At 39.7% G+C, this 57671-nt stretch carries 49 protein-coding genes (1 of these 49 only partly in view); 13 read left to right on the plus strand and 36 right to left on the minus strand.

Annotation, left to right across the window (positions count from 1 at the left end; translation table 11 throughout):
• Positions 1-478: 478 nt before the first annotated feature.
• Positions 479-1063, plus strand: coding sequence for a YitT family protein (locus tag ACHUFV_RS12860; RefSeq protein WP_394234693.1), 585 nt, complete (start codon positions 479-481; stop codon positions 1061-1063).
• Positions 1064-1177: 114 nt separating this feature from the next.
• Here ACHUFV_RS12860 and glnA read toward each other — a convergent pair whose 3' ends face one another.
• The 18 genes from glnA to flaG form a co-directional block, all read right to left on the minus strand.
• Positions 1178-2512, minus strand: a complete 1335-nt coding sequence (gene glnA, locus ACHUFV_RS12865; protein WP_394234695.1) for a type I glutamate--ammonia ligase — start codon at positions 2510-2512, stop codon at positions 1178-1180.
• A 43-nt stretch (positions 2513-2555) separates the two neighbouring features.
• Entirely contained in the window at positions 2556-3008 is a 453-nt protein-coding gene (locus ACHUFV_RS12870; protein WP_394234697.1) for a diaminopimelate epimerase, read from the minus strand.
• A 150-nt stretch (positions 3009-3158) separates the two neighbouring features.
• Positions 3159-7667 carry a glutamate synthase large subunit gene (gltB, locus tag ACHUFV_RS12875; protein ID WP_394234699.1) on the minus strand — a complete coding sequence of 1503 codons (4509 nt, stop codon included), beginning with the start codon at positions 7665-7667 and terminating at the stop codon, positions 3159-3161.
• Between the two features lie 290 nt (positions 7668-7957).
• Complete coding sequence (locus ACHUFV_RS12880; protein ID WP_394234701.1) at positions 7958-9184, minus strand: PDZ domain-containing protein; 1227 nt, start codon at positions 9182-9184, stop codon at positions 7958-7960.
• Positions 9185-9478: 294 nt separating this feature from the next.
• Positions 9479-10066 (minus strand): hypothetical protein, encoded by a 588-nt coding sequence (locus ACHUFV_RS12885; protein ID WP_394234703.1) that lies wholly within the window; start codon positions 10064-10066, stop codon positions 9479-9481.
• A 223-nt stretch (positions 10067-10289) separates the two neighbouring features.
• Positions 10290-11765, minus strand: a complete 1476-nt coding sequence (locus ACHUFV_RS12890) for a S41 family peptidase (RefSeq protein ID WP_394234705.1) — start codon at positions 11763-11765, stop codon at positions 10290-10292.
• A 252-nt stretch (positions 11766-12017) separates the two neighbouring features.
• The gene (locus tag ACHUFV_RS12895; RefSeq protein ID WP_394234707.1) at positions 12018-13211 is read right to left on the minus strand and encodes an MFS transporter; all 1194 of its coding nucleotides are present in this window, start codon (positions 13209-13211) and stop codon (positions 12018-12020) included.
• Positions 13212-13770: 559 nt separating this feature from the next.
• A complete protein-coding gene (locus ACHUFV_RS12900) occupies positions 13771-15063 on the minus strand; it encodes a murein hydrolase activator EnvC family protein (protein WP_394234709.1) in 1293 nt (430 codons plus the stop codon).
• 267 nt (positions 15064-15330) lie between these two features.
• Entirely contained in the window at positions 15331-16224 is an 894-nt protein-coding gene (gene ftsX, locus ACHUFV_RS12905) for a permease-like cell division protein FtsX (RefSeq protein ID WP_394234711.1), read from the minus strand.
• Positions 16214-16900, minus strand: coding sequence for a cell division ATP-binding protein FtsE (gene ftsE, locus ACHUFV_RS12910; protein ID WP_394234713.1), 687 nt, complete (start codon positions 16898-16900; stop codon positions 16214-16216). The genes ftsX and ftsE overlap by 11 nt, the downstream gene beginning before the upstream one ends.
• A gap of 614 nt (positions 16901-17514) precedes the next feature.
• Positions 17515-17853 (minus strand): cytochrome c551, encoded by a 339-nt coding sequence (gene cccB, locus ACHUFV_RS12915; RefSeq protein WP_394235095.1) that lies wholly within the window; start codon positions 17851-17853, stop codon positions 17515-17517.
• Positions 17854-18378: 525 nt separating this feature from the next.
• Positions 18379-19480, minus strand: a protein-coding gene (prfB, locus tag ACHUFV_RS12920) for a peptide chain release factor 2 (RefSeq protein WP_394234715.1) whose coding sequence is annotated in 2 segments (ribosomal slippage) — positions 18379-19407 and positions 19409-19480 — 1101 coding nt in all. Because the reading frame shifts where the segments join, the coding sequence is not laid out codon by codon here.
• 109 nt (positions 19481-19589) lie between these two features.
• Positions 19590-22100 (minus strand): preprotein translocase subunit SecA, encoded by a 2511-nt coding sequence (secA, locus tag ACHUFV_RS12925; RefSeq protein WP_394234717.1) that lies wholly within the window; start codon positions 22098-22100, stop codon positions 19590-19592.
• 488 nt (positions 22101-22588) lie between these two features.
• A complete protein-coding gene (gene hpf, locus ACHUFV_RS12930) occupies positions 22589-23140 on the minus strand; it encodes a ribosome hibernation-promoting factor, HPF/YfiA family (protein WP_394234719.1) in 552 nt (183 codons plus the stop codon).
• 311 nt (positions 23141-23451) lie between these two features.
• Positions 23452-23802, minus strand: coding sequence for a flagellar protein FliT (locus ACHUFV_RS12935; protein ID WP_394234721.1), 351 nt, complete (start codon positions 23800-23802; stop codon positions 23452-23454).
• Positions 23802-24203, minus strand: coding sequence for a flagellar export chaperone FliS (gene fliS, locus ACHUFV_RS12940; protein WP_394234723.1), 402 nt, complete (start codon positions 24201-24203; stop codon positions 23802-23804). Before fliS ends, ACHUFV_RS12935 begins: the two co-directional genes overlap by 1 nt.
• Positions 24204-24230: 27 nt before the next feature.
• Complete coding sequence (gene fliD, locus ACHUFV_RS12945) at positions 24231-26351, minus strand: flagellar filament capping protein FliD (protein ID WP_394234725.1); 2121 nt, start codon at positions 26349-26351, stop codon at positions 24231-24233.
• A gap of 104 nt (positions 26352-26455) precedes the next feature.
• On the minus strand, positions 26456-26827 hold the full coding sequence (gene flaG / locus ACHUFV_RS12950; RefSeq protein ID WP_394234727.1) for a flagellar protein FlaG: 372 nt from the start codon (positions 26825-26827) through the stop codon (positions 26456-26458).
• 355 nt (positions 26828-27182) lie between these two features.
• Between flaG and ACHUFV_RS12955 the strand changes: the two genes are divergently transcribed.
• On the plus strand, positions 27183-27623 hold the full coding sequence (locus tag ACHUFV_RS12955; RefSeq protein ID WP_394234729.1) for a PH domain-containing protein: 441 nt from the start codon (positions 27183-27185) through the stop codon (positions 27621-27623).
• A gap of 130 nt (positions 27624-27753) precedes the next feature.
• Here ACHUFV_RS12955 and ACHUFV_RS12960 read toward each other — a convergent pair whose 3' ends face one another.
• The 3 genes from ACHUFV_RS12960 to ACHUFV_RS12970 form a co-directional block, all read right to left on the minus strand.
• A complete protein-coding gene (locus tag ACHUFV_RS12960; protein WP_394234731.1) occupies positions 27754-27954 on the minus strand; it encodes a YjfB family protein in 201 nt (66 codons plus the stop codon).
• Between the two features lie 15 nt (positions 27955-27969).
• Positions 27970-30390, minus strand: coding sequence for a Lon protease family protein (locus tag ACHUFV_RS12965; RefSeq protein WP_394234733.1), 2421 nt, complete (start codon positions 30388-30390; stop codon positions 27970-27972).
• Positions 30391-30666: 276 nt separating this feature from the next.
• A complete protein-coding gene (locus ACHUFV_RS12970; RefSeq protein WP_394234735.1) occupies positions 30667-31866 on the minus strand; it encodes a CynX/NimT family MFS transporter in 1200 nt (399 codons plus the stop codon).
• A 206-nt stretch (positions 31867-32072) separates the two neighbouring features.
• Here ACHUFV_RS12970 and ACHUFV_RS12975 point away from each other — a divergent pair, with 206 nt between their 5' ends.
• The 3 genes from ACHUFV_RS12975 to ACHUFV_RS12985 all read left to right on the plus strand — a co-directional run bounded on the left by ACHUFV_RS12975 (position 32073) and on the right by ACHUFV_RS12985 (position 34822).
• Positions 32073-33755: a diguanylate cyclase domain-containing protein gene (locus ACHUFV_RS12975; RefSeq protein ID WP_394234737.1), complete on the plus strand. Its 1683-nt coding sequence runs from the start codon at positions 32073-32075 to the stop codon at positions 33753-33755.
• 514 nt (positions 33756-34269) lie between these two features.
• On the plus strand, positions 34270-34590 hold the full coding sequence (locus ACHUFV_RS12980; protein ID WP_394234739.1) for a YbjQ family protein: 321 nt from the start codon (positions 34270-34272) through the stop codon (positions 34588-34590).
• Positions 34591-34594: 4 nt separating this feature from the next.
• Positions 34595-34822 (plus strand): hypothetical protein, encoded by a 228-nt coding sequence (locus ACHUFV_RS12985; RefSeq protein WP_394234741.1) that lies wholly within the window; start codon positions 34595-34597, stop codon positions 34820-34822.
• Positions 34823-34907: 85 nt separating this feature from the next.
• Here the strand turns inward: ACHUFV_RS12985 and ACHUFV_RS12990 are convergent, their stop codons facing one another.
• The 11 genes from ACHUFV_RS12990 to ACHUFV_RS13040 form a co-directional block, all read right to left on the minus strand.
• Positions 34908-35186 (minus strand): chorismate mutase, encoded by a 279-nt coding sequence (locus ACHUFV_RS12990; protein WP_394234743.1) that lies wholly within the window; start codon positions 35184-35186, stop codon positions 34908-34910.
• A 200-nt stretch (positions 35187-35386) separates the two neighbouring features.
• Positions 35387-35686, minus strand: coding sequence for a YerC/YecD family TrpR-related protein (locus ACHUFV_RS12995; RefSeq protein ID WP_394234745.1), 300 nt, complete (start codon positions 35684-35686; stop codon positions 35387-35389).
• Positions 35687-35776: 90 nt separating this feature from the next.
• Entirely contained in the window at positions 35777-37054 is a 1278-nt protein-coding gene (locus ACHUFV_RS13000) for an ATP-binding protein (protein ID WP_394234747.1), read from the minus strand.
• A gap of 354 nt (positions 37055-37408) precedes the next feature.
• Positions 37409-38383 (minus strand): cupin domain-containing protein, encoded by a 975-nt coding sequence (locus ACHUFV_RS13005; protein ID WP_394234749.1) that lies wholly within the window; start codon positions 38381-38383, stop codon positions 37409-37411.
• Between the two features lie 154 nt (positions 38384-38537).
• Positions 38538-39863 carry a CitMHS family transporter gene (locus tag ACHUFV_RS13010; protein WP_394234751.1) on the minus strand — a complete coding sequence of 442 codons (1326 nt, stop codon included), beginning with the start codon at positions 39861-39863 and terminating at the stop codon, positions 38538-38540.
• A 195-nt stretch (positions 39864-40058) separates the two neighbouring features.
• Complete coding sequence (locus tag ACHUFV_RS13015) at positions 40059-41219, minus strand: CaiB/BaiF CoA transferase family protein (protein ID WP_394234753.1); 1161 nt, start codon at positions 41217-41219, stop codon at positions 40059-40061.
• A 93-nt stretch (positions 41220-41312) separates the two neighbouring features.
• Complete coding sequence (locus tag ACHUFV_RS13020) at positions 41313-41846, minus strand: gamma carbonic anhydrase family protein (protein WP_394234755.1); 534 nt, start codon at positions 41844-41846, stop codon at positions 41313-41315.
• 36 nt (positions 41847-41882) lie between these two features.
• Complete coding sequence (locus ACHUFV_RS13025) at positions 41883-42767, minus strand: hydroxymethylglutaryl-CoA lyase (protein ID WP_394234757.1); 885 nt, start codon at positions 42765-42767, stop codon at positions 41883-41885.
• Between the two features lie 207 nt (positions 42768-42974).
• On the minus strand, positions 42975-43670 hold the full coding sequence (locus tag ACHUFV_RS13030) for a GntR family transcriptional regulator (RefSeq protein WP_394234759.1): 696 nt from the start codon (positions 43668-43670) through the stop codon (positions 42975-42977).
• Between the two features lie 248 nt (positions 43671-43918).
• Positions 43919-44554, minus strand: a complete 636-nt coding sequence (locus ACHUFV_RS13035; RefSeq protein WP_394234761.1) for a hypothetical protein — start codon at positions 44552-44554, stop codon at positions 43919-43921.
• Positions 44555-44768: 214 nt separating this feature from the next.
• Positions 44769-45011: a DUF1450 domain-containing protein gene (locus tag ACHUFV_RS13040; protein WP_394234763.1), complete on the minus strand. Its 243-nt coding sequence runs from the start codon at positions 45009-45011 to the stop codon at positions 44769-44771.
• A gap of 218 nt (positions 45012-45229) precedes the next feature.
• Here ACHUFV_RS13040 and hppD point away from each other — a divergent pair, with 218 nt between their 5' ends.
• From hppD to ACHUFV_RS13070, 6 genes are read left to right on the plus strand one after another with little or no spacing between them, the layout of a single operon-like run.
• Positions 45230-46351, plus strand: coding sequence for a 4-hydroxyphenylpyruvate dioxygenase (gene hppD, locus ACHUFV_RS13045; RefSeq protein ID WP_394234765.1), 1122 nt, complete (start codon positions 45230-45232; stop codon positions 46349-46351).
• Positions 46352-46411: 60 nt separating this feature from the next.
• Positions 46412-47353 carry a hypothetical protein gene (locus tag ACHUFV_RS13050; protein WP_394234767.1) on the plus strand — a complete coding sequence of 314 codons (942 nt, stop codon included), beginning with the start codon at positions 46412-46414 and terminating at the stop codon, positions 47351-47353.
• Positions 47350-48645: a fumarylacetoacetase gene (gene fahA / locus ACHUFV_RS13055; RefSeq protein WP_394234769.1), complete on the plus strand. Its 1296-nt coding sequence runs from the start codon at positions 47350-47352 to the stop codon at positions 48643-48645. The genes ACHUFV_RS13050 and fahA overlap by 4 nt, the downstream gene beginning before the upstream one ends.
• 23 nt (positions 48646-48668) lie before the next feature.
• Positions 48669-49826, plus strand: coding sequence for a homogentisate 1,2-dioxygenase (locus ACHUFV_RS13060; protein ID WP_394234771.1), 1158 nt, complete (start codon positions 48669-48671; stop codon positions 49824-49826).
• Between the two features lie 60 nt (positions 49827-49886).
• Positions 49887-50573: a CoA transferase subunit A gene (locus tag ACHUFV_RS13065; protein ID WP_394234773.1), complete on the plus strand. Its 687-nt coding sequence runs from the start codon at positions 49887-49889 to the stop codon at positions 50571-50573.
• 4 nt (positions 50574-50577) lie between these two features.
• Positions 50578-51255, plus strand: a complete 678-nt coding sequence (locus ACHUFV_RS13070; RefSeq protein WP_394234775.1) for a CoA transferase subunit B — start codon at positions 50578-50580, stop codon at positions 51253-51255.
• Between the two features lie 74 nt (positions 51256-51329).
• Here the strand turns inward: ACHUFV_RS13070 and ACHUFV_RS13075 are convergent, their stop codons facing one another.
• The 4 genes from ACHUFV_RS13075 to ACHUFV_RS13090 all read right to left on the minus strand — a co-directional run bounded on the left by ACHUFV_RS13075 (position 51330) and on the right by ACHUFV_RS13090 (position 55186).
• Positions 51330-52046 carry a LutC/YkgG family protein gene (locus tag ACHUFV_RS13075; RefSeq protein WP_394234777.1) on the minus strand — a complete coding sequence of 239 codons (717 nt, stop codon included), beginning with the start codon at positions 52044-52046 and terminating at the stop codon, positions 51330-51332.
• A complete protein-coding gene (locus tag ACHUFV_RS13080) occupies positions 52046-53473 on the minus strand; it encodes a LutB/LldF family L-lactate oxidation iron-sulfur protein (protein WP_394234779.1) in 1428 nt (475 codons plus the stop codon). The genes ACHUFV_RS13075 and ACHUFV_RS13080 overlap by 1 nt, the downstream gene beginning before the upstream one ends.
• 20 nt (positions 53474-53493) lie before the next feature.
• Positions 53494-54213, minus strand: a complete 720-nt coding sequence (locus ACHUFV_RS13085; RefSeq protein WP_394234781.1) for a (Fe-S)-binding protein — start codon at positions 54211-54213, stop codon at positions 53494-53496.
• A gap of 241 nt (positions 54214-54454) precedes the next feature.
• Entirely contained in the window at positions 54455-55186 is a 732-nt protein-coding gene (locus ACHUFV_RS13090) for a FadR/GntR family transcriptional regulator (RefSeq protein WP_394234783.1), read from the minus strand.
• A 322-nt stretch (positions 55187-55508) separates the two neighbouring features.
• Here ACHUFV_RS13090 and ACHUFV_RS13095 point away from each other — a divergent pair, with 322 nt between their 5' ends.
• Both ACHUFV_RS13095 and ACHUFV_RS13100 read left to right on the plus strand, forming a co-directional pair.
• The gene (locus ACHUFV_RS13095) at positions 55509-57200 is read left to right on the plus strand and encodes an L-lactate permease (RefSeq protein WP_394234785.1); all 1692 of its coding nucleotides are present in this window, start codon (positions 55509-55511) and stop codon (positions 57198-57200) included.
• A gap of 298 nt (positions 57201-57498) precedes the next feature.
• Positions 57499-57671, plus strand: partial view of a methyl-accepting chemotaxis protein gene (locus ACHUFV_RS13100; protein ID WP_394234786.1) — the beginning only. 790 nt of this gene lie beyond the right edge of the window; the window shows 173 of its 963 coding nt (coding positions 1-173); it begins with the start codon at positions 57499-57501; its stop codon lies off the right edge, out of view.

Below are 57671 nucleotides of genomic sequence, written 5' to 3' on the forward strand. Positions count from 1 at the left end.
TTGCTTCACAACAATGTCCTTCATCCACCCTATGAAGGACATGTCATTTCTTTTGCTTCACAACAATGTCCTTCATCTACCCCATGAAGGACATATCATTTCTTTGCTTCACAACAATGTCCTTCATCCACCCTATGAAGGACATGTCATTTCTTTTGCTTCACAACAATGTCCTTCATCCACCCCATGAAGGACATGTCATTTCTTTTACTTCACAACAATGTCCTTCATCTACCCCATGAAGGACATTTCAAACTTAATATATTGTTGAAATGTCCTTCTTTGTTGTTTTAGTTTTAAATAACACTATTCTGTATGAGTTGGCATCTTTACCACAGGAAGTAAACTACTGATCATACACGATTAGCTCCTTTTGTTTACCTCTACTTAACTATCTCCACCATTTTTTCACAACCATCTACATGAAAAATCTTCTAAGATAAAATGCTTGGACATATATTTAGCATATCCAACGTAAATGAAGGTGACTGTTATTATTCAGAAAATACCTGTTGTTTTTATTGGCAGCCTTTTGATGGGAATAGGAATTAATGGTTTTCTGGTGCCATATCATTTGATTGATGGCGGCATTATTGGGATTGCTCTTATCTTGCATTACTATTTTGAAGCACAGGTTGGACTTACGATGATCCTCCTGAGTGTACCTTTATTTCTATATACATGGCTTCGTGAGAGATCGTATTTCTATCATAGTCTGTACGGTCTCTTTATTGCCGCTTTTTTCATTGATTGGCTCGCACCAATTAAACATCAGCTCCATCTGCCGATTCTTGCAAGTGCCTTGTTAGGCGGAGCATTTATCGGACTAGGCACTGGTCTCATGCTACGTTATCAGACAAGCACTGGCGGAACGGATTTGCTGGCCAAATTGGTTGCCAACTCCTCCTCCTTGAATATTGGAATCGTTATTTTCATGATTGACGGCTTGATTGTAACAGCAGGCTTTAGTGTGTTAGGGCTGAGAACCTTCCTTTTTTCCTGTATTGCAATTATCACTGTCGGCGTCATGAGCTCCCTCATTATCGGGCCGACAAAACACTGAGTAGCAATCTTGAATATTTGCATATTTCGGGAAAGTAGAGAGGGATGGGTATGAATCTCCTGCCTGAAACTCGAAAAAAAGCCCCGATACTAACGTATCAAGGCTTTCAACTAATTAATATACACTCATGTAGTTCTGGCGTTCCCAAGGATGAACCTGCGTACGGAACATATCCCATTCGATTTCCTTCGCTTCGATAAAGTGCTCGAAGATATGCTCACCAAGAGCAGATATAATCACTTCATTTGATTTTAATACTTCGATTGCCTGAGCTAATGTTGCTGGAAGATCTGTCACTCCTTCAGCTAGACGCTCTGCTTTATTCATGGCGTAGATATTACGGTCAACTGGTGCTGGAGGATTAATACTGTTTTTCACTCCATCAAGACCTGCTTTTAACAGCACAGCTAATGCTAAATATGGGTTTGCAGCTGGGTCGACACTTCGTACTTCTACACGTGTACTTAATCCGCGGGAAGCTGGAATTCGAATTAACGGCGAGCGATTGCTTGTTGACCATGCAACATAACAAGGGGCTTCGTATCCAGGAACGAGACGCTTATAGGAGTTTACTGTTGGATTTGTGATCGCAGTAAAGGATTCAGCATGCTTTACAATACCAGCAATAAATTGACGAGCTGTTTCACTTAATTGTAAATCTGCAGTTGCATCATAGAATGCATTTTCACCATTTTTAAATAGTGATAAATTACAGTGCATACCAGAACCGTTTACACCGAATAACGGCTTCGGCATGAAGGTAGCGTGCAGACCATGCTTACGGGCAATTGTTTTAACAACTAGCTTAAAGGTTTGGATATTGTCACATGCTGTGATTGCATCTGCATATTTAAAGTCAATTTCGTGTTGTCCAGGCGCAACCTCATGGTGTGATGCTTCAATTTCAAAGCCCATTTCCTCAAGCTCAAGAACGATATCACGACGGCAGTTTTCCCCAAGATCTGTTGGAGCTAAGTCAAAGTAGCCTCCGTTGTCATTTAACTCTAATGTAGGCTCCCCTTTTGCATCAAGCTTAAATAAGAAGAATTCCGGCTCAGGTCCAAGGTTAAAGGAAGTGAAGCCCAGCTCCTCCATTTCTTTTAATACTCGCTTTAGATTGTTGCGTGGGTCCCCTGCAAATGGAGTACCATCTGGGTTATAGATATCACAAATAAAACGAGCCACTTTTCCTTTTTCTGCTGTCCACGGGAAGACAACGAAGGTATCAAGATCTGGATATAAGTACATGTCTGATTCTTCAATACGCACAAATCCCTCGATGGAAGAACCGTCAAACATCATTTTATTATCAATGGCTTTTTCAAGCTGGCTGATCGGTATTTCCACGTTTTTGATTATCCCTAAAATATCAGTAAATTGAAGACGGATATATTTTACATTTTGCTCCACACACATACGTTTAATATCTTCTTTTGTATACTTAGCCATCATTTCATCTCTCCTTTTTTCATCTAAAACAATATTGAACTATTTACGTTCTTGGTAAATTCATTGTTTCTAATTCACCATAACAAACATAATTGACTTCACCATTTGTCCAGACCTGATTACGCTGATCCCATACCATGACGGTCTTTACTTTTCGTTTTTCCCCAAGCTCTACTTTAATACTGATATCTCCACCTAATGTCTCGATCGTAAAGCTTGTTGTTTCGGCGTACATGGTATCATATAGATAGGCAGCAACACATTGTAGACCAATTAAACAATGGTCTGCCTCTGTCCCTTCTTGATCAAACACTCTCATTCTAAAATCTGCTCGATTGGAAGGACCAATCAGGAGCATACCATCCGAACCAATTCCAATATTCACATCTGTAACCAGCTTCGATAGTTTGGAGAAGTCAACATTTTCCATTGAGTCTTCTAAAAGATTAAATAATATATAGGAGCTCCCTAAGCCCTGCATTTTTGTAAATTGCATTCCTATCCTCTCCTCCATCAATAGGACGACTTCAAATTTATCAGCCTCGTATGCTATTAAAGCAATGACACTCAACTAAACTCTCAGTCGTCACTAACAAGGGACTAAGGTATTTAGTTCTTCTCGTTCTTCCTTATCGAAAAGTGAAACTTATTTCACTAAAACTTCACTAGGATTGGATTGAACCATTCCCTTATATTCTTTCGGAATAACTTTCACCCATTTTGAAAGTGTTTGATCCCAATTGTTAAGAATCTCGAAGGCCTTTAAACTACCTGTATAGTTGTAATGGTTTTGGACAAGATTTAATACCTCCGTATAGTCTTGCTCGTCCAAAACTTCTAAATCGACTAATTCGTGATTGCACTGCTTTTGGAATTCACCCAACTGATCTTGGTAAACATATGCGACTCCACCCGTCATACCTGCAGCGAAGTTATTACCTACTGAGCCGAGAATGACTACACGACCGCCAGTCATATATTCGCAGCCATGGTTACCGACTCCTTCCACAACAGCATGAACCCCGCTGTTTCTAACACCGAAACGATCACCGGCAAGACCACGGATATAAGCTTCTCCTGCTGTTCCACCATAAAAAGCAACATTACCAATAATGGTATTTTCCTCAGCCATAATAGTAGATTTTTCAGATGGTTTTACAATGATTTTTCCTCCGGAAAGTCCTTTCCCAACATAATCATTTGCCTCATCTTCAAGTGAAAGTGTTAATCCCTTTGGAATAAAAGCACCAAAGCTTTGTCCAGCTGATCCTGTAAAGTTCAACTTAATCGTATCCTCTGGAAGTCCAATTGCACCATATCGTTTTGTTATCTCACTACCAAGCAGCGTACCCACTGTTCGATTAATATTTTGAATTGGGAAGCTTGCTTCTACTTTCTGCTTTTCTTCCAGTGCAGGCTGGCTAACGGATAAAAGCTCCCGATAGTCTAAGGATTTCTCTAGGCCATGATTTTGCTTCTGTTTTGCTCCAATTCCATTAGTCACCGATCCTTCAGGCTGGTAAAAAATAGATGATACATCCAAATCCTTTGCTTTCCAATGAGATTTTGCCTGTTCACTTTGGCTTAATAAATCAGTGCGGCCCACTAGTTCATTTATTGTACGAAGTCCTAAGCTCGCCATAATCTCTCGAACATCCTGTGCGATAAAACGCATAAAGTTTTCAACATGCTCCGGCTTACCAAGAAATTTCTTACGTAATTCTGGATTTTGTGTTGCAATCCCTACCGGGCAAGTATCGTTTTGACATTGACGGACAAGGACACAGCCTAAGACAACTAATGGTGCTGTCGCAAAACCAAATTCCTCTGCTCCAAGTAACGCTGCCATGACCACATCACGGCCAGTCATTAATTTCCCATCTGCCTCTAATACAACACGATCACGCAAGCCATTTAATAGTAATGTTTGATGCGTTTCCGCAAGCCCAAGCTCCCAAGGCATACCCGCGCGCTTGATGCTTGTTCTTGGTGCAGCGCCCGTTCCTCCGTCAGCTCCACTTATTAAAATGACATCCGCAAGCCCTTTTGCCACTCCGGCTGCAATGGTGCCAACTCCTGCCTTAGACACGAGCTTGACGCTGATCCTAGCATGCGGATTTGCATTTTTTAAATCATGAATAAGCTGTGCAAGATCCTCAATCGAATAAATATCATGATGCGGCGGAGGTGAAATTAACCCAATACCTGGTGTTGCACCACGCACTTCAGCAATCCATGGATATACCTTATTGCCTGGCAAGTGGCCACCTTCTCCAGGCTTTGCTCCCTGCGCCATTTTGATTTGAATTTCTTCTGCATTCATTAAATAATGACTGTTGACACCAAAACGAGCGGATGCTACCTGCTTGATTGCACTGCGACGCAGATCTCCATTTTCATCCGGCAGATAACGATCAGGATGCTCGCCGCCTTCACCGCTATTACTTTTTCCACCGAGACGGTTCATCGCAATCGCTAATGTCTCATGCGCTTCTTGACTTAGTGAACCATATGACATAGCCCCGGTTTTAAAGCGTCGTACAATAGACTCAATGGACTCCACTTCTTCAATTGGAATTGGATTTGTTTTCTTAAAGGTAAATAAATCACGTACAAAAATCAGCTTTGATTGATTTGCTTTCTCTGTATAGGTTTTATATTGCTCATAATCGTTCGTACGGCATGCCTGCTTTAGCATGCGAATAATATCAGGACTAAAAGCGTGCTCTTCTCCGCCTTTACGCCACTTGAAATCGCCACCTACAAACAGAGGCTGTTCTTGGTTTTCCGTTTCAAAGGCCATTTCATGACGAATAAGGGTTTCCTTTGCGATCGTTTCAAGCTTTATTCCGCCTAATTGTACAGATGTACCTGTGAAATATTTATCTATAACAGTAGGGTGAATTCCCACTGCTTCAAAAATTTGTGCTCCACGATAGCTTTGCACGGTAGAAATACCCATTTTTGAAAGAACCTTTACAATTCCTTTTGTTACAGCTTTAGTATAATTTTTAATTGCTTTTGAAAGATCTAGATCCGCTAATTTTCCATTATGGAAGAAATCTTCGATTGTTGCGTAAACAAGGTATGGATTGATGGCATCTGCGCCATAACCAATTAACATACATAAATGATGAATGTCCCTTGGCTCTCCAGATTCTACAATAATACTTACTTTTGTCCGTGTACCTTGACCTACTAGATGCTGGTGAAGTCCACTCACTGCAAGCAATGCTGGAATTGCTGCCACATCTTTATTCAAGTCCTGGTCTGATAAAATAATCAGTGAAACACCCTCACTTACTGCATCATCTACGGTCTGGAACAAACGAGTTAAAGCAGGTTCAAGACCATTCTCTCCTTTATTCGCTTCAAAAACCATCGGGAATGTTCTTGATTGGAATGGGACACTATTCAGTGACTTAAGCTTAATTAGATCTTTATTTGTAAGAATTGGTGAATCAAGACGAATTCGCTGGCAGCTTGCCTCAGCAGGATCTAACAGATTGCCCTCTGCACCTAATAATGTTGATGTTGATGTAACAAATTGTTCACGAATTGCATCAATCGGCGGATTTGTAACCTGTGCAAATACCTGTTGGAAATAATTGTATAATAACTGAGAATAATTTGAGAGTACGGCAAGCGGTGTATCATTTCCCATAGAACCAATCGGATCTTTGCCCTCTTTTACCATTGGGAGAAATTGGTCATTTAATTCTTCCTGTGTAAAGCCGAATGCTTGATGTAATTGCTTAATAGTTTCATGATTAGTCTTTTTACTGTCATCTGCAGCTGGTAATTCATTGATATGAACGCTTTGATTATTTAACCATTTTCTATATGGCTGCTCATTAGCAACCTTCTTCTTCACTTCATCATTTTTAACAATACGTCCTTCTGCGAAATCAACCAGCAGCAAGTTACCAGGACTTAGTCTTCCTTTTTCAAGGATTCGACTTTCCTCCACATCCAGCACCCCGGCTTCTGAAGCAAAGATGATTTGGTCATCTACCGTCACATAATAACGTGCAGGACGCAGTCCATTTCGGTCCAGCATGGCACCAATCTGCTTCCCATCTGTAAAAGAAAAGGCTGCCGGTCCATCCCAAGGCTCCATTATATGGCTGTGGTATTCATAAAAAGCTTTTAAGCTATCATCCATTGTTTCATCTTTTTCCCAAGGCTCTGGAACCATCATCATCGCAGCATGTACTAAGGAACGTCCAGATAAATGTAGAAACTCTAGGCAATTATCAAAGGATGATGAGTCACTTCCATTCTCATCAATAATCGGCATCACATCACTGCTAAAATCGCCGTACACAGAATAATCAATCATCTGTTCGCGGGCTTTCATCCAATTTACATTACCTTTTAAGGTATTAATTTCACCATTATGGATTAAGTAGCGATTTGGATGTGCTCTTTCCCAGCTAGGAAATGTATTCGTACTATAACGTGAATGGACTAATGAAAACGCAGAATTGTATGCTTCGTCCTGTAAATCGAGATAGAATTGATCAATTTGTTCAGGTGTTAACATACCCTTATAAACAATGGTTCTTGAAGAAAGACTTGCTACATAAAAGGTTGAATCCTGAGCAAGCTGTTTTTCACGAACTTCCTTTTCTACTCGTTTTCTAATCACATATAGCTTTCTATCAAATTCTAACTCATTCATTTCACTAGATTTTCCAATAAATACTTGGCGTATGGACGGCTGGCTCGCTTTGGCATTTACGCCAATAGAAGAATCATTTGTCGGCACGGTTCTCCATCCTAGAAAATCAAGACCTTCCTGGGTAATCATATCCTGAAATGCCTCTTCACATTGTTTGCGTTGGCTACTATTTTCAGGAAGAAAAACCATTCCAACCCCGTAATTTCCTTCTTCATATCCGCTCAATGTTGAAATCTCTTTGGTGAAGAAATGATGTGGAATTTGTGTCATGATCCCTGCTCCGTCACCCGTAGCAGGATCGCTGCCTTGACCGCCTCGATGTTCCATCCGAGAGAGCATTGTCAAACCTTGTTTCACAATTGTATGTTCTCTTTTACCTTTTACATTTGCAATAAAGCCAATCCCGCAGGCGTCGCGTTCATAGGCTGGATTGTAAAGTCCTTGTTTTACTGGAGGTCTCATCTGATTCATTTTTCCATTCACCCTTTGCATAATAGTTTTAATAGCAAAACAGATCATTCAAACTGTTCTCAATTCGCTATCATTTTCGTTAGATTAATCATATTACAACGAGATTAATCTTACCAATATTGTTTTTGCATAAAATCAATCTAATTTTGATATATATTACATATATACGATGCCATTTGTCACATTTTGTATGAAACCACATGCCTTTTTTAGCATTACAGCGCTTACATCCTACAGGAACAAAAAAAAAATCCTCTAAGGCTTCGGATACCTTAGAGGATTTTCTAGTATTAAAAAGATTTATTATGATGTGATGGGACAAACACCATTGCTTCGTCGTCCCACAATTTCTCGTCCTGAACAAAGAGAATCCCTAGCTGGTAGTGATCTCCTTCGTATAAGGCTCTTTGGACAAAGCGAACCTGGTCATTGACATCAAAGACTTCAAGCTTACAATGTGCACGATTTTTTTGCATCGCTTCATAAAAGCTTTCTTCATCTGTAATCATGACGCCATTCACCTTTGAAACAACCTCTCCTACGTCGAGACCCATTTTTTCAGCAGGTGAATCAGGAATGACACCAAGAATCATTACTCCTTGATTTCGCTGCGAAAAATAAAATGGAAGATTGTCCTCATTCATACGCTGGCGCATCGATAATAGCTCACGCCCGATAATGGCGACTGCAGCAATGACAATGGATGCAGGAGGATACCAGTACCCTGCTATAGACAAGCATGTGAGCACCGCTCCAAATTTTATTACGTTTTTCCCTGCCTGCTTAACAGCTAATACCGGGAGCCTCCCTTGTATCTGCTGATAGTAGCCGATTGCAAAAGGAACAAGAACAATCGAATACGTTTGACCGCCAATTGAAAATACTGGCCACCATTCAAATGGTGCCTGCAATGCTTCACCTGGAATAATCAGAAATAAAGGCAGCATCCAAAGACGCTTTACTTCATGTACGCCGACACGCATTCCCCGCTTCCCTTTAACGAGCTTAGGAGACGTGCCCTTCCTGCCATTTCGAAAAATCAAAATACCCTCAGCAATGATTAATATACCCAACAGAGCGGCAATTGGAGGAAGAATGGATTGGTTCCATTCAGGCGTATGACTTTCAATAAGGGGAAGAGACCATTTTTTACTTAGAATAAACAGCGTAGCGAAAAAGGCCAAACCAACAGTGTAAACCGGAGATAAAAAGCGAAAATTTGTGGTTAAGCTCCAAAATAAAGTAAACAGCGCTGCCAAAATAACCGTTTCAATTGGAATTACCAGTCCCGCTCCAATTGTCACGACAGACAGAATCAATCCAATACCTAAGCCCAGTGGAAGAAGCTGCCGTAGTTCATAATAGGCATTTTTCACCCGCGCATGAAATTGCTTCCTTTCTCGCTTCACTCTTGAAATTCCCATGATAGCGGCAACAATAAACAAATAATAAAACAGTGGATTTAGAAATAATCTCTCTAAACCTTTTAAAAACTCAAAACCCCAATCTAGTGCCAATACTGCCACCAACCTCTATTGATCATTCATTTAGAAATCTATAACGTTAATCTCTATTTAACTATTCTATCAAATTAAATGAGGACAGTAAATTAGGCGTAAGGACACATTTTAGATTTATGCTGAAACTTTGTGTTGATTTCCGTTTCAGGCACTTCGCTTTCCGCGGGCGACCGCCGAGCCTCCTCGACACTTCGTGTCTGCGGGGTCTCGACTGTCTCGCTTCTCCCGCAGGAGTCTTCGTGCCTTCCACTGCAATCAACCTGTATACTTATACATCCTTAATTTAAAATGTCATTCAGCTTTGGTTTTTCGTAAAAAAAGTAAGGCTGCAACGAATCCACCAATAAGTCCGTCAATCATGTCAAACATCGTATCATCATGGTCTCTGCCCTGAGCGTTATAATGAAACCATTTGTCTCCTGTAAATTCAAGCAGTTCCCAAAGTCCTGCAGCGGCAAGTGAAAAGCTAATCATATAAAGGAGGATGAACGCTCTTGGAAGACGGGAAGCCAATTCCTCTCCCACCAGTATGTTCAGCATGATTAAGCTCCCGTAGCCAATCCATACTCCTGATAAAAGATGAAGTGCATCATCAAAATGTGGAATTTGATAGAAGCCCCCTAGCGTGCCGAGCCCAACAGCTATAAAAGTAAAGGTATAGATGATGATTGTAAAGGGAGCAGGTAACGGACGGGATGAACGGGTTTGATAAACATACATGACTGCAAACACTACTATCGTCTTCATGCCCATGAATCCCTTCGCTTCATTTCCGTTTATGAACATCAAAATCGTTTCGATTGTAATCAATGCACCAAACAGCCAGCACGCTAGCTTTTCGTAAAGGTGAATCATGTGTTTTTTATTAGTTGAAGCCATATTCCCCATCACCCTCATGAAGATGTTTTCGGAAGGTTTCCTTATATATATTGTACTCTTCACGGCTTGGATTCGTTGCTGGTATTCTGAAAATTGCTCGACAGTTTACGAAAAAAAGGGCTGAACCTTCTCAAACGAAATGTAACAAAATTCCGTTTGAAAGGTTCAGCCTCTAAGTTTTTTCCTTATGTTTTTTGGAAAGCTTACTATTTAAACAGCTCTGTTATTGTTTTACAGCCTGTGCAATAAATTTTAACGCGGCCTGCAATTGCAGGTCGTTGCTTTCCTTTTTCAATTCCTTGACCACATTCTGTTCAAGAGCAGCAGCGGTTTTTCCATCAATGACACCGGTACTCTTTAAATTATTTTCCTGCTGAAAGGCTTTTACTGCTGTTTCGGTAGCCTCGTTAAAATAGCCATCCTTTCTTGATGTTTCATACCCAAGGCTTATTAAGATTTGCTGTGCGTTTTTCACCTGTTCATTGTTCATATCCTTCTTTAAAGGTTCCTTGAGCTGGATTGGATGTGTATGATAAAGCTCGGTCTGTGTCACCGCTAAATCAGGCTTAATGCCCTTTTTGTGAATCCAATTACCATCAGGTGTCAGCCATTTAAACAGGGTTAGCTTGATATTGCTGCCGTCCCCCATTGGCACTGCCTGCTGAACCGTACCTTTACCAAAGGTCTTTTCGCCAATAAGGGTAAATCCTTCTGCCTCCTGTAGTGCACCGGCAAGAATCTCTGAGGCGGAGGCACTGCCTTTATCAATTAAAACAGCAACAGGGTATGGCTTCTCTTTCCCTAGCGTCGTGTAATATTTCTCTCGTTCACCGTTGCGCTTTTCAATCTGCATATATGGTTTATCCTTTGTGACAAATTCCTTTAAAATTTCTTGTACACTTTCCAAGAAGCCTCCAGGATTTCCACGCACATCAATAACCAGCCCATCAATATTCTTTTCCTCGAGCTGATTCAACTGCTTTTTAAACTCAGTTGCAGTGTCCTCTGAAAAGGATGTCACTTCGAGATAGCCAACGGATTTATTGTCCTGCTCCTTAATCTTTGAATGGACAGTAATTTGCGGTATTTCATCCCGTTTAACCGATATGATTATCGGATCATTTAATCCCTGTCGCATAATTTCAAGCTTTACGGTTGTCCCTTTTTCACCGCGAATTTTTAACGTGGCTTCGTATAAATCAAGTCCATCTACGCTTTGGCCGTCCACTTTCAGGATTTGGTCATTCGGCTTGATTCCTGCCTTTTCCGCTGGTGAATCCTTAAACGGTGCGACAATAACAATTTTTCCATCTACCATGCTAACCTCGGCCCCAATGCCTTCAAAGGATGAATCCAAAGCCTGGCTGAACTGCTTCGCCTTCTCCTTGTCCATATAAACGGAATAAGGGTCGTCCAATTTTGTAAGCATCCCTTGAATTGCACCCTCTACCAGCTTTTCCTCTTTCACTTCCTCCACATAATTTCCTTTAATTAACTGATAGGCCTGTACGATTTTATCCATATTCCCTTCCTGAATGCCGAAGTCTTGCATGGATTTTTCCTTTGTTTTCGATTCTGTTTTTGTTTCTTCCGGCTGCGACGGTGTGATATCCAATTTAAACATCATGGCAGCGTATGTACCACCCGCTCCTGTCAGCAGGGAGCCTGCCATAAGGAGCGCTATCCATTTCCGCTTCATCCCCATCTTCCTTTCTGCCTTTCATGAAACATTTTAATAAAAACGGAACTAGTCAGAATCATAGTTGGACCAGTTGTCCAAGCTTTCTTAGTTCAATATATGTGGAAACGGACAGGTTATGAAAAAATCTGTGTATTGAAGTGGAAAATTACCTTTTTGGAGTTTAGAGGGCGGCTCTTATGAGGTGCAAGTCAAATTACAACAAAAAAACGGAAGAGCCGCATTCTTGCACTCCTCCTTTTTTATCCGAAACTATTCAAATCTATTGCTTTTATTGTATAAAGCATAACCCAAAATACCACATATCATGAGAATAGCACTAAAGCTAAACATTCCTTTATAACCAACTAGTGAAGCAAGACCTCCGCCAAGCAAAGGACCAAATCCTTGCCCGATATTCGCGCCAATATAGAAGGTACTTGAAGCCACCCCTGTTCTTTGTCTGCCTAATTTCCGAAGAGACTCTGCCTGCAGTGCAGGTTGAGCGATTCCCTGCCCAAACGCTTTAAAAATAGCGGCTAAAATGATCATCCAAAGTGAATTTGCATAGCCTAATAACAATAATTCTAGGCAGCCAAATATTAATGCAGGATACAAAATATATGAGAGCCCCTTTTGATCATATAACTTTCCTGATATTGGTCTTATAAAAATAAGAAACAATGCATATACGGTGAAAAAGAGTCCTACTCCACTTATATTACGTTCTACCCCCAGTAAAACTAAAAATGAGGTGACAAGCCCATTTCCTAAGGAAAACAAGCCCCCTATTAAAGAAAGCGCCAGTATTTCAAATGCAATGATATCCTTTAGACTGATTCTGTTTCTTTTAACTGCGATATTTCCTATCAATTTATAATTTTTGTTCGAAACAAAAATCATACATATGGATGCAATAATCAGCAATGCTGCTGCTATCATGAAGGTTTTGGGAATTCCAAAATGACCTGCAGCTTCTATCCCTATTCCAGGACCAAGAGCAATCCCAATAATTTGACTAATGCCAAAATATCCAATACCTTCTCCCATCCTCTTTTTTGGAACAAAATCGGCTATCCAAGCAAGATTGGACGCGCTGGTAATACTGAAACTGGCTCCATGTAGCATACGAAAAAAAATGATAAGCCCTATATTGGGTGCTAGGCTGTAACCGATTGTCGCAATGCCATTGATGAAAGTAGCGATGATCATAACATATTTTTTATTGACCCGGTCTGTGAGTATTCCACCAAACGGCCCAATGAAAAGCGCCGTAATTGCAAACACCCCAACAATAACTCCTGCCATCCCTAAGGATGCACCTAAATGGAGAACATATTCCGACAAAAGTGGGGTGACAAGATTAAAAGCCATTTGGCTGAGAATATTTATACACAATAAGATGATATAATTTATATTCCATAAGTTACAGATCTCTTGTGTCTCCTTGTATCTATTTAGTTCCATTTAACACCTTTCCCTTATAGACTAACGAGTTGCACTTGAAGCCCCTATTTCCTTCACGACTGTAGCAGCCTAGTTTGTTTTTGTGCACTTTCTTCTTACTTAGATACAACAATTACAATTACGGTTTCTCAGGTTCATTAGGTCCGCTTAGTTAATAAAGACTTAGTCCACGTAATCAACCTACAATTATATAGATGAAAAGTATCCCCGCAGACGACTTTGCTGAATGTTTAAGAATATCTTTAAATAAATCCTGTTATATATGTCATTAAATACATGGCTCCAAATAACGGTCGGATATGGCCAAAAGAAGCTACCCTCATTTTAAGCGATTATTCAAAACTTTCAAAGATCTACCAAAACGCAGGCAAGCTTTAACGTATTAAAAACACATCTTAACACGTAATAACAGATTTAAGATTTAGAGGGGGATATCCGCGCTTTTCAGAAGCAGATTCGCATTTTTACAGTTTATTCCATCCAAACACAACAAAAAACGGAAGATCCGCATTCCAGCAGTCTTCCGTTTTATCACAAACTATACAAATCTATCTTTCTCTTACAATGGTACAATACCAACTGGGTTAATCGCATTGGATTTCGCCGCATTCCATGCTCCTCTATGCAGTTCGAAATGTAAATGCTGGCCGTAAGAATCGCCTGTATTACCCATATAACCGATAACTTGTCCTTTAGTGACAGTGACCAGGTTTCCGACTGAACGGCTGCTCATATGGGCATAGACCGTTGTATAGGTTTGTCCATTAATAATATGCGTAATCATAACCGTTTCACCGTATGAAGAGGAAGTATACGATCTAGATACAACTCCGTCTGCAGCAGCGACAATTGGCACTGTACCGCCCTTCGCTATGTCTACTCCGTAGTGGAAGCCTCCGCCGTTAAAGCTGCGAAAGCCGAATCCAGAAGTAATTGTACCTGCTGCCGGTCTTGTGAACGTTCCATCTGAGACCGGAACCGTGGACACAGTGCTTGAACCACCGCTTGATGCGCCTGCACTTGCCGCTGCAGCTGCTGCCGCAGCTTGTTGTCTTTTCAGCTCAGCCTGTCTTTGCTGCTCCATTTCAATTGCTTTTTGAACCGCTGCATCTTGTGCCGTGAGGTTCTCGTTTTGTTCTTCCAAGCTCATTTTTAGCTCGTTCACCTGTGCTTCTTCCTGTAAGAGAGAAGTCATCAATTCATTTTTCTGTGCTTTTTGCACATCTAAATCTGCCTTCAAAGCATCAAGCTCTGCACGCATCGCTTCCAAATCGCTTAAATCCTTTTCAAGCTGTGCTTGCTTTTGCTCCAATGCATCTTTATCGGCCTTATGCTGCGCAAGGATGTCCTGGTCCGCTTCTAAAATAACGGCAACTGCTCCGACACGGTCGATAAAGTCAGAAAAACTTTCTGCTCCTACTAGCACCTCAATATAGCTGACCATTCCACCGCTTTCCTGATAGGATCTAGCACGGTCCTTCAATAATTCATTACGTGTTGCAATACGTTCCTTTAACACATCAATTTCCTTATTAAGCTGGGTAATCTCTGCATTTTTTTCATCGATTTGTTGATTTTTTTCGGTGATTTTCGCTGTTGTATCACCAATTGCTATATCGATCCGATCAATATCCGCATTAACCTGTGCCTTTTCAGCACTGATCTCATTCAGCTGTGCTTCTTTCTGATTAATTTCAGTTTGAATGCCTTCCTGCTTCGTTTGAATCTCTTCACTTTTCTTTTCTAGCTCACTTAGGGATGCTGCCATAGCCGTGCTGGCTGGGATGCCTACTAAAGCCGTACTCAGCCCAACTGACGCGACTATTGAAAGTGTCATGATGGTTTTCTTCAATTTCGATTTCTCCTCTCTACAAACAGGTGAATCGTTTTCTCTATTTATCTAGTAATCTTTGTTGAACTTGGTTGTTGATTTCCGTTCAAGAAACTTCGCTTTCCGCGGGCGACCGCAGGAGTCTTCGTGCCTTCCACTCCAATCAACCTGCTAATAAAATCAACTTTGTTTTTTACATAACCTTCTATCAATATTAAAATCCATCATGTAATAGATGGATTTTATATGTAGCAAGGAACAAGGAATTCTTGTCCCTTGTAATCATTCTTATACTTTTAAGAACTTTCTTACTGACATTAAGCTTCCCCAGACTCCAATTAGTGCACCTAATAGAATCAGCAGTCCAGAGATTTGGTAGATAAAAGGACTAAATTCCAGTAATTGAATGAAATTACCTGCTAGCTTCTGTGATAAATACCCATGAGCATAGTAATAGCCCACACCTACGACAAGGATAGGTATGATGGATCCTAATAAGCCGAGCCATAACCCTTCAAGGAAAAACGGCCAACGAATAAATCCATTTGTAGCACCTACAAGCTTCATAATCTCAATTTCTTTTCTTCTAGCAAATATCGTAATTTTAATCGTATTGGAGATTAAGAACATCGCTGTAAACAACAGTCCAATAACTAAAATAAGACCGATGTTTCGGCTGATGCTTGTTACTTCAAAAATCTTTTCAACACTGCCCTGACCATATTTTACCTTTGAGGCAAAATGCATTTTTTCAATCTTCTTAGCCGCCTTCATGGTATCTGTTGGGTTTTTCGTTTTTACGACAAATACGTCGTTAAGCGGGTTATCCTGTTCAAATAATGTAAAGGCTTCTCCCTCTTCACCTAAGCTGGTAATCAAATTATCAAGCTCTTCTTCCTTTGGTGAGAAAGTAACACTTGCCACTTCCGGCAGCTTTTCAATTTCACTCTTTAATACCTGCTGCTCCTCATCTGTTGCGGCTACATCAATGTGAACGCGAATTTCAACGTCGTCTTCGATGCTTTTAGCCACATTATTAAGATTCATCATAATAACGAAAAAGACCCCAACCAATAGAAGAGTAATGGTTACTGCACTGACAGATGCAAACATCATCCAGCCATTTCTTCCTAAGCTCTTAAAGCTTTCCCTCACATGGCGACGAAGTGTATTAGCTTTCATACCCGTAATCACCTCTCTGTTCGTCACGGCTGATCATACCGCTTTCGATAGCAATAACGCGGTGCTTAATTGAATTCACAATATCACGGTTATGTGTTGCCATGACGACGGTTGTCCCGTTCCTGTTGATTTCTTCAAATATTTTCATAATCTCCCAGGATGTATCCGGATCTAGATTCCCAGTCGGTTCATCCGCGATAACTACCTTTGGATTATTCACAATTGAACGGGCAATTGAAACACGCTGCTGTTCCCCGCCTGAAAGCTCTGAAGGAAGCATGCGAGCCTTATGCTTTAAGCCTACAAGATTGAGGACTTCCATGACTCTTTTTTTAATTTGGTCCGGATGTTCCTCAATAACCTCCATTGCAAATGCTACATTTTCATAAACAGTCAAGGTTTGAAGCAATTTGAAATCCTGAAAGACCACTCCAATTTGACGGCGCAGCATTGGAACCTTATTAGGCTTCAATTTCTCCAGGTTGACACCGTTTATCATAATCGTTCCTCTAGTCGGAACTTCTTCTCGATACATCATTTTAATAAACGTAGATTTTCCTGCGCCACTAGGTCCTACGACATAGACAAATTCACCTTGCTTAATGGAAACACTAATCCCATTGGCTGCAACAACACCATTAGGATACTTTTTAAATACATCTTCCATTTCTATCATGTTATCACCCAATGTTTTTTGTGTTGAAAAAAACAATCAAATTCGCTCGCCGAATTTGCGCCCGGATTTTTATCAAGCTTGCCTCGATAAAATACCTTTTAAAAATCCGAGGCATCCGCCGGAGGCTTAACTTCATTTTGAACTCAACTGAATCGGAGAGCTATTTTTACACTTATCTCCTACTTTAGAAGTGGGGGAATTCTGCTGAAATGAAGTTAAATACTGTCGACAAAATTCTACAAAAACGTATATGTTTTTCTCACACACACCATTATAACATCATAATCCAGCAATAATAGTGTTAAAAATATTACAGTTTCTTTTCATGCGAAAAAAATGTCGATTTAAAGGAGCTTGATGCTTGTAAAACTTAGTTGAAATAAGGGTTTTGTTACGGTGGTTACCATTTTGTAAAACAAATTGGTAATTTGTGAAGTTTATAGGAAAATAGGAGTATAATACTGAAATAAATTGTAAAATAAGTAGATCAGATAGGAGTTAAGATAGGTGTTAAAGAAAACTAGAAACAAATAAGGGGCTGACTAACCATATAGTGCGTAACATCATAATCCCGCGGAGTCATACCCCTTTATTTTAAACCAGTCTATTACCTATTATTTTTTTGCAGCAAGCCATTCAGCAACAGCCGTTACATCTGCTCCTTCAATTAAGCCTGGAGGCATAGCACCTCTACCATCATTAATTAATGTTTCTATATCTGCTTGGGAAAGTCTTGAACCAACCGTTGTAAGGTCTGGACCAACTCCACCTTCTAAGTTCTGTCCATGGCAGCTGGAGCATTTTTGAGTGAAAATTTTCTCTCCATTTGCTGCAGCTGTATCAGTTGTAGCGTTATCACCGGATGTGCTAGTTGAATCCTTCTCCTCGCCACCGCCACAGGCTGCAAGTATAAGTGCAGTACCCATCAATAATGCAGCGAGTCTCCCCTTCACTTTCATTCTATATCCCCCTTTGAAATAACTACATAATTCAGATATATTATACCATAATCATTTTTTCTTAAAAGTATTTCAACTATTCTATTAAGTTATGTTTTTGTAAATAATTCAATCATATAAAGGGTTAGAGTTATTTGTTTCAATTTTGTGAATTGTATTTAAGTTATATATGATTATAAACATATATGCGTAGTTTCTATTAATATTATTTTTCTTATATTATAAATTCTATATATTTTTACTTGATAACAAAAAAAGACCTCCGTCCAGCGCTTGGACAGAGGTCTTTTTGGGATTTGCAAACTATGTTGTTGATTTCCGTTCAAGAAAATTCGCTTCCCGCGGGCGACCGGCGAGCCTCCTCGACACTACGTGTCTGTGGGGTCTTGCCTGTCTCGCTTCTCCCGCAGGAGTCTTCGTGCCTTCCACTACAATCAACGAGCGCACAACATACAATAACGTTCATTAATAAAGTCTTTATTATAAAAAAATAACCAAATATTACAAACCAATTCATTATTAGGAAATTTTGGAACGGAGGTACGCGTCGATAAATTCGTCGAGGTCGCCATCCATGACGGCATGTACATTCCCAACCTCTGTATTGGTACGATGATCCTTAACCATGGAATATGGATGGAATACATAGGAACGAATTTGGCTTCCCCAGCCGATATCCTTTTGCTCACCGCGGATTTCTGCAAGCTGCTCTTCCTTCTTCTCAATCTCCAATTGGTACAGCTTTGATTTCAGCATTTTCATGGCTGATTCACGGTTTTTAATTTGCGAACGCTCTGATTGACAGGTCACAACAATATTAGTTGGAAGATGTGTGATTCGGATCGCCGATTCTGTTTTATTGATATGCTGTCCACCGGCACCGCTGGCACGATACGTATCAACCTTAAGATCCTCGGATCGTACTTCGATCTCAATATCATCATTAAATTCAGGCATCACTTCACAGGATACAAATGAAGTATGACGGCGGCCTGATGCATCAAATGGAGAAATACGTACAAGACGGTGTACACCCTTTTCAGCTTTTAAATAGCCATAGGCATTATGACCTTTAATGGCAAGTGTAACACTTTTAATACCAGCTTCATCACCAGGTAAATAATCGAGCGTTTCCACCTTGAAGCCTTTTTTCTCTGCCCAGCGTGTATACATTCGGAGTAGCAGGGATCCCCAATCCTGTGATTCCGTTCCGCCCGCACCAGGGTGAAGCTCCAAAATCGCATTATTTTTATCATATGGCTCACTTAAAAGAAGCTGCAGCTCGAACTGATTTAAACGTTCAGATAAAGCAGTCATTTCCTCTTCAAGCTCACTTTGAAGCTCTTCATCTGGTTCTTCTTTTACAAGCTCATACGTCAGCTCAAGGTTTTCAAATGTTTCAAAAAGAGTGTAAAACTCATTGACCTGATCCTTCAAAGCATTGGATTCATTAATAATCCCTTGAGCCTTTTGTTGATCGTCCCAAAATCCCGGCTGAAGCATGATATCATCCAGTTCAGCCATTCGTGCTTCTTTGTTTTCTAGGTCAAAGAGACCCCCTAAAGTCCGCTAATTTTTTAGCTGTTTTTTCTAATTCATTACGAATTTCCGCTAATTCCATTTCTATTCCACCTCAACTAATTAATAGAGCCTCTTTTACATTAAAAACAGACATAACAAAGTCTATTCATGATAGACCTTGTTATGCAGGGTTGCTATGGACTGAAGGACTACTCCAATAATCCATGACAATTTTTATATTTTTTACCGCTGCCGCATGGACATGGATCATTTCGTCTAATCACATTTCGTTTCACAGTCGGCTTTTTCTTAACTTCTCCATCTTCCTTCGGATTGACGGCCTGCCCTTTTGCGACTTCTTCACGTTCAAGGTTATTGCGGATTTCTGCCTTCATGACATATTTCGCTACTTCTTCTTCAATCGATTCGACCATCGCTTCGAACATCGCAAAGCCTTCCTGCTGGTATTCACGGAGTGGATTTACTTGGCCGTAGGCACGTAAATGGATTCCCTGACGAAGCTGATCCATTGTATCGATATGGTCCATCCATTTTGAATCAACTGCGCGCAGCACGATGACCTTTTCAAACTCACGCATTTGCGCTTCGCCAAGCTGTTCTTCTTTTGCATCATAATGCTCTTTCACTTTGGCTAATACCATATCTATGATTTCCTGGCTGTCCTTGCCATGAAGATCATCAAGTGTGATATCTCCTTCACGAAGAAGGCTGCCGTTAATATAGTCTAAAAGACTTTGGTAATCTTTTGGATCCGGCGTTTCACTGTCCGGAATATGAACTGCCACATTTCGTGATAAGGAAGCTTGGATCATATTCTCCACAATACTGCGCAGATTTTCTGATTCTAACACTTCATTACGCTGGGCGTAAATAATTTCACGCTGCTGTCGAAGGACATCATCATATTGTAAAAGCTGCTTCCGGGCATCAAAGTTGTTCCCTTCCACACGCCTTTGTGCAGATTCAACCGCTTTTGAAACCATTTTACTTTGAATCGGCTGTGTGTCATCCATGCCGAGCTTTTCCATCATCGCCTTCATATTGTCGGAACCAAAGCGACGCATCAATTCATCTTCCATGGAAAGATAGAACTGTGTCACACCCGGATCCCCTTGACGACCTGAACGTCCACGAAGCTGGTTATCGATACGACGGCTTTCATGACGCTCTGTACCAATAACAGCAAGACCGCCAACCTCTTTCACACCTTCACCAAGCTTAATATCCGTACCACGGCCGGCCATGTTGGTGGCAATCGTTACAGCACCTGGCTGTCCAGCATTCAGGATGATTTCAGCCTCGCGTTCATGGTTTTTCGCATTGAGGATATCATGCTTGATTCCTTTTTTCATTAAATAGCGTGAAATAAGCTCTGACGTTTCAATTGCAACCGTACCGACTAGTACCGGCTGCCCTTTTTGATGCCGCTCTGCGATATCTTCCACAACCGCTTTGAATTTTCCGTCCATGCTGGCATAAATTAAATCCGCTCTGTCATCACGGGCAATCGGCAGGTTCGTTGGAATCACAATAACATTCATATTATAAATGTTACGGAATTCCTCTTCCTCTGTTTTCGCTGTACCGGTCATACCAGACAATTTTTCATACATCCGGAAATAGTTCTGGAAGGTAATGGTCGCAAGTGTCATGCTCTCATTTTGAATTTCCAATGCTTCCTTGGCTTCGATCGCCTGGTGAAGTCCATCGCTATAACGGCGTCCCTTCATTAAACGGCCAGTAAATTGGTCAACGATGATAATTTCTCCATCCTGTACGACGTAGTCCACATCACGATGCATGCTTGAGTGGGCCTTTAAAGCCTGTGTAATATGGTGGTTCAGCGTTACATGTCGAATATCAAACAGGTTTTCAATTCCAAAGGAGCGCTCTGCCTTCGTCATCCCGCTCTCTGTTAATTGAACCCCTTTTGTTTTTTCATCGTACGTATAGTCTTCTTCTTTCGTTAATGTACGAACAAACGCATTCGCCTGAATATAAAGCTGCGTAGACTTTTGCGCAGATCCAGAAATTATCAATGGTGTACGGGCCTCATCAATTAAGATAGAGTCAACCTCGTCAATCACGGCAAAATGCAGCGGACGCTGTACTTTTTGCTCTTTGTATAGAACCATGTTATCACGTAAATAGTCAAAACCAAGTTCATTATTCGTGCTATATGTTACATCACAGGCATATGCTGCTTGCTTGTCTTCTTTTGAAAGACTATTTAGGTTTAATCCTACAGTTAGTCCAAGGAACGTAAAGAGCTGGCCCATTTCACTGGCATCACGGCTGGCCAAATATTCGTTGACCGTTACAACGTGAACGCCTTTTCCAGTTAATGCATTTAAATAAACAGGCATCGTCGAAGTTAACGTTTTCCCTTCCCCTGTTTTCATTTCAGAGATATTTCCTTCATGCAGGGAAATCCCCCCCATGATTTGAACAGGATATGGATACATGCCGAGAACACGTTTAGCTCCTTCGCGAACAACTGCGAACGCTTCATACAATAGATCATCAATGGATTCTCCGCCTTGATAGCGAGTCTTAAACTCTTCTGTCTTGCCACGGAGCTCATCATCTGAAAGCTTTTCCATATCAGAAGCAAGTGCTTCAACCTTCTCAGTCATCTTTGTTAGGCGTTTTATCTCCCGCTTATTCGGATCAAACACTTTACTTAAAATCCCAGCCATACAAACGCTCCTTTATTTGTTCATGAGGAAGCACGGGGTCGGTTCTTTTGCTTCCAGTTTGGAAGCATAGGGTCGGTTCTCTTGCTTCCTTTCATGCCTTTGCAGTGAGAATGGGTTCTCCTGCTTCATTTACGGGCATGTCACTTAACTTTTTTTATTTATTCTGAATGAAAAAAGATTCGCCTTTTAGAACACCGAATCCTCCCAATAAAAACCGCTAATTTCCTTCATTATCTTACCACTTCCATGGGTTAGTGACAACTTATGTTAAATGGATCATCAGGATAAAGGTCATACTTGCTTTTACGGTGAAAATAACATCTTGGAGAGCGAACGGGTGGTTTCAGGATTTATAAGGGTATTGTGTATCCATCATGATCTTTTCATTTCACATTTATACCATCTTTCCTACAAAGATAGTAAAACGCAGCCCTTTTTAGAAAGAGCTGCGTTGTTATGTTCATATCGTTTATGATTTAAATTCAATTTTAGTGTGCTTCGATTAATCCATAACGGCCATCTTTACGCTTATAAACAACGTTTGTACGATTTGTTTCTGCATTTGTAAAGACATAGAAGCTGTGGCCTAGCATGTTCATTTGAAGAATCGCTTCTTCATTATCCATTGGTTTTAAATCAAAGCTTTTTTGACGAACCACTTCTAAATCATTCTCATCCTCAACAACTGTTTCGCCAGGCTCGCTGTGGACATTAAATAATGTATTAATTCCGCCTTTTTCACGGAATTTACGGTTTACTTTTGTTTTATGTTTACGGATTTGACGCTCAAGCTTGTCAGTAATAAGGTCAATTCCGGCATACATGTCATCATTTACTTCCTCTGCACGTAACACTAGGTTTGGCATTGGAATTGTTACTTCAACCTTTGCTTTTTTATCGCTGTAAACTTTAAGATTTACATTCACATTTGCTTTCGGGGTCTCAGTAAAATATTTTTCAAGACGGCTAATTTTCTTTTCAATATACTCTCTAATTGCTGGAGTTACCTCAATGTTTTCACCACGAATGTTGTAGTTCATAAGTGAACTCCTCCTTTTCTTATTCACTAACGGCGGTGCCTAAGATTTTATTAAAGTAAGCGTTTAATTCTTACTTTAATCAGTATTATAACCTTAGAAACTGCCGATGTGTATATCTTTAAATTTCTATAGGATTATATTTCTATGTCGCCCTTCCATTCTCCTGCTAAATCATCTAAATTTTTAAAAATATGTCGAATTAGTGACAATCTTGTAGAAAAGCAGGAAACCAGTAGGAATCCAATATAGAGTACATTTCAGAAAGACAAAGCGACACAAATGTCCATTTTCGGTGTCAGGCACCATGTTGATTATTTTCTTTTGTCATAAAATACACCGTCAGTTGCTGAAAGGGATTCATACGGATTATGGTATTTGGTTTGCGATTGCTTTTTTTTATGCAAGGTTTGTATATCCCTTTTAATAGCCTCTTTTTCAATTGCGAGAAGCTTTGCTAATTTTTTTTCCAGCTCAACCAGCTTCCTGCCTGTCTGCTGGTCCTCCTGTGAAAAAGGGGGCTTCATTTTATCTATGAAGCCCTCACGCTTTTCTAATAGCTCTTCCATCTGTGCTATTTTCACATCACGGTCATTAGACTGCTCATTTTCGAGCAGTTTTATTAATTCAACCGTGACCTGGTAATAATCTTTTACTTCGCTCACTAGATTTGCCCACCTTGTGAAAACTGCTTCTGACGGTTTAGTTGAATCACTTCTTTCCACGTATCACGAAACTCCGAAACAAAGCCTTCCACTTCATCTAAGATCGCTGGATCATTTTTCGTGTTCGCTTCAATTAGACGACGATGTAGATAATCGTATAAGGACATCATGTTTTTGGAAACAGGAATGTCCATATTTAATGTCACCATCAGTTCTTGAATAATTTTTTGAGCCTTAATAAGGTTCGTGTTTTTTTCTTCAATTTTATTTTCAGCCATTGCCTTTTTTGCGAAGCGGATAAATTTAATACAGCCGTTATAGAGCATCAACGTTAACTCACCCGGAGAAGCGGTTGTAACGGAATTTTGCTTATAGGATTGATATGGATCTTGAACTGCCATTTTGTGTACTTCCTTTCTATTGGTTCATTAACTAAAAAAGTTTTGCGTAATATAAGCTGATTGCTGATTGGCATTTTGAATCGCTTTTTCCATTGCGGTAAATTGTCTGTAGTAGCGATCTTCTATAGCTGTCAATCGGTCCTCTAGACTATCAATTTGATCATTAATATTGTTCAGCTGTTTTCCGATTGTAAATTGGTTATTTGTTGAATAGCTTTTCCCTGCTTTCTCATATAAAACATCCATGGTCCTGCCGACTGTATCGTAAAGCCGCTGAGCAATCCCTTTTTGACCATTTGTCGTCCCTGATGCATTGAATAAAGCTTCAATGGATTCAGGATCTTCTTCGATAGCCTTTTTCAGCTGTGCTTCATTTATTTCAAGCTTTCCGCCTTCTAAATAGTTGGCAGTCGTCTTGATACCGATGCTGGCAAGCTGGCTATAGACTGGATTGATTTTCTCCGATTCTACTTTTCCGTAAAAATCCATCCGCATGGAAGAAAGCAGGCTCGTTAGGGTCTGATCCCGTCGTAATAGGCCGCTCTTCGCCTTCTCTTCCCACTGCTCCTGTTGCTTGTCCGACAGCTGCTCCCGCTGCTCATCAGTAAGCGGCGTATAGCCTTTGTAACGCTCCTGCTGGGTTTTCTCTTGAATTTTCCCAATTAGTTCGTTGTATTTATCGATGAAGCCTTTAATGTTTTCGAAAATTGTGTTGTTGTCGTTGTTAATTGCTATGGTTACGGGTGTTGCTGTTTGGTCTGTTCCTATTTCGTTGAAGGTTTGTTTTAGGGTAAATGTAACTCCGTTAATCGAAAATGAGTTGGATGATCTATTCGTTTCTAAACCATTTATCGTGAAGATCGCATTTTGGCCTTCGACATTTGCTTTGGAATCTCTAAATTTCATGACATCATTTATAAAACTACCTGAAAAACTAATCTCATCTCCATCAGGCTTAAAGTCACCAGTCTCATTTCTAGTCATCGTCATTCTTCCTGTTACTGAATCAAAGAACAAGTTTACACCTACACTAGATGAGTTCACTTGATTAATGACAGAGTTTAAAGAATCACTAGCAGAAATGAGGAATGAATCGTGTCTTTCACCTTTTGAAGTACTTGTATCAAATGAAAAGGTCTTATATCTGTGATCATAATTTACTTCAAGTGACATAGTAGCCTTTGAATCAGTTTTAAGATTATGCATTTCACTTGTTAAAGTAATCTCACCTGTATCTTTATTTAACCTACCGACTACATCATCACCATTCTTAATCTCATACAAACCATTATTATCAGCTTCTGCATTAATAGTTAACGAAACTTTAGAACTTAATTGACCATCAGCCGATATGTTTAATACAATATCTTTGTATACATTTTTGATAGCACCTTTACTTAACTTAATTGTGGTTGCATCAGCTGCGATATTTACATTATCTGTTCTGTTGTTTGCAACATAATCAATCTTTACCACACTATCCTTGGCAAGTGACTTCCCAAAAATCATGTTACCGTCTGTCTTTATTTGAACTTCATTTTCCTTTAATGAAAGATTTTCTATATCACTAGCAACAACTTTATATCCGATTCCATTTACTTTTACACTCCAAGTACCAATAGTTGAAGTTTTTACATTTGGAGCTAAATTTGCCATTTCCTCAAATTTAATAGTATTACTAGCTGTTTTAACATCTATCGACTTACTAGAAATGGCGCCTGTATTCCATGCATAGGATCCGAGACCTAAAGAGTCTTTTTGTAAATACATGCTTTTATCAGCATCAAAAGATCCATTTGAAATGCTTCCTGTGTTAGTTCTTGTTTCTGCACTAGCTAATTGTTTAACACTAGAAATCGAATACGAAGAAAGCGCCGCTGCACTCGTCGCAGTAGCCGTGACCTTCGAATCATCCGTAGTCGTAGTGGTACGAGTTCTATATTTACTCGACAGCTTCATTTGCGTTAATTCCGAACGGAAGTTGAGTAGCAGTGTGTTCATTTCACGGTAATCATCGCGCTGCCATTCCATTGTCTGTTTCTGCTGCTTGAGCTTGTCGAGCGGCATTCGTTTGACTTTCATCATGTCGGAAACAATGGAATCAATATCCATACCGCTGGCCAAACCACTGATTCGCATGTTTGCCATTTTTCATTCACCTCACATCAAATTCGCCCGCCGAATTTGCGTCCGGATTTTTATCGAGCTTGCTCGATAAATTACCTTTAAAAATCCGAGACATCCGCCGGAAGTTAAATCTTCTTATCTACAAGTAAACCGACGAACTCCATCATATTGGCATAGGTATCCAACACTTTTTTAGATGGAATTTCCCGGATCACTTCTTTTGTTTTATCATCAACAATCGTTACATAGTAATCATTTAATTTTTCATGAAGAACAAACCGGATTGAGGTGCTGACAGGTTGAATAAATTCATTTAATCCTTTTACAACCTCTTCCATCTTTTCTTTATCTATCTCAACCAGTGACCGCTCCTGTTCCTGTTTTTGCTCAGGCTTTTTCAAAAGCTCTTCAACCGGTTGGGTAGGCTGTGTTCTTTCTATCGGTGTTACTCTTGCTGCATTTGAACTAGTTAGATTCGGCATCCGTTCAATATTCATAGAACTCCACTCCTATACTATTCACTTGCTACCATTTATATCGGCAATGCCATCGAAGTTTTTAATAGAGAGAAGCCGGAATCTTTTTTTATTGTTTTCGTTCTATATTAGTAGCAAGAAGGTTTGTTCGGATGGTTTACAGTGAAACTAAAGAGAGATATAGTCCGCATTAAAACAAATAGATACTGAATGCTTTTCTGTGGATTGTAGAGAGTTGTCTATTTCCAAATAATGAAACCTATGATTCATTAGGAACGTATAGCTATTAGAAGGTTCCCTTATATATTGCAAAAAATAATCAAGTATGAAAATCTATTATTTGATATTTCTTATAAAGTTTAAGAGGTGGGTTAATATGCTATTTCGTTCAAAAATAGATAATTTTTTTATTGTGACCATTTCAATCGCGTTATTTATCATACTTGCTGTATTTATAATTCCTCTAAGTTTAGATAACGAACGAACAATTATTGACACAATTGTTGTACTTTCCCTATGTGTTTTATCAATGGTGTTTATTTTGTGGACTGCATTTTCTATTAAATATGTTTTCTATCAAGACCATTTATTTGTTAAAGGTGGACTCTTTAGAAGTCGAATTCCCTATGAAGAAATAACAAGAATTTCGACTACAAAAGAAATATTTACGGGGTATCGCCTGTTATCTTCAAAGGATGGAATTGAAATATTTTACAAGTCGTCATCTTTGGGTAGTGTAAAAATTTCACCTAAAGACATTGAACGTTTCATTTCTGAAATAAAGAAACGTTGTCCAGGCGTACAACTTGATAATTAATCTTTTAAGATACTTGGAATTTCTATTACAATAAATAGGACTTCAAACATGAAGTCCTTTTTCAAACATCTTATCAGCCTAGAAAAATAAAAACCCGAGTCACCATCAACTCAGGTTTTCCTAAACAAATCTATCCTCTTATATCAATATTCGCGCCAAGATGCGGCTGTGCCTTTAGCTCAAGGGCCTTCACTGCACTGGGATTCATCATCTTATTAATAAAATCAGCATTCCCCTCTGCCTGATCCATCACCTGTTTCATCAAAGAAAGTGAAACCTGCTGACCAAGCTGCCCTTGGCTTAATGCCATAGACATTGCTGCAATATCCATTAAGCTACCATCCTTTTACTCTAATTTTTTTGCCTCTGCTGCATCATACATTTTGTTAAACCGGTCCTCTACCTTAGCAAAAATAGTATCTGCCGGGAATTGCCCGTTTGCATCACGGACATTTCCGGCACTTATACCGGTTAAAATTTCAATTCCTTCAGCTATATGACCGACAGACCAGATATGAAATTTCCCCTTTTTAACTGCTTCGAGGACTTCATCCTCAAGCATCAGATTTTTCACATTTTGAACTGGAATCAATACACCCTGCTTACCGGTTAGACCCTTTTCCTTGCAAATATGATAAAAGCCTTCAATTTTTTCATTCACACCGCCAATTGGCTGGATTTCTCCCCATTGGTTGACAGAGCCTGTAACCGCTATTCCCTGGTTAATCGGAACTTCCGAAAGTGATGAAAGCAGCACATACAGTTCAGTGCTTGAGGCACTGTCACCGTCAATCTGTGAGTAGGTTTGTTCAAAGGTAATACTTGCCGATAACGGAATCGGGCGGTTTTTCGCAAATTCGCCGGAAAGAAAACCAGTCAGGATCATCATCCCTTTATTGTGAATCTGTCCGCTTAGCGCTGCCTCTCTCTCAATATTCATAATGCCGCTTTTGCCGACATAGGTTTGCGCTGTAATCTTTGTTGGAATCCCGAAGATGGAATCCCTCGTCCCCATAACCGCTAGACCATTGATTTGCCCAACACGAAATCCATCCGTATCAACCATTATGGTTCCGTTATGGATCATTTCACGAAACTGCTCTGACACATGATTGGACCGATTTATTTTTTCAGTAAGAGCCTTGTGGATATGTTGTTCATCCACAAAATCATGCTGGTCTTTTTTTGCCCAATAGCTTGATTCGACCAGCACCTTTGTTATTTCTTGAAAACGAGTTGTGAGCTTGGATTGTTCTGAAACTAATCGGGAGCTGTAATCAATAATTTTCGCAACGGCTCTGCGGTGAAATGGCAGCAGCCCGTTCCTAGACCCATAATTTTTAATAAACCGGGCCATCTTTACGCTGTTTTCATAATCCTTTTTCATTACAGTATCAAATTCCACTTTTACCTTAAAAAGCTTATGAAAATCTTCGTCATAGGTGGAGAGCAGGTCATATAAATAGTAGGAACCAATGATAATCACTTTAATAGTTAAGGGAATCGGCTCTGGCTTGATGCCGCTTGTTGGAAAAACACTTCTGTCTTCATACGGATTTTCAATTTGGATATACCCGGTTTGAAGCGACCTTTTTAACTGAACCCAGGCATTCGGCTGCTGTAGAAGCTCTGTTGCTTGAAGAATTAAATAGCCACCGTTTGCCAAATGCAGGACGCCAGGTTTGATAAATGTGAAGTCTGTTATCCAGCTGCCAAGGGCGCCTCTGTATTCCACTTTTCCAAACAGATTATGGTAGGCTGGGTTTGTCTCGTAAATAACGGGGGCCCCTTTGCATTGCCGATTGTTTACAAAAAGATTAACGGTATAGCGATGAAGCTGCTGCTCCTTCGAACCGGTAAGAGCGCTCATGAATTGATTTTCCTCTTCTTTTTCTGTAAAAAAGGAATAGTGCTCCACTATATCACGCAAATACGCATCTAAATAGGACAATACCTTTGGATGCTCCTTATAGGTTTCACGGATAGGAAGGAACAGACCTTCCACAGCATTTGCCGTCGTCTGCCGCATAAATTGCTGCACAGTTTTTCTAAGCTGTTCATCCATTTTTCGGATTTGATATACCGATTCTTGAATTTTTTCCTCCACTATTTTTTCATTTTCCTTAATCATTTCCTTCGTCTCATCCGGCATTTTATCAAATTCCTGAATCTGAATCGGCCGGCCAAACAGCAGCGGTATTGTATTAATTCCGGTATGGCTCCGTTCAATTTTGACAGAATGCTCGAGTGCAAAGGCATCCGCTGTTTCCCAAAGCTCATCTATCCTTGTTCGAAAATCCTCTAAAATGGATCGTTTCTTTTTCTCAAACATTTCACTTGAAAATGCAGAGCGGATCTCACGCTGAATATCAATTAATAATATTTCTATTTCTCGTTGAAATTGCTGGCCTTTACCGGTTGGAAAAGAAATCACAAGCGGCCTGTCAGGATTTTCAAAGTTGTAAACATAACACCAATCATTTGGTGTCACGTGCTTGGCTGCCATTTTCGCGACGCTGTCCTGGGTATAGGTCATCCTCCCGGTTCCAGCGGGTCCAACAACAAACAAGTTATAGCCAGTCTGTTCGACCGACAAGCCAAACTCCATCGCCTGCTCTGCTCGCTGCTGACCAATCATTTCATTCGGCAGTTCTTCCAAGTCATTCGTTGTTTCAAAGGAAAAGCTATCCGGATCAAACTCTGTTCGGAGCTTTGAAATAGGTACACGGTGAATGGAAAGAACATTTTCATATTCCTCATGATTCATAAAACATCCCTCACAATTCGTTCTGATGTATTACAAAGTCACAGCTTGAACTAATCCCGCCAATAAACTGATAAATAAAAATAATCACTCACTATCCTAACACCATTCGACAAACATCCACACATCCCTTCCAAAAACCACATTGTTCAATAAACGTCTACAAATAAGAAGCAGATTCCCCTACTCCGGGAAGCAGAGGGACGGTTCTTGTGCTTCCAAAGCATAAAAAAAGGAAGCAGGAGAACCGTCCCTCCGCTTCCTCTTCTGCTTCCTTCTTTATACGTATTGATCGCGGCCGGCGCTGGCGCCAAAGAGGCATACGAGTACGCCGACTGCTATTAGGGTGATTAATGGAACTGTCCAGGTGTGTGCTACATCGTAAAGCGATCCAATGGCGATTGGACCAACTGCTGCAAGAATGTATCCTACTGACTGGGCCATCCCGGATAATTCCGCAGCCTGTCTGGCATCCCTGCTTCTGATTCCTATATAAGCAAGCCCTAATGGAAAGGTTCCTCCCAATCCTAAGCCTAACAGAACAATGCTAAAAATCATCATAACAAACGATGACGTATACATAATTCCGGCATAGCCAAGAATTGAACAGGCACCGAGTATACCGGCCAGCCAGGCCTGACTGCGAAGTTTTCCTGCAATCATGGGAACAAAGAAGCTTGCTGGCAGTCCCATAAATTGTGTAAAGGATAGCAGCCAGCCTGCTGTTGCAGTACTGACACCTAAATCTTGAAGGATTTCAGGCAGCCACGCGATCGTAACGTAAAATAAAAACGACTGAAAGCCCATGAACAAAGCTACGTACCACGCTAAAGGCGACCTCCAGATTCTATTGCCTCCATTAGTGGACCTTTTCATATCCCCCTTATTTCCTTTGCTGTTTTTAATGAGATACACCCAAAGAATAATGGCGATTACAGCAGGAACACCCCATACCAGTAATGCGCGCTGCCATCCTAACTCAAATCCGACGGCAAGCGGAACACTGAAACCTGATGCCAATGACGCAACAAGACCCATTGATGTTGAATAGACGCTTGTCATTAATCCGAACTTCGAAGGAAATTTATCCTTTATCACAACCGGCAATAGTACATTGCATATCGCAATCCCGATGCCAATCAAAAATGTTCCGGCAAATAGAAAAAACACGGTTGATATCGTGCGAACAATCACTCCAATTAGGATAGCGATAAGCCCTATTTGCAGCGTCAGCTCATTGTGAAGACGGTTAGCAATCTTCGGGACGAGCGGCGACATAAAGGCAAAACAGATAAGCGGAAGGCTGGTTAGCAGCCCTGCACTCCAATGCGCAAGACCCAAGTCTTCCTGTATCATGCCGACCAAAGGCCCGACTGACGTAATGGCTGGACGTAAATTGAAGGATACTAGCACAATACCGACAATAAATAAATTTATGTATAGCGATTTTGCTTTTACAGCTGAATCAGGTAAAACCACAAGACAATCCCCTCTCTAAAATAAACCTTATATAAATATAACATAAAGATATTTTTCGTTTATAAAAATGGTAGTATACCCAGATAAGGAAAATGATTTATCCTTTTGTAGAAAAGTGAATTACCATCAATTTGACTTTTCAAACAAGTAGCCAAAGTAACATTATCATGTTATAAAGGATGTATAGTATAGTTGGAGGAACAAGGATGGGTTTTTTTAATAGATTATCAAATCTAATTAAATCTAAATACAATACATCTAAGCAGCTAGAGATTGGTAATAACCCATTATTTATCCATCTTCCAGATGCTGTATTTGTCTTAAATGCTGCTTACCAAGTTTTATCTATGAACCATCAAGCAAGGGCACTGTTGGGGTACACCATTGATGGCAGAAAGCCGCTACTATCCGATTGGATGTCAAACGATTCGTATGAAATAACGAAATCCAATATTAAGTTGACACAAACTGGGGAACCTATATCATTTGACGCTGTATTTTTACACGAAAAGGGACATGAAGTTGTAATCCATTTAACGTTGATTCCAAATGGAAACGATTTCATTTATTGTGTTTGTAAAGACTTACGAACCATCAGGGATTATAAGGATCGAATCTCAACCCTTTATGATAATCTACTTTACATTCAAAAAATCACAAATATTGGCAGCTTTGATTATGATGTTGCGCTAGATAAGTCATTTTGGTCAAACCAAACGTATGAGATATTTGGTGTCGATGATTACGAGTTTGTCCCGACTTGGAAAACGATTGTCGAACTTATTCATCCAAATGACCGGGAATTATACGAAGAAACGATTCAAAAGGCGATTCATGATGGTCATGGCTACGAGCTTGAACACCGAATTATTAGAGACCATGCTGACGTACGTATTGCTTTTCAACGCGGCGAAGCTGTTAAAGATGAAACAGGAAAAACAGTTCGGCTTATTGGGACTGTTCAAGATATTACCGAGCAAAAGCATATGGAACTGAAAATAATCGAAAATGAAGAACAGATGAAGTCCGTCACGGATCGTCTTCGGGTTGGTATTTGGTCCTATGATGTTAGGCAAAAACGTTATACCCTTTGTTCAAAGGGAGTAGAAGAAATTTATGGCGTGGATCAAAGGAAGTTTTTGGAAAGAAATCCAACCTGGTTTATGTATATTCATCCGGAGGATTTATTTTTCGTCCTTTCATACTTTAAGCGCTCGATGCATGGAGAAGAAATGACGTTTGAGCACCGCATCATTGATGCGAAGGGAAATGAAAAATGGCTTCACCACCAAATCCTGCCGTACAAGAATCCGGACGGAACAGTCATTCGACTAGATGGCATTATGGCAGATATCACAGAGGATAAAGAGCATAAAGAAACCCTTTCGTTTAATGCAAATCATGATCATTTAACTAAACTCCCGAATCGGCGTTATTTTGAAAAAGAATTGGCAGAAACACTAAATAACTCGTTGAAAAGCATGGAAAAGTTCGCTGTCTTTTACTTGGATTTAGACCGGTTTAAGCTGATAAATGATACGCTTGGCCATGAATATGGTGACAAGCTGCTAATTGAGGTGGCCAATCGACTGAACCATGTATTAGGAGAGCATTCGTTTCTGGCACGATTAGGCGGAGATGAATTTGCTATTTGCATCAAACAATTTGCAGTATTGGAGGAAATCACCCGTATTGCTGACAGCATTATTATGGCAATGGAGGAGCCATTCAATCTTGATATGGAAATCGTAAAGACAACAACCAGCATTGGAATTAGCTTCTTTCCTCATGACGGCGTAGAGGGCCATACTCTTTTGAAAAAAGCGGATCATGCTTTGTATAAAGCCAAGGAAGCAGGACGAGGGAATTGGCAATTTTATTCTCGATAAATGTTGACGGTTACAGGCAAGATGAAAGGAGATCTCATTTTGGGATCTCTTTTTTAGATTGGGAAGACTTTTACTATAAAACTAAGTTTATTCTAGCTGAGCTATAGGACAGCTATACATTTGGGGTATTCAAGTTTGTTCTTTAGAAGGGCTCTATGAACTTTTTCTTTAGCTGCGGCTTCCTTGTTGTCCTTTAGTGGAGCTCTATGAGACTTTTTCTCTAGCTTCTGCTTCCTTGTTGTCCTTTAGAGGGGCTCTATGGGACAGTGCATCTTGCCTTAACTTCATTTTTATCCTTTAGAAAGACTCTATAAGACATTCCTTCGTCAGGAATTTCAATTTTGTCCTTTAGCCTAGCCTCGCATTTTTTGTAAAATACCCCCTATTCTTCAGCGATCAAGAACTCTTAATTTCCAGCTATATGGTATGATTAGAATAGGTTATACATATATTTTATTTAATGTTTTGGACAGCTTGTGAATACCGAAAAAATCAGGAATGGAGTGAGATCACGATGTTGATCGTAACGACAGAACGAATACCAAACTATAAAGTAGTGGAAGTGAAGGGACCTGTTTTTGGTTTAACGGTAAGAGCTCGGGGGATTGGTAAGGATATTATGGCTTCCTTCAAAGGACTCGTGGGTGGAGAAATTAATCAGTATACAGAAATGCTTGAGGATGCAAGAAAGCAGGCCATGGACCGGATGGTGCAAAATGCTAAAGCTATGGGGGCAAACGCTATTATCATGATGCGGTTTGATTCGGGTGAAATCGGGCAGAACATGAGTGAAATCGTGGCATATGGAACAGCTGTAATCGCAGAGCAGGAGTAAAAAAGTGGAATGGATCCTAGGCTACTTCGGCTTGCAAGTTCTCATTCTAGCTGTTCTCATTTTCGGCTCTTGGTTTTTTTGGGACCGACGCTTTAAGACGAAACACGGGAAAGACGTACCTGAAGGTTTTATTCGGACCAGCGAGGTCTCCATTGATCCTACTACAAAGAAAAGACTCGTTGTCTATTATCATCCAGAAACCGGTAAAAGATTTTATAAGGAAGAGGACTAAAAGTCAAAAGGGGAGGGCAGATCTGCGTGAGATTAAATTAAGAATCTGCCCCCTGTCTGCTGTCTTTATTCAATCTATATCCGTTTTATTTCCCGATTTCTTGATGACGAGATATGGCGATATCCATAATGCATCTGAAAATTTTTAGTGCATAATCGGGATTGAGCCCGCTTTCTTGGGACAGTTTAATGAGTTTATTAAATTGTTCAGTTTCACGACTTTTATCTTGGGGATTAAGATTATTTTTTGCTTTGTAAATCCCGACTTGTTCAGTTAACTCAAAACGTGCCGCTAGTAATTTTATTAATTCACGATCAACTTTATCAATATTATTTCGTAAATCTTCTAGGTTGAATTCTTCCATTTTGCTCCTCCTGCCATTTTTGAATACACATTATCTTTATTACTTTTTTAATAGTGGAAAAATAATTATATTTATATATTCTCTTATTCACAGCTATTTTCCTTTTAAAAAAAAGAAATAGTTCCCCCAAAAAAGATGGGAGAACTATTAACCTCTATCAAAGTGGATTCTTCCATGTTTGTTGTTTACTTCAATCATTCTTACTTTTGATAGGTTGCTAAACGGTCCAGTACTATCGAAAAGCCATCATGACCATTGTCCAATTGGTTCTTTACTCTTGCTATAGTCGTTGAATTGGCATCCGTTTCAATCTGAATATCCATGTATGTTGCCCCTTCCCTTAGCATTCTAGCAACTACGAATCTTTGAACAAAAGAATTAAGTTCCTTGATGGTGCACAGATCATCAAAAAAAGCTATACACTCTTCTTTCGTTTGCAAGGAAAGGATAGCATTAAATAACTGTTTTATTTTATCCTCTGATAATTTTTCTCCTTGCATCGTTTTCCTCCAGATATAAACAAAATATTAATATACTTTTTCTAGTACTATTCAAAAATAAAGAGTATATACCATGTGTACAAAATCTATTTACCCTACAGATAAAGCTCTTTGGCCATGTTTAGGAAGATTTATATAGAAAGAATTCCCTTTACCCGTTACACTTTCCACATCAATTCTCCCGCCAATTCCTTTTATAATACTAAATGTAACCATCATTCCCAAACCAGTCCCATTTTCCTTTGTAGTAAAAAAAGGTTCACCTAATTGATCGATTTGCCGTTGAGTCATACCGATGCCCTCATCTTGAATGGTGATATTTATATTGGAGTTACTATCGCAATCTAGCTTAATATTTATTTCTCCACCACTTGGCATAGATTCAATCCTATTTGTTAGTAGATAGATTAGACATTGCTCGAATTTTTTACGCTCTCCAAGGACAAAACAATCGTTATAGTCTACGAAAGATGTATTAATTTTAACATTATTTCCCTCTACTGCAGGGGTAAGTACTTTTATCACATGTTGAATGGATTCAACAATCGAAATCTTATCCCTATTCTTGGGGGCTGGGTTTGCAAAGGTCAAATAATCATCAATAATGTTGATTGCTTGATCTAGCTCTTGTGCTGCTATTTTCAAGTAATGATTTCTAGTCTCGATAGAAATCCTTTCATCTGACAAGAGCTGAATAAATCCTTTAGTAGAGGTAAGTGGATTTCCTATTTCATGCGAAAAGCTTGCAGCAAGATGACTAGCAACATCAAGCTTCTTTTCTTTTAAAGATCTGTGCAGCAAATCAAAATTTATCAGAATGACCTCTGTTAAAAGAGTAGCAATAACCATCCCAATAACATTAATAAACCAGTGTTCAATACCGATTTCCATTATATTTGTACCAGACATGTTAATAAAAAGTGCTGAAAAAATTAACGATGGAAGGATTAATACACTATTTAGTAATACTTTCTGTTTTAATGATTTCTTTAAATAATATTTTGATAGTAAACTTGCAACAATTGTAGTTAGTATTAGAATAATAGAAGAAGTATAAAATACATCTCCACCCATTAAATACCGATTAGTGAACATCACAGCTAATAAAACAAAACCTACCTTATATCCTCCATATAAAGTTCCCAGAATCAAAGGAATCCTGCGAAAATCTAAAAGAAGCGGCTGCATTAAAGCAATCGGAAAGGCCATACATAAAATAATGGATAATATAGGAAAAATAGCAAACATCCACTTTTTTACCCATTTAAATTGATAATTATAATGTAAAAGATAGAACAATTGCCATACAAATAGAGGAAACAAAACTGATAAAAAACTGATTATTAAGTTTTTTGTATAAAGATCCATAGTACTACCCCAGAAGTTATTTTATTAATATTAATGTAATTATAATATATCAGAAAATTATAATATAAAATATGTTTTTATATGCACTATAATGAACCAATTTTTTCATTTCAGCGGAAGCCGGCGAGTGATTTAATATTAAATCAGACTCTTTTTTGCTTCTACTAGTGTATTGTTATTGGTTAAAAAAATTGGCAGCTTGTTCTTTAGGGTTACTTCCCATTACCATTCCTTATATCAAAAATATTATAATCAGATGAAAAATGTAAAATGGACCATCATAGAAATCCTTGGTTTCCATAACGGTCCATTTTCCTCTATTAACCTAAAAGGTATGACCGTCTTTCAGAGCCTTCACCTTTCATTGTAAGAGTACTGGGCAAATTGAATATCCAATGTACGAAGATAGGTTTGCAGACCAGCATCTTGAATAGGGATAATATATGCTTCTTCTCCAGATTCATTATGATGAGAGTGCCACAAACCAGGAGGTGTTACGAAAGCTTTTCCTGTAACCCAATCAATGCGAATAGGATCAATAATTTGCTGGGTAACCGGATCGATTTTATCTCCAACCAATGTGTATGTACCAGGTGCCGCATACGCTACAAAATCAAGAGCAACTGATTTATGGCTGTGTGGTGCTTGGTTGGATCCTACAGGAACGACCCCAAACATTGCCCATAGAACATGTGTAATCGTAAGTGTTTGATCAAACTTTTGATTGTTTAATAGAATTGAGATACGATTCTTCAAATGGGCATCAGGTGCACTGGCTACCTCATCCAATTTTGCCTTTGCTGCTTCAGCCTTATAAAGAGTAGGCTTGAAGCGTACTTCAGTTGCCTGTACACCAAGGTAATCAAGAAGCGGTGTGTCTAAAATATAGTAGATGGTTGTATTTTCTATGGCAGTATGACGGCTGATGGATCCGGATGGAAGAGTTAAAAAGTCACCTTTCTTCCAATTGATTGTTTCGCCGTTTACTTCTGTACTGCCAGCACCAGAGATAATATAATACAACTCGCTCGTTGCGTTTGGTTGTGTTTGAATGGAATCTCCTGCCGTAATCCGGATAAAGTTAGCAAGCAGCGATGGACTTGTTGCCGGATAATCAGTTTTCAAATCTTTAGAAAGGTCTAGTGTTATAATGCGAGTTTCCCCTGAGTTATATAATTCAGGAGCAAATTCTTTCGCCGGTATTGAACTGATAATCCCGCTTCCTATCGGATCTGCTGCAGTTGTATATTCATAAAAACGAGCATCCCCTGTCCAGTTTTCATTAATTTCACCCACAATTAATTTCCCTGAATCCATATTATTTGACATACCTATTCCCCCCAGCTCCGTGTAATTAAAATCTTAAATCGATTGTGTTCTAATTAAGAACAGGACACGGGGACAGCACCTTATCCCATTTTGACTCAAATTTTGGGTCACGGCGCCTTTCCCTGTGTTAAGTTATCTGAATACTATAAATATTTCATAGTGAAATAGTCCCCATAAAGATACCACAAATGATGTAAATTAATAGTATCCCTAATGACCATTTTCCAGCGGTTTTATGAAGATCACCTAAACTGATACCAGAGATGTTGATTAATAGATAGACAGATGCAACAAGCGGTCCCATAATACCAAATGGAGTACCAAATAAGGAAGCCGTGCCAATGGATATAGTATCAATTCCATAATTAGCGGCTGTTTCAGCCAGTACTGGAAGAACGCCAAAGTAAAAGCCGTCAGGCCCAATAAAGAATAGAGCAGGTGCACTGACAATGGCTGTAATTAGAGCCATGTATGGCCCAAGATCAGTAGGAATAATATCAACTAGAGATAGTGCCATAGACTCCGAAATAGGAGTCCCTTTAAAAATACCTGAAAATACTCCGGCAGCTAAAACCATACATACCACTGCCAATGCATTGGGAGCATGTGCTGCAATTCGTTCACGCTGATGATCTAAAACCGGATAATTAATGACCAATGCAAGAGCTGTACCAATAATAAAGAGAGTAGCAGGCGGCAGCCATTCTAGTATAATCGCTACCATGATTACAGCTGATAAAAGACCATTGAACCAGATCAATTTAGGACGTTTAATTTGAGTATCTTCTAAACTAATATTCTCAATTACAGCGCTTTCAATAGATGCATCTTGAATGACATCCATAGAAATTTGCTGCGTATTTTCCTTTCGAAGTCGGGCTCTTTCCTTTAACCCAATCATATAGGCTGCACCGACAACAAATAGAAGACTGATAATCATACCTGGCAGCATATTGAGATATAGTGCTGTCGGTTCAAGATGCAATACACTTGCTGCTCGACCAACCGGTCCTCCCCAAGGGACAAGGGTTGTAATCCCAATTTGCATGATGATGACGCTGGCCATGATAATTGGACTAATCCCTAACCTCTTATATAATGGAAGAAAAGCGGTAACGACAATCATCATCGTTGTTGATCCATCACCATCAAACCCAATAATTCCTGCCAATACGGCTGTTGCTACAATAACCTTTAATGGATCTCCTTTTGTCCAGCCTATGATCTTTGCTGTTAATGGATCAAATAGACCTGCATCTAACATAATTCCAAAATACAATATAGCAAATAACAATAGAAACGCAGTTGGGGCTACATTTTGAATGCCCTCCATCATTAATGGGCCAAGATCCTTGCCGAAGCCCCCGATGATGCCAAAGATAATCGGAATCACTGTTAACCCCACAAATGGGGAAAGACGTTTTGTCATAATTAGAACCAAAAAGGTTATAATCATGGCAAATCCTAAAATAGACAACATAAACTTGTTACCTCCCAAAATTAATTATTATCATTTAGTAGTTTTACTGATAGTTAAAACTAAATAATCAAGCAGTCTATGTTGTCTAATCAATGCTGTTTGTTAATAAACATCACCTCCATTCTTTCATTATTTATCAATTCTTAGCCTCTATTACTTATTTAAAAAGATTAAGCAACGGCCAAGAAAATAACACTATTTTTGCTTGCTTAACCTATTTCCAATCACTTCTTCAGTATGTTCGCCGAGCTTAGGTCCAATCCATTCAATACTTCCTGGTGTTTCAGAAAGCTTTGGTACAATTCCTGGGACCTTGACACGTTCACCATCTGGGAGCGTAACAGTTTCAAACATGCCCCGTGCTTGGAAATGTTCATCATTTGCGATATCTTCAATGCTATAAATAGGTCCTGCTGGTACAGCAGCATCATCAAGAACTTTCTGAGCCTCTTTTTGTGTACACGTCTTTGTCCACTCTTCAATCAGTTGGTCAAGATATTCCGCATTTTGTGCTCTGCCTTGATTATTTGCGTAGACAGGGTCCTCAGCTAAATCTGGACGACCAATGGCATTCATGAATCGTCTAAAAATACTATCACTGTTGGCAGCGATTACAATATATTTACCATCCTTACAAAGATACGTATTGGAAGGGGCGATTCCTTCTAATGTGGCACCTGTTCTTTCCCTGATAATTCCCTTTACGTCATACTCTGGAAGGACGCCTTCTAATAGGGAAAAGACTGCTTCAGTTAGCGCTATGTCTACATATTGACCTCTCCTTTGCGGATCAATATCTCTTGCTCTTAATGCCATAAGAGTCCCATTTACAGCATATAGGCCTGCGATAGAATCGCCAATTGCCAAACCAACGCGAACCGGAGGACGATCAGGAAAACCAGTTAAATATCGGATTCCCCCCATTGATTCTGCGATACTTCCAAAGCCAGGTTTTTTCGCGTAAGGACCTGTTTGTCCATAGCCTGAAATCCGTGTCATGATGATGCTAGGATTAATTTTCTTTAAATCTTCATATCCAATTCCCCATTTTTCTAATGTACCTGGGCGGAAGTTTTCAATCACAACATCCGCTTCTTTCGCTAGTTCGCGAATAATTTCTTGATCTTCACTCTTCCTTAAATCAAGTGCAACAGATTTTTTATTCCTTGCGTGAACGTACCACCATAGGGATGTACCGTTATGCATAACCCTCCAGTTTCTGATAGAATCGCCTTTTTCCGGGTCTTCAATTTTAATAATCTCAGCACCAAACTCCCCCATAATTTTTCCGGCAAATGGTGCAGCAACGAAATTCCCTAATTCTAATACTTTAATTCCTTCTAAAGGCTTTTTCATATATAAATCTTCCTTTCTTTTTACGGTAATGGAATACTACAGCCTAAAAATATTGAAATATTCAGAACAACGAGGACAAAAATATATCTAACCCTAATTCATTTCGGCTTTTTCTAAAATATTCTCTTCCTTAAACTCAGCACCCTTTTGAACATAGGCAAGTGCCCCTTCTTTTGCACGCTCGATATTTTCCGGCGTAAGCTTTCGAATGACTTTAGCTGGAACTCCTGCTGCTAACACACCTGGCTCAATGACCTTCCCTTCTGGAACGAGTGCTCCGGCAGCAATTAAGGAGCCTTCCCCAATGACTGCGCCATTCAATATCGTTGCTCCCATCCCGATTAATGCTCCATCTTCTACCGTACAACCATGTAGGACTACGTTATGACCAACTGTAACATTTTCCCCTACAGTAACCGGAAAGCCTGGATCAACATGGACAATTGCTCCATCCTGAATATTGGAGCCTTTCCCAATCGAAATCTTATCGTTATCTCCTCTTAAAACCGCATTGAACCAAACAGTCGTATTTTCTTTTAGCTCAATGTTTCCAATCAACTGGGCCCCTGGAGCAATATATGTACTTGCATGTACATTTGGGTAGTGCCCTTTAAATTTATGAAGCATTTTTTCTTCCTCCCTCAAAAATGCATTTCCGAAACGTTAGTTTGTTTTTGCTAATACTTTTGAAGAACTTAGTAATCTTGGAAATTCACTATCTAGTTTCAGAATCTGGTCGATATTTAGACCCGTGCCAATATTTTGTTTTTCTAATAATTGAACAACCTTACTTGCTTGAATATTGCCTGGTGAGCCAGGCGCATATGGACAGCCGCCTAATCCAGCCTGTGCAACATCAAATAAACGAACCCCTGCTTGTATCCCAGCCATTACGTTTGCTAGGCCATAGCCATATGTATCATGCAGATGTAGGCTTAAAGGAACATCAGGAAACTTTTCTAGAATTCGACTGCTGTATTCATAGATTTGTCTAGGAGTCGCTTTCCCAATCGTATCTCCCAGCCCTAATTCATTCACACCGCTGTTAACAAGAGCCTCAGCAACCTTTTCCACCTCTTCGTATGGAACAACCCCAGAAAATGGACATACAAAAGCCGTTGCGATCCCACCGATTGTTTTCTTGCCTTGTTGATTTGTGATAGCAATTAATTCTTTTACCTCTTCAATTGATTCTTCTGTACGCTTATTAAGGTTCGCTTGATTATGTGCCGTACTGGCAGAAAGGAAAACTACTGCGCTATGGAAATTGGATTGTAAAAATCGGTCTAATCCCCGCTTATTTGGAACAAGTGCTTCATATTCTACACCTGGAATGATCGGTAATCGCTGCCCTAATTCGTCTGCATCCTGCATCGTAGGGACCCATTTGGGATGGACAAAGGATGTGACTTCAATCCGTTTGAATCCTGCTGCAATGATGTCCTTTACTTTTTCAATTTTTTGATCCGTTTCAACAAACACGGATTCGTTTTGCAAACCATCTCTCAATGTAACATCACGGATTGTTAGTTGTTCTGGAAATAACATATTTATTCACACTCCATTTTAGTTTTTTATCTATAATCAAATTCGCTCGCCGAATTTGCGCCCGGATTTTTATCGAGCTCGCTCGATAAATTACCGTAAAAAATCGCAAGGCTCGCCAGAGGCTTACCTTCATTCAGCCTGAGTTTGAACTCTCGTGAACTGGATAGCTTGTTTGTATTCATCTCTTCTTAATAGAAGTGAAGGACATCAGCTGAATGAAGTTAAATCTAATGAAGTCTCTGGGTTCAGATTAGAATACTTAGAGATGTAGAATTGATAGTCACGCTCAATGTGCAGCTTCATCAGCTCCTCTGCAGCCTTTGGATCCTGTGCGATAATGGCTTCACCGATGGCTTGATGCTCATCTGACCCTTCTTCAAGTCGTTTTGGAATATTTAATACGGCATTTCGATAAAAGGTTAGGTGAGAAATTAAATGTTTCATCATTTTGTCCAAGTAAGGGTTTCCACTTAATTGAACAATCAGATTGTGAAAATGAGTACTTAAGGATCTTAAATGATCAACTTCCTGCTTGCTCACAGCTTGCTGCATTTCATTCATCAAGTTAGACAATTGTTCCTTTTGAATAGGATTGATACGAATCGCTGCATAATGAGCGGCAGTAGATTCCAGGCTTAACCGGCATTCGTAAAGATATTTAAAGTCTGAGAAAGTTGGCCTATATACCCTGACGCCTCCTCTAGGACTCACTGATACTAATCCAACACTATCCAACCTGCGAATGGCTTCACGGATTGGACTTCTGCTAATTCCTGTTTCCTTTGCGATACTTTCTTCAACAATCCGTTCTCCAGGCTGAATCTCACCATTTACAATCTTACTGTGTAAATATTCGTAAACCTGATTTTGAAGGGTTTTGGATTGGTCAATTTTCAGACTCAAATTAAATCACCTCGCATTAATTTTCTGAATTTTCAGTCATTGTATACAGAGAATTTGTTTGAAAAATAACCCATGCCAATAGAATGACTCATCATGTCAAATTAACACTATTTCTGTATTGTTAATTTTCTAAATATTAAAACATAAATTTTGGATTTTCAAGTGTTTTCATAAAAAATTTTTAATTTTGTGTGTTTCAGGATGTATTTTTATAGCTAAAAAAAACCGACTAGTTGTCGGCCTGCTCTTTATAACTTTTTTACTTTTGTACAGGATCCATTTTCGTCAATTTCCATTTCACAATACTCATTTTTTGATAAATAGATGGAATACGTGCTTTTTCCGACCATTGGATGGTTAATACTTCTGATAGCAGCGGAAAACTTTTGAATGTAGTAGGAGATATCTTTCTGTGATTGATCGACTTCGTTAATCAAACATGTACGAAGCTTCAGCATTTCACTAGATGGATAGGCTTTATAAAAGAATTCTAATGGTTTTCTATGTTGAAATAAATCGTCAGATGAAAAATAAAAGATAAACGTTTCATCATCATCAGTATAACCAGCTAAAATATACACGGTATCATATCTTTGCCGTGGATGGTGTTTTTTAAAGTGATCTAAGGCCGAACAAAATAGCTTTTGTGTGTGCTTGATAATCCCCTCTAGTGAGTTGGCAGGGTCTTGGGCATATCTTTGCAGATTTCCTACACACATATCAACAATGTTTTTGACACCCGCATAAGCAAAAATTAGTTTGGGACTTAAAATCATTATTTTCTTTACATCATCAGTAAATTCTTGTGTTCCTCTAATCGTAATTCTTTTATCAGCTAAGATTAAAACCCCATCCTCAAACTTTTTCCCGATTATAGCCGTCATATTAGGCCTCCTGCAACAAAAGTTTTCATGTAAAGAATAAAAAAAGCCCTTCGAATGACATTTTACCATTCTGAAGGACTTTATTAAAAATATCTACAAATGATTTTGAAATGAAACCACATACGTGACCGTTCCAAGAATTTTACTCCCACTTCAGGAACAAATCACTCATTCAGAGACTTATCCTAAGAAAAATTCACATTTTCTTGATTCATCATACAACGCTCTTCTTTAACTCATTCAAACAATTTTGAATTTCAACAAGTAACTCATCTGGACTATCCGCTGTTATATTTTCACCATTCACAACTGCAAATGGTTCAACCAAGCATTGACCACAATAAAGCAGGCAGCGCTCTTCCCATATACTTACATCTTCACATTCTTGCAACTTCTCTTTTACCATTTCCATCTCATCTTCAAAGTTACATGGACAGAATTTAACCTCTACTCCCATATTGATCCCTCCTCTTTTTATGAATGTATGTTAACTGTTTTTTCAGAACTATCGCAATAACATACCTAACTGTATTAACACTTTAATCAGTTGAAGGATAACAGCTATAAATCAAAAACGCGGTAAAAGATGGGTTTGTTTGATAAAAATTTTTGTATTATGATTTGTCACATCGAACGATTTAGAAAATTTTATATATTCAAAAAGGAGTGTTAGCAATGACTGAAAAAATTGCATCTGTTACCCAAACAAAAAAACAAGAAATTTTCCCGGTGAAAAATATTCACCATATTGAGCTCTATACTGGCAACGCCAAACAAGTCGCTTTCTATTATGCAAAAGCATTCGGTTTCAAATTAACTGCTTATAAAGGTCTTGAAACAGGATCCCGTGACAGAGTTTCTTATGTACTTGAACAAGGAGCTATCCGCTTCGTTCTGACAGGTTCCCTTACAGATGATACTGAGATTGCTGAATTTGTGAAAAAGCATGGCGAGGGCGCTAAAGACATTGCACTGAATGTGAAAGACCTGGATAACACGTACTACGAAGCAATTGAGCGTGGTGGAATTGCCATCAAGGAACCTTGGATTGAAGAGGACAAAAACGGAAAAGTGAAAAAAGCCGTTATTGGAACATATGGCGACACGATTCATACCATCATTGAACCAATCGATTATAAAGGACCGTTTTTACCAGGATTTGAAGCGTATGAAGACCTGTATCAATCAGCTTCAACCGGCTTAGTCGGTATTGACCATGTCGTCGGAAACGTAGAAGACATGGAAGAATGGACGAATTATTACGAGAAAGTCTTCGGATTCAGTGTGTTGAAGCACTTTGATGATGATGATATTTCAACAGAGTATTCTGCACTGATGTCAAAGGTTATGATGAACGGAACGGGCCGCATCAAATTCCCGATTAACGAACCGGCTGAAGGTAAACGTAAATCTCAAATTGAAGAGTATCTTGATTTCTATAAAGGCGCAGGTGTTCAGCATATTGCCCTGTTAACGAATGACATTATCAGTACGGTTGCTAAATTAAAAGAAAATGGCGTTGAATTTTTAACAACACCTGATACGTATTATGAAGAACTTGCCAGCCGTGTTGGTGAAATCGATGAAGATGTAAAGAAAATTCAAGATCTAAATATATTGGTCGATCGTGATGATGAAGGATACCTACTACAAATCTTCACAAAGCCGCTTGTGGATCGCCCAACCCTGTTTATCGAAATTATTCAACGTAAAGGTGCTCTTGGATTTGGTGATGGAAACTTTAAGGCTCTATTTGAATCCATTGAACGCGAACAAGAACGCCGCGGAAATATTTAAGTTTCAAAAAAAGAGAGTGTCCAACAAGACACTCTCTACTTAAAAGGAGCGTTGATCTTCATGTTAACAACGGTAAAGGCAAAGTGGAGAGAAAATGCTGTTAGTCACTTTATGACTGAGTTAATTGATTATGCGGGACTTTTCCCTCCTGCAGCTCTACCACTTTCTGAAGCGATTCATAACTATTCCTCCTATATAACAGGCTCTGATTCCTGGATGCTGGGACCATTTGTGATTCCGGCTGCCAGATTGAATGAACTTGAGGAATATAAAGATAAATTTAATCAGCAATACCCATTTCGGTTATCAGTTATTTTAACAGATTCCAGCGAGCTGCAAACAGAACTCAAAGCAATCGAACAATTTTTACATACGTTCCAGGATGAGGGTTCAGTCGATTCAATTGAAATCAAGCTTTCTCAGAATATCAAACCTTCTTTCTTAGAAAAGTTGGCAAAGGATACAAAGGATTGCCCTGTTTATTGTGAGGTAACCGGCACGAATGAACAAGTTCAATCCTTATTAGATACGATCGAATTAGTAAACAAAAAGTCGTCAAAACAGTTCGGAGTCAAAATGCGAATGGGCGGCATAAGAGCAGAAATGTTCCCATCAGCAGAGAAAGCAGCCTTCTTGATCCATGAATGTCAAAAGCGAAGTTTATTTATCAAATTCACAGCAGGCCTCCATCATCCGATCCGTCAGTATCGAAAGGAAGTCGAAACAAAGATGCATGGATTTGTGAATGTGTTTACGGCTGCTCTGTTCGCTTATAACCATTGTATTGATGTAAAAATAATTGAAAATATTCTACTTGATGAAGACCCGTCACATTTTTCTTTTACACCGGCAGGTCTAAGCTGGGGAAATATGACCGTTTCTTCAGAAGATATCAATAAAGCACGCAGTCTTTTTGCTCACTCCTACGGGAGCTGCAGCTTTGATGAACCTAGAGAGGAACTTGGCAATCTATCTATCTTTCATGAGGAGGTAACAGAATGAGATATTCATTTATTGATACAAAACAAGATTCGGACTTTCCAATACAAAACTTACCATACGGAATCGTTCAGCCTAGCGGCAGGTCTCCACGTGTCGCTATAGCGATCGGGGATTATGTCCTTGACCTGTCCGTTTTGGACAAGGCCGGTTTGTTAAATGGGACGGGCGCGGAAGGAAAAAATATTTTCAACGCATCATCACTGAATCCCTTTATGGAGCTTGGCCGCCCAGTTTGGAAAAGGGTCAGGGAAAGACTTCAAGACCTGCTGGATCAAGAGACAGCCGATTTAAGAGATAACGAGGAACTTCGATTGAAAGCGTTTTATCCACAAAGTGAAGTTCAAATGATGTTACCGGTTCAAATCGGTGATTATACCGATTTTTATGCATCGAAAGAACACGCAACAAATGTTGGGACGATGTTCCGCGGCAAGGATAATGCCCTTATGCCGAACTGGAAGCATGTTCCGATTGGGTACCATGGCCGCGCAAGCTCGATTGTTCTAAGCGGTACAAACGTTCGTCGTCCGTTAGGGCAGACCAAACCAGTCAATGTGGATGCCCCTGTTTTTGGACCAACGGCTCAGCTTGATTTTGAATTAGAAATGGGATGGTTTATCGGTCCGGGAAATCAGCTTGGACAACCGATTCCGGTTGATAAAGCAGAAGATCAAGTATTCGGCATGGTGCTTGTTAATGATTGGAGTGCCCGTGATATTCAGTCATGGGAATATCAGCCACTTGGTCCTTTCCTAGCGAAAAACTTCGCTACCTCTATTTCACCTTGGGTCGTTTCATTAGAGGCATTAGAGCCGTTCCGTCAGACTGGCCCTGCTCAAGATCCAGAGCCGCTGCCATACTTACAACAAACGGAAAATGGCGCTTTTAATATTAATCTGGAAGTCTATTTGAAACCAGAAAACGATCAAGAAGAAACGCAAATTACCAAAACCAATTTTAACTATATGTATTGGTCCGTCGCACAGCAGGTGGCCCATCATACCATTACCGGCTGCAATATACGCCCTGGTGATATGCATGCGTCCGGTACAATCAGCGGTTCCGAGCGAAGTGAAAGAGGAAGCATGCTGGAGCTAACTTGGCGGGGTACGGAGCCACTTGTACTGAAAAATGGCGAACAGCGTACTTGGATTGAAGATGGTGATGAACTGATTATTAGAGGATATTGTCAAGGTGACGGATACCGGATCGGTTTTGGTGAAGTCAAAGGAACCGTTTTACCCGCCCTTTCAGAGGCAGACATTTTAGGTGTTGAAAAAATAACCAAATAATTTTAAAGAGAGAGGTGTACAAAATGCCGCACTATATCAAAATGGGCCGCATTCCACATAAACGTCATACACAGTTTCGAAAAGAGGATGGCGGTCTTTATTATGAACAGTTAATGGGAACAAAGGGTTTTTCCGGTATTCAATCATTGATCTATCATGTGAATCAGCCTACCCAAGTGAAAAGGGCAGAAAAAATTTGTGATGTTGTCTATGAATATGAAGAAAAAGGAGCACTGCAGCACCGGCATTTCCTAACAAAGGATATCCAAGCTGGCGGGGATTTTCTTGAAGCACGCCGTATTTATCTAGCCAATGATGATGTGGCGATTGGAGTGGCCCGTCCGAATAAGCAAATGGAGTATTATTACCGTAACGGTGAAGGCGATGAAATGCTGTTTATTCATGAAGGGAATGGAAAAATTGAAAGCATTTTCGGTGAGTTAAGCTTCAGACCAGGAGATTATCTCGTGATTCCGATTGGAACAACCTATCGTGTTGTATTGGAATCGGATGAAGCTCGTATCTTAGTCGTTGAATCAAATTCAGCGATTGTTCCTCCTAAACGCTACAGAAATGAATTTGGTCAGTATCTTGAGAACTCACCATTTTGCGAGCGTGACATCCGAACTCCGGAAAAATTGGAGACAAAGGATGAAAAAGGTGAATATGAGGTACGAGTACGGGCACAAGGAATGATTACTTCTTATACGTATGATTTCCATCCACTTGATGCAGTTGGCTGGGACGGATGTCTTTATCCATATGCCTTTAGTATTCACGATTTCGAGCCGATCACTGGACGTGTTCATCAGCCGCCTCCAGTACATCAAACGTTTGAGGGCTACAACTATGTGATTTGTTCCTTTGTACCAAGGCTGTATGATTATCATCCAGAGGCCATTCCTGCACCATATGTACACAGCAACGTAGAAAGCGATGAAGTCCTTTATTATGCGGATGGAGACTTTATGAGCCGCCGCGGAATTGAGGAAGGTTCCATTACCCTTCATCCAAGCGGTTTGCCACATGGTCCTCATCCAGGCAAAATTGAAGAAAGCATTGGTAAGAAGGAAACACGTGAGCTTGCTGTGATGATCGATACCTTCCGTCCTCTTCGTGTTGTAAAAGAAGCCCATATAATAGAAGATAGTCGGTATATGAGCAGTTGGATGCCTTCTTAATATCCCTTAACAAAATGAAGTTAGATTTCCTTTTATCCTATAAAAGCGAGGCTGGAATAGATGAAGCAAACATATAACTCTTTTATTGATGCAGTAAAAGATATCTATGATGGAGCAACCATCATGGTTGGCGGTTTTGGATTATGTGGTATTCCTGAAAATCTAATTGTGGCTCTTAGTAAGACCGGCGTAAAAGACTTAACCGTCATCTCGAATAACTGCGGTGTAGATGATTGGGGTTTAGGTATTCTTTTAAAAAATAAACAAATCAAGAAAATGATAAGCTCTTATGTCGGCGAAAATAAAGAATTTGAAAGACAATACCTTTCAGGCGAAATTGAAGTTGAGCTAATCCCCCAAGGTACATTAGCGGAAAAAATTCGGGCAGGCGGCGCCGGCATCCCTGCCTTCTATACCCCAGCAGGTGTTGGCACCCCTATCGCAGAGGGAAAAGAAGTCCGTATATTCGGCGGGAAAGAATATATCCTGGAAACAGCTTTAACCGCTGATTTTAGTTTAGTCAGTGCGTTAAAAGCAGATGCAATGGGAAATCTCGTCTATAATAAAACGGCACAAAATTTCAACCCTAATGTCGCTACAGCTGGGAAAATTACGATTGCAGAGGTAGAAGAAATTGGCGCAATCGACCCTGCCCAGGTTCATACTCCAGGTATTTATGTCCAACGATTAATTGTTGGACATAAAGAGAAACGAATTGAAAAACGTACTGTACAAAAGGTGGTGTGAGAAAATGGGGGCACAATTGGTAACAGAGCAGAACGTGAGAGAAAAGATTGCCAAAAGAGCAGAAAAAGAAATTGAATCAGGTAATTATGTTAATTTAGGGATTGGCATGCCAACACTGATTGCCAATTATATTAGCGAGGATAAACAAGTTGTCCTCCAATCCGAGAACGGTTTGCTGGGGATAGGTGCTTATCCGGAAGAAACTGAGGTTGATCCAGATTTAATTAATGCCGGAAAAGAAACGATTACGGTAATAAATGGAGCTTCCTATTTTTCGAGTGCTGATTCCTTTGCGATGATCCGGGGCGGACATATTGATGTTGCTATTCTTGGAGGTATGGAAGTTTCCGAGACAGGTGATCTGGCCAATTGGATGATTCCAGGTAAAATGGTAAAAGGAATGGGCGGCGCAATGGATCTTGTCCATGGTGCTAAAAAGACCATTGTCATTATGGAGCATACCAATAAAAAAGGACAGACGAAGATCTTAAAAGCTTGCACCCTCCCTCTTACCGGTAAAGGGGTTGTCAACCGTATTATCACAGACCGGGCTGTGATGGATGTGACAGAGGATGGCTTGAGATTAGTAGAAGTAGCCAAAGGTTATACAATCGAGGATATTCAAGCCGTGACAGAAGCTCAGCTGATTGTTGATTCTAATGTGAAATTAGAAGCCTATTAATGATAGACAAATAAAAGGACATTACCTATTTTATCTAATGAATAGGTAATGTCCTTAATTTAATCCCTTCTAGTCTACAAATCTTCTACTACAATATAATTCATTTTAACTGGTCCATGGACACCGACAACAAGGTTGAGCTCAATATCTGCTGAATTACTTGGACCGGTAATATAGTTAATACAGGATGGAACCTGTTCACCGTTCTTGATCTTTTCACGTAATATTTTGGCGGCTTGAGTCATACGCGGAACAATCGTGCTTTTTGGAACAATCACAATCGAGTTTGTTGGCAGGAAGCTGATGGTTCTTCCTCTATCCTTGCTGCTGTATAGAACAACCGTGCCTGATTCAGCCAATGTGATTTCACTAATCGTTATTCCAACATTCGCTTTCTCCGCTTTCACAATGTTGTCTTTCCCTAACGCAGAATTCCATTCGAATACTTCAACATCTGCTTTCGGGAGATCTTCTTTTAATAGCTTTCCAAGTCCAAATTCCTCAAATCGCTTATCCTTCCATGTCACAATAGGCCCTCCGCCAACTGCTTCAACCGAGTTTGCTAGTATTTCCGGTAATTCTTCTTTTGTCGTAAGAACTAGTTTCGTATGAACCTTTGTACATTGAAGCTTTAACACTTCTAACAATTCATCTTTAGTAGCTCCCTTTAATACCTCTTCTTGCGGATTGTAAGTCCATTTAGGTCTTTTCACATGCGTTACTCTTTCACGGCCAAGCTGGTTTGCAATATCACCTAGAAAAGCCTCTCGATTTTTAATAGTTCCCTGCATTATTCTTTTCCTCCTTTTGGCCGGTTTTTAAACCAATCCCGGAAGCGTTCTTTATTTGGCGCTGGAAGATCGCGAATATCTGTCCATTCCTTTAAAAGTCCGACACCTTTCGTAATGTGGTCATCGGTAGACAGCGGCTTAGTAAGCGCCGGTGCCATTTTTGAAGCCATTTTATATAGAGTTGGGGAAGACGTTCCCATACCGATTGTCTTCATTAGTATTTTTTCAGAAAAAGGTGCCTTCCCTTCCTTTTCAACAATCACTTGTCTATGCTTCAAAATCAGTTCATGTAGCGGTATCTTTACCGGACATGCGTCCGTACAGGCTGAACATAAGGTGGAGGCATACGGTAATTCTTTATAATCATCATACCCTCCGAGAAGTGGTGTTAAGACAACTCCAATTGGTCCAGGATAAATGGAACCATAGGAATGACCGCCAACATGTCTATAGACCGGGCACACATTTATACATGCCGCACAACGAATGCATTGTAGAGCGGATTGAAATTCAGTTCCTAGGATGTTTGAACGGCCATTGTCAACGATAACTAGATGAAACTCTTCAGGACCATCCACATCGCCTTCATCACGTGGACCGGTTAATGTCGTAATATAGCTTGTTAATTTTTGACCGACAGCACTTCGTGTAAGCATGCCGACCAATACTTCCATTTCTTCGAAGGTTGGGACGATACGCTCCATCCCCATGACAACGACCTGTGTTTTAGGCAGGGCTGCAACAAGGTCAGCATTTCCTTCATTTGTTACAAGCGTAATCGATCCTGTTTCAGCCACGGCAAAGTTACAGCCTGTTATCCCAAGATCCGCAGTCAAATAGTCTTGACGTAAGGTTTGACGGGCAAACAAGGCCAGCTCTTCAGGCTTTTCAGTATTTTTGTAGTCTAGTTTTTCCGCAAATACATCCCTTATTTGCTCTTTATTTTTATGTAATGCAGGAACAACGATATGTGAAGGTGGATCATGGTCGTCTAATTGTAAAATATACTCTCCTAAATCCGTTTCAATCACTTCACAGCCGATTGCTTCCAGCTTTTCATTTAGACTGATTTCCTCTGTCACCATTGATTTTGCTTTGACAACTTTTTTGGCTTGATTCTTTTTGGCAATGTCCGTAATGTATTGGCCAGCTTCTTCAGCTGTTTTAGCAAAAAAGACATGACCGCCTCTTTTTGCCACATTTTCACTTAACTCATATAAGTAGTAATCAAGATTTTCGAGTACATGCTTTCGAATTTCTTCCCCATGATTACGCCATTCTTCCCAATTTCCCAACTCATCGGTCACCGTTTGTTTTCTGCCTTGGATGGTCTCTTGGGCACTGGCAACGGCCCCTCTCATAAAGGAGTCTTGGATTTGATTTTTAACACGAACCTTAAATTTCTCTGAGCTCGTTTTCATTGACATATGTTTTCCCCCCTCTTAACCTATGCGCGGCTATTTAACACTTCTGCTATATGCATAACTTTGATTGGCTTTCCTTGTCTTGTGATTCGCCCCCCAATGTTCATCAAGCATGACGCATCTGCACCAATTAAATAGTCCGCACCCGTTTCTTCCACATGCTGTACTTTCTCGTTAACCATTTGCTCAGAAATTTGCCCCATTTTAACGGAGAACGTTCCGCCAAAACCACAGCAATTTTCTTTTCCTGGGAGCTCTATATATTCCAATCCCTTTACATTTTTTAATAATGTGATAGGCGCTTCCCTTACCCCAAGCAGCCTTGTCATATGGCAAGAGGTATGATAGGTAACCTTGCCGGGAAATGTCGCCCCAACATCTTCAATTTTTAGCACATCAACGATAAATTCAGTTAATTCATAGGTTTTCGCCGCGAGCTCCTGCGCCTTTGGTCCATAAACAGGATCGTCTTTAAAGATATGCTGATATTCATGGAACATGTATGCGCAGGAGCCAGACGGACTGACTACATATTCAGCATGTTGGAATGTATCTATCATTTGTTTCATAGCTGGCTTCGCTTCCTCTACATACCCGCTATTGTAGGTTGGCTGCCCACAGCATACTTGCGATTCAGGAAAATCAATTTCACAGCCAAGCCGTTCTAGCAATTCAACTGTTGCCTTCCCTACATCACTTTTAAACATATCCACTAGACATGTCGCAAATAGAGTTACTTTCATTTCGTCCATCCCTCTCCCAGTAAAAATAAATCATGTAATTATTATATTTATCTAAATTGAAAAAAAATTAATAAACTTACTTTACTACCAATTTTCCGGCTGGTCAACAGGTCATCTGATGACTAGGTTATAAAAAATACAGTTAAACACTATTATAATGCTATAAATATTTTAAATAAAGAAAGTGTTTTCATCATTTTTCCTAATTGAGGAGCTTTTTTTTAAAAAAGCCCCTAGTCCCTTAATCCTGTGAAACATCACTTTCTTCAAAAAACTCCTGTAATATTTTTTCTACATTGTTCAAATGGGTAAGCATTGCTTTTCTGGCCTTTTCACCATTCTGTTCCAGTACGGCATGATAAATTTCAACATGCTCCTCATAGAGCTTCTCGGTTGTTGTCCATTTCGAAAACAGCAATAATCGCCGTGTTTCTTTCATCGTTTCCTGCATAAGGTCAGAAACATGAAGCAATAAATGGGATACGAGTGGATTTTGAGTAGAAGCTGCTAAGGCCAAATGAAAATCCATATCAGATTTCTCCCCTAATTCCTTATTTCCACAGGATACCTTCATCTCGTCTAATGCCGCTTTCATCTTTTCTAAACTTTCCTCATTACGTTTACTTGCAGCTACAGCAGCTGCTCCCACTTCAATAATTTTTCTTACCTCAAGAAGATTTTTCACGTCTTCCTTATTCATCAGCATGGCGGTTGAGAGCGGAAACGTAATATTTTCCGCATCAAATTGCTTCACATATGTACCTTCACCCTGCTTCATTTCAATTAAACCCATTGCTTTTAAGGCTGACAAGGCCTCCCGAATCGCCGATCGTCCGACTGAAAAATTTTCTGCTAATTGCTCTACCGAATTTAATTTATCTCCTGGTTTAAGTTGACCATTGCGAATTGCTTCATGAAGGGCTTCTGCCACTTCTTCGTATATCCTTTTGGGCTTAATTTGTTTATATTTCACTTTTTCCGCCTCACAATCCTCAATTACAGTTCATATAGTAAAATTATAATGTTTTTTTAGTCCATTACACAAATAAATATAAATCACTCTATCTTAAATAAAATTCATAAATTTTTCACAAACCTATTGTTTTTTTCAAAATTCACAATTATAATTCAGTCTATCAAAGTCATCCAGTCATCAGATGACCTTACTATTACATCTTTGAAAAATCGAAAAATGAAAACGATATCTATTTAAAAGGGGGGATTCATTCCTATTTGCATTAGAGGAATACATAGGGAATATTAATAGATTGATTAATTAATTGGAGGGTATAAGTATGACATTTACTCAAAATTTTACTATAGTTGGAGATAATTTAGCTCTAACAGCCTTAGTAGCATTTATCCCAATCTTATATTTTTTCTGGGCACTTGCAATTAAACGGTTGAAGGGACATATAGCAGGATTAACGACACTGGCTCTGGCTGTTCTCCTTGCCATCATCGCTTTTAAAATGCCTGCTACAATGACCTTTATGTCTGCGTCCCAAGGGGCCGTTTATGGTATTGTACCGATTGGCTGGATCATCGTAACATCCGTTTTTCTTTATAAGCTATCGGTAAAAAGCGGACAGTTCGATATCATACGTAACTCGATCCAAACCATAACAGAAGACCGCCGCTTACAGGCTTTACTCATCGCCTTCTCATTTGGGGCTTTCCTGGAAGGAGCAGCTGGATTTGGGGCACCTGTTGCGATTTCAGCCGCATTACTTGTGGGTCTAGGCTTTAATCCATTATACGCTGCAGGTATTTGTTTATTAGCCAATACAGCACCTGTTGCCTTCGGAGCGATTGGGATTCCGATTACAGCGATGGCAGGTCCTGTAGGTATTGATGCAATGGAAATATCTAAAATGGTTGGACGTCAGCTTCCATTTATTTCTGTTTTTATTCCGCTGTATTTAGTTATTATTATGGCAGGTTTCAAGCGCGCATTGGAAGTTATGCCTGCAATCCTTGTATCAGGACTATCCTTTGCAATTGCACAGTTTTTAAGCTCTAACTTCCTAGGGCCTGAATTACCGGATATTCTATCTGCCTTAGTCTCTTTATTTGCCCTTGCTATTTTCTTAAAATTCTGGAAACCGAAAACGATATTCCGATTTAAAGGTGAAGCTGAAATCGCTGCCGCTTCTGCTGCAAAAAAGCCCAAAAATGAAAACGTTCACTATTCAGGTGGTCAAGTATTCAGAGCATGGTCTCCATTCTTAGTATTAACAGCCTTTATTTCTTTCTGGGGTATCCCAGTCATCAAATCAGCGTTAACAGGACATTATGAAGGAAGCAATGCCATTCTAAAAGGTGTTAATTCTATTGGGCATGTGCTTACCTATTCACCGGAAGTGCCATTCCTGCATAATAAAATTATGAATGATGCAGGTGAAGCGATTGCCGCCGTTTACAAGCTTGAGCTATTGGGGACAGCTGGGACTGCTATTTTAATTGCTTGTATTATCACCAAATATATTACTGGTTTATCTTGGAAGGATTGGTCATCAACATTTAGTGAAACGTTAAATGAATTAAAGCTGCCCATTTTAACCATTGGTTCAGTTGTGGCATTCGCCTATGTAGCTAACGCCTCAGGTATGACACACGCTCTTGGAATGATCATTGCAAAAACGGGTTCACTATTCCCATTCTTCTCTCCATTCCTTGGCTGGCTCGGTGTCTTTATTACAGGATCGGATACATCTGCCAACCTGCTGTTTGGAAACCTACAAAAGATATCGGCCATGCAAGTTGGAATGGATCCGCTGCTTGCTGTCGCTGCTAACTCCTCAGGTGGTGTTACCGGGAAAATGATCTCCCCACAATCCATTGCCGTTGCGTGTGCAGCTGTTGGACTAGCAGGTAAAGAATCTGAGTTACTTCGTTTCACATTAAAGCATAGCTTCTTCCTTGTCATTTTGGTTGGAATTTTGACCTACTTGCAAAGCACCGTCTTGTCTTGGATGATACCTTAAACAGGAATAAAATCTTCCTATTATATAGCTATAGAAAACAAGCGATGATTCCTTTGATTTTATCCGAGGAAGTCATCGCTTTTTTTATTAAATATACCGTTGGTAGTCGAGTTGGTCTTCCTATACACTCCACTGGATTCATTTGAAATCCTCGTAAGATATCTCAAAATCGTGACATAAGTCACATATTCTAAATAGAAATAGTAATAATATAAAACTTGAATAATAGCTAAGTCTAACGATTTTACTGCCAATTAGTTACACTTTAGGAACTTAATAGAAGGAACGGTGTAAATGTATGTTCTCTAGGAAATCCCGCCTTTACGAAATAGAAAAAGAAAAAATAGAGTTACAGGAAAAGATTGACCAATTGTTTTCGGAGTTTAAAGATAAAGAATCCTTTTTTCAATCCTTCCTGGATCGTTTTAATCAAGAATTAACTCAAACCATCGAACAGCATGAAATTGTTAA

Source organism: Niallia oryzisoli, from assembly GCF_043641075.1.
In the GTDB taxonomy this organism is placed as follows: domain Bacteria; phylum Bacillota; class Bacilli; order Bacillales; family Cytobacillaceae; genus Bacillus_BD; species Bacillus_BD oryzisoli_A.

Bases quoted from the DNA above. Each gene is read 5' to 3' on its own strand.
- ACHUFV_RS12860 (WP_394234693.1), top strand. From the start codon at position 479: ATGAAGGTGACTGTTATTATTCAGAAAATACCTGTTGTTTTTATTGGC.
- glnA (WP_394234695.1), bottom strand. From the start codon at position 2,512: ATGGCTAAGTATACAAAAGAAGATATTAAACGTATGTGTGTGGAGCAA.
- ACHUFV_RS12870 (WP_394234697.1), bottom strand. From the start codon at position 3,008: ATGCAATTTACAAAAATGCAGGGCTTAGGGAGCTCCTATATATTATTT.
- gltB (WP_394234699.1), bottom strand. From the start codon at position 7,667: ATGAATCAGATGAGACCTCCAGTAAAACAAGGACTTTACAATCCAGCC.
- ACHUFV_RS12885 (WP_394234703.1), bottom strand. From the start codon at position 10,066: ATGGCTTCAACTAATAAAAAACACATGATTCACCTTTACGAAAAGCTA.
- ACHUFV_RS12890 (WP_394234705.1), bottom strand. From the start codon at position 11,765: ATGAAGCGGAAATGGATAGCGCTCCTTATGGCAGGCTCCCTGCTGACA.
- ACHUFV_RS12895 (WP_394234707.1), bottom strand. From the start codon at position 13,211: ATGGAACTAAATAGATACAAGGAGACACAAGAGATCTGTAACTTATGG.
- ftsX (WP_394234711.1), bottom strand. From the start codon at position 16,224: ATGAAAGCTAATACACTTCGTCGCCATGTGAGGGAAAGCTTTAAGAGC.
- ftsE (WP_394234713.1), bottom strand. From the start codon at position 16,900: ATGATAGAAATGGAAGATGTATTTAAAAAGTATCCTAATGGTGTTGTT.
- secA (WP_394234717.1), bottom strand. From the start codon at position 22,100: ATGGCTGGGATTTTAAGTAAAGTGTTTGATCCGAATAAGCGGGAGATA.
- hpf (WP_394234719.1), bottom strand. From the start codon at position 23,140: ATGAACTACAACATTCGTGGTGAAAACATTGAGGTAACTCCAGCAATT.
- fliS (WP_394234723.1), bottom strand. From the start codon at position 24,203: ATGGCAGTTCAAGATCCATATCAATCCTATAAGCAAAATTCCGTTACA.
- fliD (WP_394234725.1), bottom strand. From the start codon at position 26,351: ATGGCAAACATGCGAATCAGTGGTTTGGCCAGCGGTATGGATATTGAT.
- flaG (WP_394234727.1), bottom strand. From the start codon at position 26,827: ATGAATATTGAACGGATGCCGAATCTAACTAGTTCAAATGCAGCAAGA.
- ACHUFV_RS12955 (WP_394234729.1), top strand. From the start codon at position 27,183: ATGCTATTTCGTTCAAAAATAGATAATTTTTTTATTGTGACCATTTCA.
- ACHUFV_RS12960 (WP_394234731.1), bottom strand. From the start codon at position 27,954: ATGGATATTGCAGCAATGTCTATGGCATTAAGCCAAGGGCAGCTTGGT.
- ACHUFV_RS12965 (WP_394234733.1), bottom strand. From the start codon at position 30,390: ATGAATCATGAGGAATATGAAAATGTTCTTTCCATTCACCGTGTACCT.
- ACHUFV_RS12975 (WP_394234737.1), top strand. From the start codon at position 32,073: ATGGGTTTTTTTAATAGATTATCAAATCTAATTAAATCTAAATACAAT.
- ACHUFV_RS12980 (WP_394234739.1), top strand. From the start codon at position 34,270: ATGTTGATCGTAACGACAGAACGAATACCAAACTATAAAGTAGTGGAA.
- ACHUFV_RS12990 (WP_394234743.1), bottom strand. From the start codon at position 35,186: ATGGAAGAATTCAACCTAGAAGATTTACGAAATAATATTGATAAAGTT.
- ACHUFV_RS12995 (WP_394234745.1), bottom strand. From the start codon at position 35,686: ATGCAAGGAGAAAAATTATCAGAGGATAAAATAAAACAGTTATTTAAT.
- ACHUFV_RS13000 (WP_394234747.1), bottom strand. From the start codon at position 37,054: ATGGATCTTTATACAAAAAACTTAATAATCAGTTTTTTATCAGTTTTG.
- ACHUFV_RS13005 (WP_394234749.1), bottom strand. From the start codon at position 38,383: ATGTCAAATAATATGGATTCAGGGAAATTAATTGTGGGTGAAATTAAT.
- ACHUFV_RS13010 (WP_394234751.1), bottom strand. From the start codon at position 39,863: ATGTTGTCTATTTTAGGATTTGCCATGATTATAACCTTTTTGGTTCTA.
- ACHUFV_RS13015 (WP_394234753.1), bottom strand. From the start codon at position 41,219: ATGAAAAAGCCTTTAGAAGGAATTAAAGTATTAGAATTAGGGAATTTC.
- ACHUFV_RS13020 (WP_394234755.1), bottom strand. From the start codon at position 41,846: ATGCTTCATAAATTTAAAGGGCACTACCCAAATGTACATGCAAGTACA.
- ACHUFV_RS13025 (WP_394234757.1), bottom strand. From the start codon at position 42,767: ATGTTATTTCCAGAACAACTAACAATCCGTGATGTTACATTGAGAGAT.
- ACHUFV_RS13035 (WP_394234761.1), bottom strand. From the start codon at position 44,554: ATGACGGCTATAATCGGGAAAAAGTTTGAGGATGGGGTTTTAATCTTA.
- ACHUFV_RS13040 (WP_394234763.1), bottom strand. From the start codon at position 45,011: ATGGGAGTAGAGGTTAAATTCTGTCCATGTAACTTTGAAGATGAGATG.
- hppD (WP_394234765.1), top strand. From the start codon at position 45,230: ATGACTGAAAAAATTGCATCTGTTACCCAAACAAAAAAACAAGAAATT.
- ACHUFV_RS13050 (WP_394234767.1), top strand. From the start codon at position 46,412: ATGTTAACAACGGTAAAGGCAAAGTGGAGAGAAAATGCTGTTAGTCAC.
- fahA (WP_394234769.1), top strand. From the start codon at position 47,350: ATGAGATATTCATTTATTGATACAAAACAAGATTCGGACTTTCCAATA.
- ACHUFV_RS13060 (WP_394234771.1), top strand. From the start codon at position 48,669: ATGCCGCACTATATCAAAATGGGCCGCATTCCACATAAACGTCATACA.
- ACHUFV_RS13065 (WP_394234773.1), top strand. From the start codon at position 49,887: ATGAAGCAAACATATAACTCTTTTATTGATGCAGTAAAAGATATCTAT.
- ACHUFV_RS13070 (WP_394234775.1), top strand. From the start codon at position 50,578: ATGGGGGCACAATTGGTAACAGAGCAGAACGTGAGAGAAAAGATTGCC.
- ACHUFV_RS13075 (WP_394234777.1), bottom strand. From the start codon at position 52,046: ATGCAGGGAACTATTAAAAATCGAGAGGCTTTTCTAGGTGATATTGCA.
- ACHUFV_RS13080 (WP_394234779.1), bottom strand. From the start codon at position 53,473: ATGTCAATGAAAACGAGCTCAGAGAAATTTAAGGTTCGTGTTAAAAAT.
- ACHUFV_RS13085 (WP_394234781.1), bottom strand. From the start codon at position 54,213: ATGAAAGTAACTCTATTTGCGACATGTCTAGTGGATATGTTTAAAAGT.
- ACHUFV_RS13095 (WP_394234785.1), top strand. From the start codon at position 55,509: ATGACATTTACTCAAAATTTTACTATAGTTGGAGATAATTTAGCTCTA.